Source organism: Brevibacillus brevis (genome assembly GCF_031583145.1).
GTDB lineage: Bacteria > Bacillota > Bacilli > Brevibacillales > Brevibacillaceae > Brevibacillus > Brevibacillus brevis_E.
On sequence record NZ_CP134052.1, the window covers coordinates 1 to 56,772 of the forward strand.

Here is a 56,772-nt window from a genome sequence, read left to right on the forward strand (position 1 = left end):
CAAACCAAGTCGCGAAGCGACTTATAAGATTGCGGTAGCAATCTTTATATCCTGCACTTACGCACGAAAAACCCCCCAAGCAGCCTTCGGGCTGCAAGGGGGGCTTTTTCGAAGTCCTTGCTTCGAAGCTATACTCTTAGCTCGACATCTCAGATGAGCCTCGATCCAATCCAAAACCGCACGGCAATACACCATCAGAAACGAATTGTTCGCAATCGCAACAGTTTCAATCAGTCACTAAAGATCACGAAAAAACAGTAGCAGACAGCAAGTGAACCGCTTTGACTGGAGCAGTCCAGTTCAGACATCCATCGATGGCTCTATCCGCCGTCAGAAGATCGTCACCGCTAGTGGCCAGGCAAGGGGCATATCGTTCTGATCGAATCTGCAGCCGGTTTCCAGGGCCTTCCTGTGGGCAAAATGCCTCCTGCAGATCATCCCTGCTGTAGACAACCTTGAGACTCCTGGATCTTTCCGGATCCGCATCCAGTGTGCCGTACTCAGTTGTGCGACCCTCAATCTACCAGCAGCGCCCTGATCTGCCACCTGCGATGTCACTTGTCTCTTACTATCCGTGAATGAAGTGCAAACTGCTATAAAGCTTTCTCTCAAGTCAAAAGCCAAAATAAGATCCTCATAAACTATGTATAAAATCCAATGAAATTCAAATCATACACCAAGGTTAGAATGATATTGCGGAAAGGAAAATCCTATAATATCAAGGCTAAAAAAAGTTGATATTATATAATGTTAAATTAAAAAATATCATATCATATGAAAAATATACAAAAGAGACTGCATAAACCGACCGAAAAACTTCACTGGATGACTATTAAACCGCCCCAAACAACTGGCTCGAAAATTTAAAAACTAATGTAATACTCAGTTAAACAAAGTAATACTTATTAATACCTTAGTATTACCTGATAACACTTATATCAGATGTAGATGACAGAAATAAGCTCGTCTTGTAACCGTTTCTCCCAACTACTACTACCCTATTATTCCTCTCTTATGAGACACTGCAATCTCTTTATGTAGTTGATAATCACTAGAAAAAGGCCCACCTTCCAGCCGTCTCCGACAGCTTCGACGTGCAGCCGGCAGCGTAGTCTCCTTGTTTACTCCAGATCTACACCGACAGGACGGGGCAACCGGTCGACACGGGCTTCTCCTGCAACTCATCACCGGCCTGGGTGTTACCCCCTACTTTCTTCGGCTTTGCAGCCGAACGGCCAGTGGCGATCGGCGGGCAAGACGTCCACTGCAGCTCATGGCCGTCCGAGTGTGACGTGGGTAGAAAAACAAACACCCGTTCTATCCAATTAATGGAATCGGTGCTACAATAAATGATAAGTACAATATCGAAAGAGTAGGAGGATTTTTATGGGTACTGTAACTGCAGTTGGTTGGAAAAATAAAAAAGGCACTGGAGGTCGGTCATGTAATTGCGGTTCATGGAAGGATCATTGGATTAATAATTCAGGTAAATCTTGGCCAAGTACCTGTTCGATTGCAAATTGCAATAATAGACCAACACTTGGCGCTCATGTTATTAATTCAAATGTATCAGGAGAAAAAATTATTCCAGCATGTGATTCATGCAACAAACTAAATGGTGAGTTTACATTGAAAGGTGGAATCACTCTAGTATCCGCGAACAAACAACAAACATGTCAATAATTGATCAAAAAGACGTTAGATTTGTACCAAAATATAGGAGATCTTGAAGATGAACAAAGTCATTCGATTCATGGAGAAGCATGAAAAACCTATTAATCTGGCAAGTAAACTGATAGCCACTGTTGGTATTGTCTGGATCTGCTTTACCCAGCAAGACAAAATCAATCCATTCTTCCTGTCAGCTCTGACACTGCCAGTTTACTTTGGAATCATATACATAACAGACAGGATGAGGGCGGCTAATTAGGCTGCTCTCTTTTTTTGTTCGGGTTTAACCTTCGATCTACAGCTCCCTAGTTAAAAAAGCATTCGCCTTTTCCACGAAATAATTGCCAGGCGCTGCGAAGCTGCTCCGGAGATTTTTGTTGAAAACACGAATATTACCACCACTTCACACCCTGTTTGAAATTCAAGTGCAAGTGATAGACCTTCTTGCGATCCAGAAGAGAAAGACCAGGCTGCTGCCGCTCAGGATCGCATTCACAACCCGCACGGCGGCGTCCAGGGCGCGGCCTCCTGGTTCTTCCGGATCTGCAGCCGGCGGTCGGGGCCGACCGGCGGGTAAGACGTCTCATGCTGCTCATCACCGACTGAGGCTGAAAGACGCTGCCCCCTACTTTCTTCTGGCACTGCAAGCGGCAAGCGGCGGTCAGGATGGTCCCCCCCTATCCCCCATCACCTGCCGGGCCAGGGCGCGGCCTCCCAGGTCCTTACCGATCCCCGGACAAACGCGCCGGAGTCACCGGCGGGCACGGCCTTCTCCTGCTGCTCACGGCCAGCGAGTGGTCTACGGGTTTCTCGAGATTCACACGCCGTTGTTGGGGAAGGACGACTCAGCAATTGACCGAGAAAGAATTAAACAAAAAGTAAAGAGACGCTTAGAAAGTGTTCTAACTTCCCAAACGTCTCTTATACATTTTCAAGCCCAAGCTTCAATATCACTATCTGAAATGTCTAGCTGCACTTCGTCTCTATCCTCATGATCAGGATCTTTTACGTGTTCTTCTTCTGATACTGAGCCTTTTACCTCAAAAGAGTTATTGGTTTCCTGTGGTACGAGCTTTTCTTCTGTCGCTACCACCTTTACACTTTCCGCCTTATCTTGGGTTACCAAAGGCTGTATAATCTCCGAACTAGGTAGGCTTGTATGGGCAGGAGGTACTACAGGCTGAGATATTCGCGTCTCTACAGGCACCTGGTTCATAAGCTCTCCTAGATTTCTTTCCGTAGGGATCAAAAGTTGTAGGTTCTGCACTCCCCCACGCCTTATGATATCCTGTTCAATTAAATATCGGATGGAATCCCCATGATTAGATTGACTGTTAATCCACTGCATAATCAGTGGGTGTTCATCTAAACGGGTTTTCATAGTGATCACGTCACCTGGAACTTTCGTTTTCTTTATTCCCCTAGACAATTGATCACCCCCCTAAGTTTTTTGAATCAGATTTACACTGTAGCTTGCTGCGACTTCGCTTTCAAAGCGGTGAAGATCTTACTCTTTGTAAAAATGTACAGCCCTTCCGCATTCATCGTAACGGCATATTCTTTTGGAATGTAAAACAATTGAATTTCCCGTTCTTCGCACAACGTTTTCAAATATGGTTCAAGCACCGATCTCATCAGGATACTACCGCCACCATAAACAATAAGTACATCGATCTCATTTCTTGTTTTAGTGAGCTGATTTCGAACGTTACGTATGATTTGTTTAGCCTGGTTGTCTAGCGGCAATCTTAACGTTTTTTGAGCACGATCATGGTATTTATGTGTCGGTTGCTTTATAACATCACTAAAGAATTGACGCGGAGAATCGGGCAAATGAATGAGACGGTTAAATTCATCTAATGCCTCTTCGATTGCATGTCCAGCACCATGATTGCTGCCATGAACGAACTGGCGCAAGAACTGATTTCCAACGGTAACTGGATATTCGGTCGTTCCATCACCAATATCAATATGTAGAATGCGTTTATCTGCGAAATACTGCCCCGTAACCTTATCCAGCTTATTGGTTTCAGCAAACTCTTTAAAGATGTCGTCTTTTCTCCATTCCCCATCTAATGATTTTTGAATAGAGAAAGTCACAGGTGTTGCTTCGGGAATTGCTTTCACATAGCTAAAGATCACTTCGACATTGACACGTTTTTTACCCAAGTGAACAGTAACTTTATGAGCCTGTCCATTAATCATAAATCGTTGTTCAAACTTAGCTGCTGACTCTTCGTTATGCTGCGTTACAGGCAAAGCAGTAGTCATATCCACTTTTACCTGAATCGATTCTGGCAATTCGTTTGTATCTTCATATACCTTTTGAACGGCGTAGCCACTGATATTCGCTAAAGTATTAATAATCGGTAAATCGACATCGCACTTCATATCGATTCCCACTTGCATATTATCAAGAATCTCGCCACTTTTAAGAGCGAATTGACCAACGTAATACATACCTGGTCTTGCACTTGGGGAATCCACCGTAACAATAAGCTGATCCAATAAGTTTGTCACAAGACTTTCTGGTACTATTTCTTCCGTCCAAGGCAAGCCATCAACTGGGCAATTTACGTTTGGCTGCCTGATCAATTTACCATCAATGATAATGTCTTGCTCACTGTTACCGTTATCATTACCAACACTAAACTTCAATTTCTTTGTCATACTTGTTACCTCCCTATTCATATGTTTGTCTATGTTTAATTTTCTTTAATTCCAAATTCTTTTCGGATTCGTTCTTCTTTATGTTTTCTTATGTAGTCTCTAACGAACTTGTCCCTGTTTTCAACGTCCTCAATCTTAACCAAACCAAAAAGGCCAGTCTTTTTAACCCTTTCTGTTTCAGGCTTTTGATACCACAAAGCAAGCGCTTCATCCTCAAGTTGGTCAAGGATCCGTGATTGTGTGATGAAATCATTGATCTTTTCTTGTCGTTCTTCTTCCCTACTTTTCGGTTCAGGCAATGCCCTAATTGCTTCACTTGCTTTTTGTTCCGCAATTCGATACGCCATCTGCTCAAACTCTCTGAGAAGCACTTTTCTTAGTTCAGCAGGATCGCTAACCTCTAATTGGTTATCGGATCCGGCTGGGAAAGGCCGAACCTCAAACTCTTGGGCAACACTGTCAAAGATCGGGTCTAAATTCCACCCTTCTTCCCTCTTCTTCTTGATGAATAGTCCAATCTCCAGATCCTTCGAGTCATAGACCTTTTCGCCAGAAGATTCAACACGGTTTATATAATGGATTCGTTTTCTCTCCATTTCTTTAAACCACGAATCAACTGTGTTGTAGTGCTTGCCGATTTGTTTCGAAAACTCATTGAGTTTCCAATGCTGTTTCTCCCCTTCTACCATCGATATCCCCTCCTCTCAATAATGATACACCACGCACACAAGGGATCTACACCCCACAAATGATTCACACGAACACTTTCACACATGACTCACAGTCAACAAATGACTCACAACCAGCATTTCACTTGTGATTCACTCCAAACAAGTGATTCACCACAACTATGTCACGTGTGATTCATGTTCAATAAGTGATTCACTCCCGGCACCTCACATATGATTAACATTCTACAAGTGATTCACTTTTCCTCCTGTTTGCGGTGTTACTTTAGAAGAAAAAAGAAATACTTTGATTATATTTAGTATTACTTTTTATTAATTAAGTAATACTTAGGTGATATAAAGTAATACTTTGTGATCTATTTTAAAGTCACCTTATGGTGACAGTAGGGAAGGGGGAGTGGAATTAGCTCCGATATGACATTATCGCCAAACCGTTCTCATTAATCGAGACAAATATACGCCGGTTATCCTTCGGGTCTTTTTGCTGTTCGATTAATGCAGCACCATCTAAACGTGCAAGCTCAGTTGAAAACTTGCTTTGTTTAAGCTGCGAAAGGGCCATAAGATCGAGAATAGCCAAAGACTCCTTTGATTTGAGAATCTGCAGGATTTCCCATGAAGAATCCGTCATCCTTTTTGAGATAGCCAGTAAAACATCGCTTGGAAAAGGCATCAAAACACCCCCTCTAATAAATATCTTATTATTTAATATAATATCATACTATTTTAATGGACGCAAGCTTTATACTCTGACCTCCGAATCTTGTGGAATGATAAAACGGACAAGCGCATATGTAAGAAATGTAAGTAAGGTAAGAAACCTCTTACCTCAAAAGGAGGGCATCTAATGATACAAAAGCCTTTGTATTCCCCTGTATCGTCAAAAGGCCAAACTGTAATACCCGCAGCACTCAGAAAAAAGCTCAATATTCAAAAGGGGAGTGTTCTCCATTTTGAATTGCTCTCAAATAATACTTTCGTCGTTCGGGTTATTAGAGAAGGGGAATCCTTATCCAATATATCCCCGGTCCATAAAACAAGCAAAATTCCAGCTATCGGGCTTAAAAAAACGTTTTAGTTTCCCTTGGGTTTTTTTGAATTGCTCTTGAGTTGCTCCATCCATTTTCTTTGTTCCTTCAATTTAGTCGCTAATAAGCGAAGTTGCTCATCGGAGAAGTCCTGTTCATTTTTAGGGAATGGAATCACTTTTCGCTGCATGGCCAAAATCCTTTCTTAGATTTATTAGTAGCAGTTTGGCCATTCTCTTCGGAACTTATACAAAATAGGAGGGAGTTGAACAATTATGAAACTAAATTGGTTTGAACGAGCAATGTACAACTTTAAACGAGTCTCATTTTTGATCGACACCAAAGAGCATAGCAACCTGGAGCGCTTAACCCATGCCATTAATTACACATTAAACTCGGATGATGAAGAAGATTATGACTTGGATGATCTGAGCCGGTTGTTAATCCGGAGAGGAATAGAACAGGCATTAGATCTCGGCTTTACACCTTTTTCAAAAGCATTTTATCACTTCATGGCAAACTCCGAAGATACTCGAAAGACAAAATTTAAGCAAATACATGCAACCTTACACTCAACAGAAATCAAAGCCATAAACGACCTGGTTGCAATGATCAATGAATATCTTGAAGATGAGCAAACAAATCATGGTCAGGCATATTACCAAATCGATCAAAATGATTTGCTCAGGTTTTTTATCCGTAAAGGGCATGAAAGCTTTCGCAACATGCCCATACCTAAAGTAGTTAAGCTGCTTCAAAAAGCCTCGTCTTAAACTATTGGACAATGGACATTGGACACTGTCCATGAGTTATTCAAGCAGAGGAGTGGTGTTTTTTATGAAAAGAAGAGAAGGGGAGAGGGAAAAGGAGCTGAGGAAGGTACGATCTGACAAGAAGAAGCAGTTGCGCCCCTGGCTGCCCGGGACTCTCCTTGCTGAAATGAAATCACTAAAGAAATTCTTGAATGAACCATCTTTGGCGGCTACTCTGGAGTCAGTCTTGAATAAGACACTCATCAATCGAACCTTTATCGATTATGTAAAACCTTCGATGTACCGGAGTATTTCTTTACCCATCAGTTCAGACGGTGCTTACCGTTTTACATTGATTGCAAACCAAAACATTGAGTGCATGGCTGATGAGCTTTACAAAAGGATCAAAGAGGGGATAACGAAAAGATCATCATTTTTCGTTACCAAAGATGTCGCTGAAAATTATATTCACCCTCTTACCTCGGGTCTGAATATCTCCGCTGATGGACTGGCAACCATCGCCCTCGATTATGCCGTTACGTGCCTTCTGCCCTCGATTGCTCCTGGATACAAAAACAAATATCACGGCCCATCCAGCAATGAACCAGACAGAAAAACCTCTGGGAGTGCTTAACACCACGATTTGGATTCATACGGAACAGGTATGCGTGCCTCCATAACAACATGACTACATATCCACCTACTGCAGAGCAACCGACTGGCGGCACGGGCTTCTGTTCGGTGAAAATATAGTTTTAGACTGGAAAATAAAGTTTTAGACTGATCAGGCACAATCGATGTTCTTGTTTAAATGGAACTATCTCTGGAAATAACTATCTGTGTCCAATCACGAAAAAATAAGACCAGGATCCTCCTGGTCTTTTCCGTTTAAGTAGGGGGTTTACTCTTTCGCACTCCATTTAGCAAACAAAACGCCAAGACGAACAACAAGCAAAACTCCCCAAACAGTCGACAAAACGATAAAACAGACTTTTGCTGTACTGCCCATACCTGCATAATCAAGACCAAACAAAATAAGGGACACGAAAGCAAGGACACCCAGGCCATGCTACAATGTGCTAATAGCCTTTACAAAACCACTCATATGAATGCCTCCCAAATGTATTTAGTTTTTGCTCATTTCGACAAGCTGCTTGATTGCATTCCAGTATGAATGAACGGCAATTTCAGCTTCCTCCTCTGATCCAAATGTAGCGATTACAGCCAGCCAAGATTTTCCCTCGTAATCAAAAAGCATATGGTTAGGAAGAGTCTGCTCCATTTCATTTTCTGATAATTCCCTATGAATGACAAAATGGCAATTATCGATATTCTGTATTATGTATTTATTTGGTTTGATATCATCGCTTACAAATATTTCACTTGGTGCTTCTAATATCCTCATTTCATTTTCTTTTAGCAAGTTGTTCACCTCTACATTTAATTACTGATCTTAGGATAAGTAACCCTCTTTTTCCAAGGAATCACGTTCTTTCCTCCCCTAACTATTGAGATAAATACCTAGTCCTCTTGCCAGTCGACAATTTGAACACCAACGATGTGATCACGCAGAACCCTTTCGTCATCTTCAAAATGAACCGTGTATGGCTTCCCAGATTTCTCGTGATAAAGAGTCAAGGAGATTGCTACACCCTCATCGTTATCTACAGCAGAACCGACCTTGACTTCTTTGGAGCAAAATTCCCAGTCAGCTACATGACTGATTGCACTGTTCAGGATTGACTCACCAGAGCAGTTTCCACCTATCTTGTGCTGGATTGTTGCTACATGCTTTCCGATTCGAACATAAACTTCTGTCGTGTGGACTGTTCGCTCAGGCATTTCAAAAGCATTGTAATATTTCATGGATTCCATCATCGTTTTTCCTCCTCATCACATTTTGAAAATGTTACTTACTTTTTGACCCTTTTAAATAGCTGTGGAACTAAAACATAACTGCCTCCTAAACCATAGATGGCCAAAGCAGTCCAATGAATCAATTCGTTTTCAATTCCAGTCAATACACGGAAGTTATTAATTTCGGAATAGTAAAATAAACTCCAAACAAATATTCCTACTAATGCAAGCCTAATTACCATCGAAATATACACTAAAGCAAACCTTAGATATTCATGTCTTTCTAAAAAAGAATTAATTTTCACTATCGTTTTTCTCCTCTCTTTTGCATTTTGAGCAGTTGGCAACCACACCAATCCACCCGGCTACTCTCGATAACTACAGTGTTAAGTAACCACTCACTTCAAAAACGCATATACCAAAATTCATCAATTTCTTCGGCACGATCGTCAAATTCCAGTTCCGATAAGGTATCGCTGAAATCCTCATCCGTTTCGCAGATAAGCTTACACTCCCACTTTAGCGGTGTATTTTGCAACTCAAAAATGCAGAGTTTGGCGGCCAATTTATGCAGAACACTGCCAACATCAATACAAAAGAATTTAGGAAGACTTCATGCTGGATAGAGCATGGCGCAGTCGGTAGCTTTCTCCGGTAAACGCCAGAATATGGGCGTGGTGGACGAGGCGATCCACAAGGGCTGCCGTCAATCGCGTATCTCCAAACACCGTATTCCACTGCCCAAACTCCAAATTCGACGTCACAATCACACTGTTTCTCTCATAGCAAGCCGAGATGACATGAAACAACAGCTCAGCCCCCGTTTGGTGAAAGGGAACAAACCCAACCTCGTCCAAAATCAACAACTCACAGTCTGCCAGTTCTTTTTGAAACCGCATCAGTGCCCCATTCGCGTGTTTTTCCTGCAAGAGCGCAACCAGATCGGGAACACGGAAGAATCGAACGGCATATCCTCTTCGGCACGCCTCTACGCCAAGCGCTGTTGCCAGATGGGTCTTCCCCGTGCCCACTTTTCCCAGCATCAGCACATTTTCCTTACGCTCCAAAAAACGCAGGTCGATCAATCCCTCCTTTGTACATGTTTCCGGAAAGGTGACTGCCTCAAAATCGTAATCCTCCAGTGTCTTCAGTTGGGGAAACGCGGCTTTCTTCAATAATCGCTTCAGTTTGGTTTCTTCTCGCCGCTGAATCTCCATCCGCAAGACACCCAGCAGGAAGCTCTCCCGATCTTCAAACAGCACCTGTTCATAGGTTTCCATCACATGCGCCAAATGCAAAGTTTTGCACACCTTTGCCAGCTCTTCTCTCATTCCACCCTCACCCCCAGGATCCGGTCGTACTCTTCCAGCATTGGTATCTGCCCGTGAAGGGCAGGGGGTGTATGCGACTCTGAAAACGGTTCCGGGCGGAAAACAGGGTGTTTTATCGCGTAAAGGGCATGCTCCAAGGCAACAGCCAGATGCTCTTGCTGATGCGACAATTCTCCCAGTACTTGCCCAATTTCCTCCAACGTATAGGTGTCGAGTAATCGATGGAGCAGGCGAATTCGTGCTTTTCGTGCATTCATGTCTTCCACCGTCAAAAACGTTTGGAGCGCCTGAGGCATCATGTTGGTAAAGGAAGAATACATCACCGCCCGCGGGCGTTTTTCATATCTCTTCAATACCGCCTTCCAATCTACTGGAATGACTTTCTCCGTATAGGGACGAGGCAATGTCACAATCGGGGTATATGTCCCGTCTGCCGTTAACACCTCCAGCACATCCCACTTGACTTTCACCAAAACCGGCTGCATGGCCCGACACTGCGGCAACGGGAAGAGAGCCGCGTCAAACGACAGCTCAGCGTATTTGTTCAGGTGGCACGTCTCCAGCCGGAAAATCTCCAGCGGTGTCGTCGGCAGCGTCAGCAGCTTGCATTTTTCTTGCTCCCACAACTCGGCAATGGTTTGCTTTTTCACATAGTGAGGGCGCTGCATATCCGCACGGGCAGCTTCCGCCAAATACGTCTCCAGTTGTTCCGGCGTATCGATAACCGGTGGCGGAACACACCAGTTCCGGCGTCCATACCCCACTTTGTTTTCCACATGGCCTTTCTCATGGCCGCTGTATGGATTGCAAAACAGGGGCTCAAAGCGGTAATGGGCGCAGAAACGCCGAAACGCTTCCGTACACTCTCGTTTTCCGCCTTGCTGGATGGACACAACAGCAGCGGACAAGTTGTCAAACCAAATCTTGCGAGGAACCCCTCCCATTTGCTGAAATAGCCGCCCTAAGGCCTCCAGAAAGCATTCCGTGTTTTCTTTCGGAACCGGGAACACAAAGGCGGCATTGCTGTACGGAAACGACAGGGTCAATACTTTCCGCTCCACCAGTTCTCCCGACTTGACCACGTACACCGTCCCAAAGTCAGCCTGGGCTTCCCCGCCTGGATGCTCCAAACGCTCAAAATGTTCGGCTCGTTCGGCTGCCATGGCTTTCTTTCGCTTCGAGACATATTCGGATACGGTTCGCTGCCCGCCAGGGAAGCCGTACTCATCCCGTAACCGCTGAAACATGCGGACGGCTGTATGGCGTTGCTTGCGTGGAAGACGCTCATCATCCTCCAGCCATGTGTCAATAATCTCTAAGTACGGTCCCAACACCGGATGGCGGCCTTTTCGCTTGCATACCGGTTCATTCCAGTCGTCGCGATCCGCATATTTCTTGGCGGTTCGCCAATTCACCTGGACACGTTCCGCAATTTCCTGAATCGAACACCCTTCGACTTCCCGCAAAAATCGGATATACTGTTGTTGTGGCACTTTCAACATTCCTCTCACTCCCTCAGATTTTCGCCAAATCCAAGGGTAGATTTTGTAGGGGGATGTTGGCAAGTGCCTTTTTCATGGCCTCAGAATTGCGGTGGAACTCTGCAGTTTTCCGCCGCAATTCTCTGCACTTTTATCCTGCCATAAACAAGCGGAACATCCTCTTGGCCCTCTTCATCTCTCTTGATCATCAATTTCAAAACATATTCAGTGTAGGCAACTGCCTCTAAAAGAGCTTCTGTCCGATCGCTAAAGCGAATTACTTTCCAATAACACCGTGAATACCCAGGAGACGAGATAACAACCAGCCACTTATGCTCTGGTAAGACTTTCTTGATCATACCGTTTTTCGGCTCATGGACAGCTTGCGATACATGGCGATCACCGGTTTGTTTTTCTCTTCCCACTCTTTATCTTGGAGCGCGGGAATCTGAAACTCCCTTTCCATCTGTGTCATCAACTCCGAGAGATGCCTGTCTTTCTGAAAATCACTTATATCTGATGCCATAATGTTTTCATATTCCTGTTGGATCTCAGCCAACTTTGACATGTGAACCGCATCCCCTTTTCTTAAACTTGAAACTCCGTGAAGCATTCAAAACATTTCCAGGTAGTTTCACTGATCCGTTCGACACTATTCGGAGATTCTTTCCCTTCACACTTCGGACAAATCGGTATTTTTCGTTTCGGTTTGTCTCTAAAATCTTTCAACTCTATTTTTTTCAACACTTCCAATTATTCAGAAGACAAAACTGTCCAATACACGTCTTCGTAGTCACCGTAGACCTGACTTTGAAAAACAGTTACATAGTCATCGCTTTTCATAACAACAGTTTTAAAGCTCCCAGACGGACTAACCCTCTCATGTACGATTTCGTAACCTTGAGTAAAAGTAAAATCAATTTTTTCCTGCAACTTAACAAACATCAAACCCCTCCTTGTCATAATGAGCATTTTGTAGCCAGGCGATCCGCGCAGCAACTCCTACCTGGTACTCCGCACTATTAAGTTAATAAAACTCTTACTCCAATTCTTAGTAAGCACTCAGCGATTGTCGCTGCAAGGGAACGACCCGTAATACAAAGATTTTCCCATGCAATCTGCCTAATGTCACTATCCGCAATTGCATCCATGACATGCGGTGGAACCGTTGCTCCATCAAAAAGTTTCATGTAGCAAAATCGTAAATCTTCGTCATCATCCTTCGACCATACCTTAAAATCTTGGTAAGAGATTTCCGAATTCTCGTCAGGTATAGCGATTAAGAGAAATACTGGTTCATAAATCAAAACAAACGTTGAAGTGAGATTCATGAATTAGCCCCCTTCTTAGACCATCTGACATTAACCCCGCGTAATTACGCTGTTCAAATATTCATGAATTAAATCGGTCGGTATTTTAGAAAGAGTATGAAAGGTATGATATTTTTCAAACGGCAAAGCTTTCTGAATCAAATTGCGGTAGGTATCAATTGATTGGTCACGTAGCAGCTTATTTACGTCCGTATCCTCTGGCATCTGAATGATTCTGGACGGTATGTCCGCATCCTGCAGCATCAAGCCTGCTTCAATTGCACCCTCTTGGCCTGATCCGTTCTTGTCGCCAGTGTCATAGCCGATGTATGCCATTGGCACACCTTTCTTTTTTAGCCGGTGAATGTGGAAGGAACTAAACTTACTGGCTCCACCCGTACAAATTGCGTTCATTACCTTGTGCTGCTTGAGCGATAGCCAATCAAAAGGACCCTCGACAATCAAAACCGGCTCTCCTGGTACGATGTCGTCATACCCCATAAGTATCTTTTGGCCATTGAGGTAAAAGTGCTTGGTCCCCTTGTCGTAAATGGAACGACCGTAAAGATCGACTATCCGAATATCCATGTAGATTGGCACGATTACCCTTTTGAAGAAGCTATCCATTAAGTTGTCACCCACGCGGCGAATCAATTTAACTTCCTCCAGAAAGATATCATCAAATCCCAAATGATTCAGATGGTCTTTCAATACCGTTCCACCTGGAGCGTAGCCAACCAAATGCTGTTCGGCAGTCTCTTTCGTGATACCGCGCTTTGCGATGTATTCATGGGAGAACTGACTGTAAAACCGGACGGTTTCCTGCAGGCATTTTTGGACGCGTTGCAAATGTTGCTTTTCCTCTTTCGTGGACTGTGGCAACTCGAAATTCCCCAAGGCAGCAACGTATTTTACCGCATCAAGAAATTGACACCCTCTAGTTTCCATGACCCAATGAAACGCATTCCCCGCCCATCCGCAACTCGGAGACATGCAACGAAAAAGATTCTTCCGCGAATTGATCTTGATATGGGTCCAATCCCGACCGCACTTCGGACAACGTTCAATTCCTTTTGATTTACCGGTCCCTCTCACTCCATAACCAGTGGAGAGTACAACGTCCTCCAATGACACAGCAGCCATCAGCTCATCCAGCGTTTCCCTTGATACAAACATCGAAAAATTCCTCCATCACATGCGTTCTTGCCTTCTTTCAAAGAAACGTCCACATACCAGGACAACAGCAGCGCCAATGATCGCTACCACAAGACAAATGCCAAGGTACATTTCAGCAACCGGCACTTTATGGATCTCATTTATTAAGTATTGTGCCGTACCATCCAAAATTTCCTTCTCCATTTTTTCGGTATGGAGGGCAATGCTACTTCCCGGATCCGCGAAACACTTTGCTGCAATATAAATGACAACGACGAAAATGGGAATCGTACCAAAATGACTCGCTACACCCGTCACAATCAAAAACAGCAGGTATTTATTACGCAACAGGAACAAGACACATCACCCCCAATCCTCTCAAGGCTTGTCCATCTTTACTTTTTAGTCATGCGATCCATCTTTTTCGAAAGTGACCGTTGATTGAGATAGACACCGCACAGAACGACACACGATATGACCAAGAGAATTACAGCAAGTCCATTCATTCCGGACAACCTCCTTTTCTTCTCGCATATTTTCGGATATAATGAGTAGTAATAAGGGAAGGGTAGGTAAGGCGGGCAAACCCACCTACCCATTCGATTAGCGGTTAGAAGGATCCGATTCGTGGTCGGGTCCTTCTTTTTTTTCGGCTTTTTCATCTTTACGATCCGCGGTCACTTTAAGCTCGATGGAAGTAAACTTAATGTGTAAGTCGATCTGCTTATAAGCAATCGCTAGTGTCAAGATGCAAACCACTACCGCCAGGAAGGTAATGTCATCCATGGTCATCACCCCCTCCCCTTATTTATATAATAGCATAGACATAGATGTATTACAATGATTTGTTGGTAAAAACCCCCTTTTTTATGCGGTTTTCTCTCCGAAATATGGCAGAATCATTTTCGCCAAAGCCTTTACCACAATGGGACTCACTGAATTTCCAATGTGCTTAAAGTTCGTCGTTGTTGCATTCGCAAACTGGAACGCATCCGGGATTCCCATTTGCCTTGCATACTCACGGTTTGTAAATGGACGAAGCCCCTTATAGTTGGGTTCTCCGGGACGTGCATAGATAAGGGTCGTTCCGCGATCCCGCGCATAGTGGGCAACACACGTATTTCCTATATCATGATCTGCTTTCACGCTGGGAAGATCCCGGTACCCGCCGTCAATTCGCTTTTTCACGTAATCAGGAATATCGATCACCGGATTTTCCTCGCGAATATCCCCAATCGTCAGTTGCCGGTTAAATTCTTGGAAGTACAAGGGGGAAACTGGTGTGAATCGGCGTTTAAATCCAATCACAAAAAGCCTCTTGCGCCGCTGTGGGAGCCGAAAGTCTTTTGTATCCAACTCCATTTCGTAGTAGTCATAAGGCGGCAGCTTGCGGAATGTTTCCATTACAATCGGGAATTTCCTCACTTCTGGACTGTTCTCCCATAGGTACACTTCCGGCTGAATGAGGGCAACATAGCGAAAAAAATGCAGGAACAAATCTTGAACCATTGCGTGATGGTAAGCCTGCTTCCAATTGCTTTCTCGCTTCTTCTTGTGGATGTTAGCAGCCAATGAATATTCAACACATGGAAATGTCCCTACCAAAACGCCCTCTCTTACATCCAGGTAGTTATCAACACTCACCTTTCGAATATCATCAGCAATGATCCGATGCGAGTAATTGAGTTGGTGGGTCTTGACTGCTGAGGGATCTATTTCGTTTGACAAAATCACGTTGTAACAATCAGACGCCATTTCAAACCCTTGCGCCATCCCATCTACAGCCCCGGAAAACAAGGAACCAACTGGAATCTGCAACATTATAAAGACTTCCTTTCAAGAAATGTTTTTTTGAGTCCATTCCGGAATCGTTTTATTCTTCAAATCCTGCAGCCACTAAGGCGAACAAATCATCATAGGTCATACCAAAGTAACCTATCAGCATATCCCGAAGGAAAAGCTTTTCTTCAACGGCCCGATTGTGGCGGCCACACATACGGTTCCAGAGAGAAGAATTATTGACCGTTAACCCATCGGAAGCCAATTCCTCCTCCAGACGAAACATGGCATCTTTCAGCTCAAAAATCTCATTTGACACCGTGACCAAACGTGCCAACAAGCTTGTTTTCAGTTGTTCCGTGCTCATCCGCCCTGCCTTCCCTCCGTTGTTAATTTTCAACGTGCATCATATGAAAACAGAGTGAGGAGAAGAGGAAACCCTTAACGGATCCCCTTCTTCCAATTCTCAAGAAAATTCTCCAGACGATCCAATGTTTGCTCGATGTTTTTTGCCATGTAACTCTCTCCTCTTTCTTGGGTTGGTTGGTTATCGCCGTAACTATATAATATCATAAACATAGATAATTTTCAAATGTAAAGTCGGATTTCTCCGGATTTCTTTCGATGTTAAACGTCCTATCCCGACCATTGCGTCCCTACGATTCGTTCCGCAAAAACAGCGATCCAGGCCGCCTAGTATCGAATTTCCCTGATGATCTTCGTGTCGTACACGCACAATTCAGTTTCACCCGATGGATACGTGACTGCGATAGCTTTCGTACCTTTCTGGCGTTTCCCACTGTAATCAATGTCCTTATCATCAATGATCGCCGCCAATATACAATCACCGAACACCCGCGCCCCTTCTTTGCTCGAACTGAAATAAACACCTTTACCATACGTTCCGATTTGCGGTTTGAAGAAGGAGGAAAGGATTTGCTCACAACGTTTTGGAGTAGTGCCGTGATACCATGTGTTGAAACATTTTTGCTGCAGAGCAGATAAATCGTCTTGAACCTCTTGAATTTTTGCTCCCTTGTAAGGTTCTTTCACTACCACGATCATGCAAATCTCTCCTTTTGTGATAGGTTATCGCTGGGCGGCCCCGGTGGGGCATCGCCGTGGCTCAGACGGACCACGGAGCGCGCGGCTCACTGTACCCGAAGGGCGACACGCGGCGGCTGCCGCGTAGGGAGTATGGCGTAGCCATATACAGTGAGAAGCCCGTGGTACGCTGACCAAACGGCGATGAGCCTCTTTAGGGGCCGCAGGCTCCTGGCGCAGCCGGGAGCCATCCTTGCCTTTAAAAATGAAAAGACACCGGCTTTGCTGGTGTCTTCCTTGCTTTTGAAAAACAGACGGGGCCTCCCCGTCTATTTTTTAGCTGTTTTTTCGTAATACCCGTCTTTTTTCATGTCGTCATAATACAAGGTTTCAATCTGCTTCGACGTGAGCATATTGGATAACCTGAAAATAATGTTTTGCAGCTCTTCCGGGCTTTTCGCTTTCGCTGTATCATTGAGCCACATATGTGGAGACAACCATTTGCGCATCGTAATCCCTCCTAAACAAGTTGTACTGCCATTCGGTTGAGGATCATGGTTGCCAACCTCACCTCAGAATCACTAAGCGAAACAAAATTCCCTGTATCATCAGCCTTTGTAATGAAAACTGTGCCAAAAAACAACTCCCCATTGACAACAATATTGGGTTCAAGATCCAAGAACAAAAATTCCTCATTGCACACAAGATCAAAACCGTTTATCAATTCCATCACTTCAATTCGTCCATCAACGATTTGCTGCAGGGCAGATAAGCCACCTTCAATCTCCCGAATCTCTGCGGCCTTGTTGGGTTCTTTTACTACTACGATCATGCGGATCTCTCCTTTGTAGTGGTTATCGCTGGGCGGCCCCGGTGGGCCATCGCCGTGGCTCAGACGGACCACGGAGCGCGCGGCTCACTGTACCCGGAGGGCGACACGGCGCAGCCGTAGGGAGTATGGCGCAGCCATATACAGTGAGAAGCCCGTGGTACGCTGACCAAACGGCGATGAGCCTCTTTAGGGGCCGCAGGCTCCTGGCGCAGCCAGGGAGCCATCCTTATCACTAAAGAACATCCCTGAAACACTCACAAAGGCTTTTCTGGCTTCCTTGTGTCTTATCCTCATTTGGGTTAGGGGTGGGAGGGATAAAGAAGCGCACAGGAACCTAGAGGGCTTTGGCGGGCGCTTGCATCCGCCTAGGCCCTCTGGTTATCGGGCGATTCCCCGACCCCCGGCGGCGGCCTCCGGCTGCCGCAACGCCCAAAAGGGCCACCCTAAATCGGGTAGTCCCATCACTCAAAAGCTATGGCATAGATTGCGATGACGAATGTTAAAGGACAAGATGGCATTTTTTATGACTTCCGCAATCGCAAAAGCCATTTCAACCGGGACCCCATTCGCGATTTGTTGTTGTTTCGATGCCTTTTTCCCCAGGAACACAAAGCTGTCATCCAATCCCATGAGCCGCGCCCCTTCTCGAACGGAAATAATTCGTTGCTCCTCCGGATGTAGGATCATGGATTTACGGGGATTGACCAAGGTAATCGATGGCTTGTCCCATTCCAATCTCTTATACATGTTGCTGTGCTGGCCCTTCGGCCGCAGGCCCACGGGGATGTCCTTGACGTTCCCTCCTGGTTTTACATGCTTCATCCGTTCCAGCGTAATGTCTTTGGCATCGCTCACATCTAACTGATTCGGGACTCGATCATTCAGGCCGGCAAACGCCTCCCGAACCGTTTTGTATTGGGATAGTTTGTAATACGGTTTTGGGATGTCAATTTTCCCGATTTTGCTCCCGATAAAGATTGCTCTTTCCCTTAACTGCGCCGATCCATAATCGGCCGCATTCATAACGTCATGTGTAATCTCAAAGTCAGATAATGCCTCCAGGATTTCTTCTTTGAATTGCCCGCCGCCTGCAGTAAGGATCTCCGGAACGTTTTCCAAGACGAAAACCTGGGCATTTTCATTGGTTTTGACTGCATCGATAAATTCTCTAACCAATTTGTTATTGGGATTATCCAGGTAATTCGTGTACCGGTTGGAATTGGAGAATCCTTGGCAGGGACTTCCCCCGATCATGACCGGCGCTTTGGTGATCCGGGACTTATCGAAGGTTTTTATATCAGCCTGGACAACATGTCCCCCTAAGTTGTAGCGATAAGTCTGAACCGCGTCCTCGTCGTGTTCAAGGGCAAAAACCAGGTCAAATCCTGCCTGTTGAAAGCCCACATCCATGATCCCAGCCCCACTAAAAAGGCTGGCCACTTGAAGAGGAATGGCAAGCTGATTGAGTTTCTTCTGGATGCTGTAAAGCCTACTTGGTCGGGAAACCGTCGCTTCCGGAAGAAAATCAAAGAGAGAAATTTGTTCGTAACTGACGTGATCGCCAACGGCCTCTTTTAACTGGTCCCGCGACAGGACAATGCTGGCTGTCTTCTTAATTCGGAGAAAATCCGTGATATGGGAAACGGTGGCTTTCCCACGGAACGCTTTCTTAATTCCGCTGGCCACGGAAGAAAAGAACGATTGCTTTTCCTCCACGTACCCCTCCACCACAATTCGATCCTCGAAGATCTCCACCTGCAGGTAATCGACGCCTTTGAAAACCGACAATGCTTTTTTGTGACGAATGTCGATGACCGGCTTTAGGTCCTCTTTTGTTCTCCGCTTGGATACAACGTTATCGTTTTGATCGTCAGACGACAGAATGATGATTTTTCGGTTTTTTGCATCGATGACGTATTTGTAATGCCGGCCTGGTTGAAAGACTGTTTCTTTCAGCTCTTTATCCTGGAGGTAAATCCCCCTGGAGGAATTTTTTCCGACTCTTTTCTTTAGTAACATCTCTCGTCACCTTCTCATGGTTATTGGTTATCGCTGGGCGGCCCCGGTGGGCCATCGCCGTGGCTCAGACGGACCACGGAGCGCGCGGCTCACTGTACCCGGAGGGCGACACGGCGTAGCCGTAGGGAGTATGGCGCAGCCATATACAGTGAGAAGCCCGTGGTACGCTGACCAAACGGCGATGAGCCTCTTTAGGGGCCGCAGGCTCCCGGCGCAGACGGGAGGCATCCTTGCCTTTGATTGGCGTGGCCAAAATCAAACTCGCCGCGCGGAAGTGGATGGCTGCGGAGCAGGGCAGCCATCCGGCGGAAGTGCGGCGCGCCCGACAAAAAAAGCTAGGGAATAACCCTAGCTGCTTCTGCGTTTTCGCTGTTCAAGGCCATCTACAAAGTCTAAGCAATCCTCCAGGATCGCCCACCCTTCCTCGATCGATAGGTCTACCAGAGTTCGGCCCGCCCGTGAATTCAGTACCCTTTTCACATTCGATTTGTTGGCCAAATACCCCCGGTTTGCCAATGCCTGTTTAATGTCGTCTTCATGCCAACGAATAACTGCAAAAAATCCATCTTCGAGTTGGGGTACTGTACCGGCGGTTTGCAACAAACTTTTGATTTCCTCCAGTCGATTCAAAAACTCCACCGCCTGGCTCAATCGCTCCCCCGTTCCTTCTGCGTACCCTCCTTCGCCTTCGTATGGCTGCGCCCACTGAACATAATCCTCCAGCCGATCCTCGACCACGTAGGCCAGCGAGGCGATATCCGTTTTCTTTAGTAATTGGATCAGTAAAGTCATTGGATTTTTTGGGCTTTTTGTCTTTTTCATCGTGGATCATCCTCCTGGGTTTTCATTGTGCTTGCGGTGCGGACGAACCACGAAACGACTCCCTTTCAAGATTGGGCCTTTGAATCCAGGAGCAGAAGGCAGGCGGTTAAGTCTGCCTTGGCTCCCCTTCTTCGAATCCTCATCGCCCACCGAAGGCTATCTTGAAAGAGAGCAGGAGTGAAGTGGTAGAGTCAAACCGCAAGCACCCCCCATGAGTTGATAGCGATACCGGTGGAACCGGTATCCTCCTTTTCCGTTCGATCAAAAGGCAGTAGCAGTCATGCTACTGCCTATCCTTTTCGACCGCGACCATCCGCGGTCGATCGCCTTGGAGAAAAAAATAAAAAGCTTCTGGCTTGTCCAGAAGCTATCCTTTCAGGGGCCGGCTTCCGGGGGAGACCCCCGGAATGCCGGCGATTTGCTTTATTCCTCGTGGCAGTCTTCATATTTGACACCCAAAATGTAATCCACTCCCTTTTGAGCCAAGCCGGCCGCCTGCACCACCAGTTTTTTATCGTTTTTCAACGCTCTGAGCCAACTGCCAATATACGATGCGCTGTTTTCGATAGTGGAGTTATCAATGCCGGCCTTCGCGCACAGCATGGCCGCGCCGATCTCTGCAACTAGCTCCTCTTTGGAGTAGACCTCATCTCCAAATGCGGCTACTGTCTCGATCCCCGGACGGTTCAGGCGGTTTTTATGTCCGGTAGAGTGTATCATTTCATGGAACAAGGTACTGTAATATTCCTCTTTCTTCGGGTAGTCATTGATCGGAGGAACACTGATATAGTCCTTAGCCGGCACGTAGTAAGCGCGTCCAGAACTAAAATAGATTTCCGGAGCATCCGCAAAGCCGTTTACAATGTTTTCGGCTTCTGCAATCGGGTCATGCTCGAATGAAATTTCCCCTCGCTTGCTTTCCAGCCCTTCACATTGGGTATTGATCTCAAAAACGGAGTAGTAGCGCAAGAACGGAACCTTTTCTTTGTCGCCGGTTTCCTCGTCCTCAACTTCAAGCCATCTCCAAAATACAACGATATGGGCTTTTTCTCCCTTCTTCACATGGCCGCCTGCCTCAGTAATTTGCTTCCATGTAGCGTACTCGCCCGCAGGCAGAAGCAGAGTATTGATTCCTCTATATGGCGTTTGTGTCTTCCAGCTTACAGCCGCATTGACAACCCACGGTCTGCGCCAAGGAATGACCCCTTGCTCCAGCATCTTCATAATTCTTTCCGTGACCATTTCATAGATTTTTTGAGACATTTTACATCGCTCCTCGTTGGATTCTGGTTGGTTATCGCTGGGCGGCCCCGGTGGGCCATCGCCGTGGCTCAGACGGACCACGAGGCGCGCGGCTCACTGTACCCGGAGGGCGACACGGCGCAGCCGTAGGGAGTATGGCGCAGCCATATACAGTGAGAAGCCCGTGGTACGCTGACCAAACGGCGATGAGCCTCTTTAGGGGCCGCAGGCTCCTGGCGCAGCCGGGAGCCTTCCTTGCCTTTCCCCAATAAAAAAAGCCACCAGAAAACGGCTGGTGGCCTCCTTCTTGATCTTTTCAGCTTCCTGGGGATGTCTTTCATGCGTTAGGGGTGGGAGGGATAAAGAAGCGCACAGGAACCTAGAGGGCCTTGGCGGGCGCTTGCGGACGCCTAGGTCCTCTGGTTATCGGGCGATTCCCCGACCCCCGGCGGCGGCCTCCGGCTGCCGTAACGTCCAGGATGAACATTTGGGGCATGGGGCACTTTCCGCAGATCATCACCGGCGGCAGCCAGGATGTAGCTCTCTAGTTTCTCCCGGATCTGCAAACCGGCCGGAGAAACGCTCCGATCCGGCCAAGCAAGGAGTACCAAGACCAAACGTAAGGCACTCCCTTCGGCGTAACCGGGAGCTTAATACCAAAAGTTCATGAAAAGAAAGACGACAGCCTCAAGGAAAGTGGTATGGCTCAAAAACAGATTGAGACGGAGGGTAAACAGATTGATGCGGAAGATAAACAGGCAAATGAAATGTAACATAGTATCAACCTTTCTTTAGTGATTTTTTAGTAAACGACCTTCTAGCCAGAAAACCAATAGTAATTTGGGGCTTCATTTGTTTTTCAGGAAAAAAGAAAAACCCTTCCCCAAGGCAAAAAAATAGAGAGAATTAAACTTGCTTCTTCTAAACGACTTGGGCCTGTTTTCTAGTCCCAGGCTCCTGGCGCCAGCCGGGAGCCATCCTTGCGTTTTTCTGCAAAATAAAAGCCACCAGCGAACGACTGGTGGCCTCCTTTCCGGTCAAATAAAAGAAACCAGGGAGCCTCCCTGGTTTCCTCCTTCTACATCCCCCGAATTAACGGGGGCTTTTCCTTTCGTCACGAATTTTCGACCACTCGGGAGTCAATTCTAAATCGGACCAGAAAATCTCCCGAAAATCAATGATATGACCCCAACTTTGACCACCCTCCACGATGATGAAAAAATCATCGTGGACTTCCCTCACTACTCCATTGAATGTCAACGTCTGGTCACGGGATACGCTACACATCATTTCGATACCAGGCTTCACGATTTGGCGCAACATGCCATCGTATTGAATCATCATGCTTCCCCCTTTGCTCGCAGCATTCTACCAATCAAAAACAGGCAAGGAATCATACATGTAACCGTCCCTATCCAACATTACCCATACACAATCATGTTCCTGGGCCAAATCAAAGATCGCCTTTAGGTCATCGGGGAGTGAACGGGTTTCCTCCTCATAGTCATCTTGGGGAACAAGCAGCAGCCAACCGTATTCCGCCTTTTCATAGGCGACAATGCCAAGTACATCTTGCTCGATGAGTCCATTTGTTTCTTCGGAAATGTGAGCCGTAGACAGCTCCAGTACCTTTGTGATATGAAGTTCTTTCATGATTTTCCCTCTCCCTTTGGTTGATTGGCCGGCTCCAGCTCAGGTATCCGGAGCCGGCGGAACCGGATTTATTCGCTCCCGATCTGATACGTCTGCAAAAACTCCCTGGCCGATTCCTGGTATTCGGAAATGAATTGTTCATACTGCTGTGCCGTCATATGAGACGGTTTCTGCTCCCCTGCCAGGAAACGCAGGTAGACATTTACGTGATCCGCGAGAGGTTGTCGATCAAAACAATGCTGCCGTTGCATGTCGAATCGTCCCTTGTAGGTATTCCCGTCTTCCCATTCAATCCAAAAATCACACTTATCATAACCGCCGGTATCCGGCGCAGTCCGTGCCGCGTTATTGATTGCTGTTTCAACGTCGTTCCAAGTAGAAAACGTTTTTTTGAAAAGGTCGATATGCCTGCCTTCTACCCGTGCAAAAGTGATCTGCTTTACCGATACTTTTTCCATATTTTTCAGCTCCTTGGAGTGGTTATCGCTTGGCAGCCCCGGTCGGAGCTGCCAACAGTCATTTTTCATTTTCTTACCTATCGCGTGTCTCGGGCCTACAAATCACTAGATAAACTCCCTTCGTAATACCAGTCTTCACTTCGCAGAGACTGGGAATAGACCCGCCCTTCCTCAATCATATCCCCGTCTCCTTTGGTGACTTTGTAGGTGTCAATGGTTGCTTGTCCGTCAAAGCTTACCATTTCGACCGTGAAATACTCGGCATGTGAATCCTCCTCGTTAAACTGGATCGATGTTATCTGGCAGCACCATCTCTCCTCGATATAGCATTTGAGTTCATTTTTGAATTTGCTCATTGTTCATTTCCCCTTTCAAATGTTGGCGGCCCCGGTGGGCCATCGCCGTGGCTCAGACGGACCACGAGGCGCGCGGCTCACTGTACCCGGAGGGCGACACGGCGCAGCCGTAGGGAGTATGGCGCAGCCATATACAGTGAGAAGCCCGTGGTACGCTGACCAAACGGCGATGAGCCTCTTTAGGGGCCGCAGGCTCCTGGCGCAGCCGGGAGCCTTCCTTTCCTTTCCCAATAAAAAAAGCCACCAGCAAACGGCTGGTGGCCTCCTTTTTGATCTTTTCAGCTTCCTGGAGATGTCTTTCATACGTTAGGGGTGGGAGGGATAAAAAAGCGCACAGGAACCTAGAGGGCTTTGGCGGGCGCTTGCGGCCGGCTAGGCCCTCTGGTTATCGGGCGATTTCCCGACCCCCGGCGGCAGCCCCCGGCTGCCGTAACGCCCTGGTATTACTTGTACTTCTCACTCCAGGCTTTTTTGGCATTTTGGTATTCTGGACTCAAGATGTATTGCTCTTGCAGTAAAACGCGGCGTTTCAGGTCTTTTTTTCGACGGTACGCCTTTATTCAACGAACGAATAGATACAAAAAACATAGGGCAATTGCAAATAAACAGTAAAATTTCAATAAAGTGAGTACCATTGATCTCCCCTAAATTACAACCTGTATGTAACCAGGCAGATAGTAATTCTCCTCATGTTAATCTGTCAAATAGCCGACTGAAACCCCATCCTAGCGACATTGTTAATGGCACAAAGGAAAGATACATCCAGACAGACGTTTGATATAAATGGGCCTTGTTGTTCTTATATAACTGCCAAGCTCGTTCATATTCGATAATCCAAACCAGTCCAAATAGGACGGCTGAGAGGATAAGAGAAAGAAACCATACGATATCCATGTCCATCAAATCACCCTATTTTTCTTGTTAAGAAGCACTTGCTGCTTTGAATTGTTTCTCCATGTTTGACAAGCATTTGCCTAATACTTCGGGCATCTTTCTAAAAAAATCAATGGCTTGCTTTTTGCTTTGAAAAGTAAATACTTCTTCATCGTTAAAAAGGCTAGGTAAAATCTTAAATTGTTTGGTGTCCTCATACCCTAACTGAGACGTCACAGCATTGAAATTTGGTTTTACGAATACATTGATTTTGCTACCGGTCATCAAGGAACCAATGAAGCCCTTAGCCCTGTACCCAACAAACAATTCCTTTTCCATCGATTGTTGAAGCATCCAACGATAAAAGTCCATGTCCATAAATGTAATCCGGATAGAGACAGTATAAGAAGCCTTTACATCGTCATTTTGAAAATCCCTGGTGAAATCCACCATATAAGACATCTACCAAATCCCATCCTTTCCCCAAAATGCTGATGTTAAATACTGAGCATTCTGGATAGATCGGCTCTATCCAGGCTAACTATTGTGGTAAGTCCCCTGTTTCTGCAAATACAGTTAATATTGGCAAGAGTGCTTTTACCTGGTCTTGTGTTAAATGCATCCTCGTAGTCAAAACAACATCTTTTGGAATCTCATACGGCAGCCATCCCGTACCGCCTTCGCGTACCTTCGAAGCCATGATTTGCGGGTTTGCATCGTTTACGCCAAGCCATATAGCATTTTCAAATGCCAATGAAGATTTTTGGATGCTACACTCGGTGCCATATCTATCTTGAAATTCGATGATGTTGAAACCTCTGTTTGTAATTCCCTTTTTAAATTCCATGTCGTACCTCCCTACTTGAGTTTAATGACTTGACGAGACTTTCGAATTTGCATGAGCTGTACGAACATCCGATAGATCGTATCATCACCGATACATACCAGGTCAGACAAATCAAAGTAATGCTTCCGGCTCGAAAACATTTCAACGGCTGCCCGGACCAGCGCTCTCCATCCGCTTGATAGGCCGTAGACAGCCTCCGACTCGGTAAAACGTCCTTCTTCTTCGATCCATTCTCCCCAATACCAGTCCAGAGGCGTATCCAAGCATTCTGAATGCCAATCAATCTTATTGTGTATCTCAGGATGAGCACATACATAACAAGCTGATGCATATTCAGCATTATTTTGGTAAGACTCCAGCAGAGCGATAAAGTTCTCTTTGTGTTCCTCTCCGTCGAACCAGATATTGTCCTCGTTTGGCTTGGGAACACCCATAACTTTTTTCAAATCTTCTATAGCCTTCTGAATTGCTTTTTCCTTGTCTGTCATCTTAATCGATCTCCTTTATTTATCAATTTGAGCAACGAGTAACCGTAGTTATATAATCTTCGATAACTGCCAGCCAAGTAAACCTAGAAAAATCAAAAGAGCACCTATTCCAAAACCAACGATTATCAATTCATCCGATACATCCTTTTGACCTGGAGCCAACAAAAATCCCCCCACCTTTTTTCTTAAATAACACGGTTGTTCACCCTTATTGTGAGCAGGATCAGACCGGCACAATGTCTGATTATCGAAAGGGCAGAGCCTTGTCAATCGCATACAGTAGAATCAAAATAACGATGACGATAATAAACGTAGTAAACGGATTCTCCCCCGCATAGGTGATAACATCTCTAAACCAATCATCTTGCAAAGCGAAAGCCCTCCATTCGCTAAAATTATCCATAGACAGCGAAAAGCTTTATGATATAATGGCAATAACTGCTCCTTTTGGGAGTTGGTTATCGCTGAGATCGGGGTGGTTCCCGGTCTTTTTACTTTTTACAGACTTTTTTCAGACTCCGCTACTTTTGCTTTCCCCTGCTTCCAGCCTCCCAACACATTCACAATGGTTGCGAAAGAAGGAAATGAGCTATTTTCTTTTCTCCACTCGATGTAAGCCGGTTGGGATAGCTTTTGGACCTGAACCCCTGTATCCCTTGCCGCCTGTAGTAAGGCTTGGACACAAATTTCTTCCTTCTCCTTCTGATCCATGTTTCGAGCCATCCCTCGTTGATAAACCGGCTGTAACTCGGCTGCCTTCATCGCTTCTGTAAAGCCTCCATTGAAGAAATGCCAAATGGTTGGTACACTCGGATGCTCGTCCGGCTGGTCCTTAACCCAGGAGGCGTATTGTTCATGGGTGAAGGATGGTCCCAAATTCCTGGCTGCCTCTTGTAGAGAGGCAATTATTATTTCTTTAGTAAATAACCCTGTGTGTTTGGAAAGCTTCTCTCGGTTCCTTCTCTCCACTTCATCTTTCAGGTAAAGTCCCCTTTTAACCGAATGGATCTTCCCTTTAGAAAGCAATTCATTTAAAGTGTTCGAAGTGATGGAGAGCGCCTTTACTACTTCTGCCCTTGTCATTGTCACTTTCTGAATGATTGCTTTCTGCTGTTCAACTGTTAGCTGTTGTATCTGCTTTAAAACCTTTTTCGGTTTTGATTTCATCTCCGGGGGAATCACCCTATTTTCCCCTTTTACCTTCTCGGCAACAGATGTAAGGAAAATGCCAAATTGGAGTGATTCCAGCTTGCCACTATATTTTGTATCAATGTGATGATTCTTAACACCGAGAAATTCCGTCAATTCTTGACGAGTCATGGTTAGAAAGTCGATGACTGCTGTTTTCTCTTCAATGGATAGTTTGTAAAATTGCTCCAATGCCAGTTCTACTTTTTCATCGGTCATAGTAGCAAAGAATCCTCCCTGTGAATAAAGGATGGGGCAGAAGCCCCATCCCACCTTATTGAACGCGCCAATGGAAGTTATTTTTCCATTGGTTCGCTAATTCCTTCTCTCTTTTCAAACGTTCCCTTTCTAAACGTTCCTCTCTACGACATACTATCATACCAATAATGACGCTGATCCATACTCCGTTAAGTGTAATCATCCATCCTAAAAGATCCATCTTGCCTCGCTCCTTTTTTAGTGGGTGTTTGGTTTATCGCTGTAACTATACAATAGCATAAATATAGTTATTTTTCAACGTTTTTCTCATTCTCTTACTCGGATTATACTGGCCAAGTTGTTGATAGTTAGACAAAAAAGGGAGGCGTATAGCCTTCCCTCCTTTATGCCGCATTTCCCGATCGTGCGACAAAAGCCCAGCAGCCACGGCTTACAGATTCAAAATCATTGTATATCTGCAGAGTTTGGCGAACCTTTTCTTTCCAGTGTTTGTTTTTTTGGGCTTTCTTTGTCACTTCGATGACTTCGTACAATTGTTGGAGGCTTGCCGTTCCCCCCACGCTTTCCAGGGCAGCTTGCACCAAATCCCTCCAGGTCACTTTCTCCGAAAATCGAATGTCACTGACAACCTTTTGTGTGATTGCAACCGGAAACACCCATATATCTTCTTTGCGAAACACCAGCAGATGTTCATGGACAATACGAACAATATTTTTCTGATATGACGTCTTGTCCGATACGCAATTATGCTGTTCTTTGATAAAGTGCATATCTGTTTCTCCGTACCAGTTCATGTCTTTCTGAATGGGGAAGTATCTCCCATTCTTCTTCACGTCACCGATCAGGATAGCCATTCGGCCACCGTTTCGCAGGCTTGCATATGCCTTTCCATGGACGAAATTCAATTTCCGGATAAATTCATCATACGAGCTGCATCGAGATAAATCGTCCGGATGGGGTTTGTCTCCCCACATAACACCTGAATACTGGATGATGTCATGATAAGGGGGATGTATGAAAATCATGTCGCTACCCTCCGGCATTTCGTCCGTTAATGCGTTCCACCCTCCCCATCTTTCGCTGAGGTCCAAGTGAACACTATCCGTATACCCTATTTCCCTGGCAACCTCGAAACCTGTACCGCCTCCAGCAAATAATTCCAGGAAGTGATTGGGCTTGTAATACTTGAGAAGGTCGAATATAACCCACCCACTACAATTTCCCCTGTAGGATGCATTCCCCCATTTGCCACGATTTTTGTAGGATAAGATGCTAGTTAACATATGGAAAACCCTCCCGATCGGGAATCGGTTCAAACCGGCAAACAAGCCTAATCCCAAACTGATCGTTCATGACATTGATGATTTTTTCAATTTCTTCTTTCTGGGGGGCCAGGATGATATACTTGATGTCATTCCCTTCCCGACTCCACTCTAAAGAAAAAACCTGCATAATCCGAAAAATGACCGTGGCTCGAATTTTCTTTTCCTGCTCTGTGGCAGCTTCGATCAAGAGCATTTGCATTTGACTCGCTCCTCTTCGGTTTTTGTGGTTGGTTATCGCTTATAAAAGAATGGGCGGTTGATTATCGCGTTATTTGGAACGGGCGGCTAAGCCCGTTCCACTCTTTTTTCTTACAGAACGTCCAACCCATCTCAGGCAGAAAACAATGGCGACATAACGCTGATTTGGTCATAGCCCCGTCAAGTAGACAGTAAGAAAAGAAGGTTTTCCTATGCGGCGATCGCTGCTCGGTATTCCACCGGGGAGAGATCGCCCAGTTTTTTCTGGAAACGTTCGTTGTTGTAGTAATCGATATAATCTGTAATCAATTTGCGCGCAGTAGCCTCACATCCTGGCTTTTCAAGGTAAAGCTTTTCGGTTTTCAGGTGGGAAAAGAACGACTCGATACATGCGTTATCAAAGCAATTTCCACGTCTGGAATGGCTTCCAATCAGTTCTTTTTCCTCCAAAAGATTGCTGTATGATTTCGTTGTGTATTGAAATCCTTGGTCTGAATGGAGAATGGCGCCTTTTGCCTTCAATTGTTTTACCGTATCCAATACCAACTGCAAATCGTTGCGCGCAGATAGCTCCCAGGCTACGACTTCGTTATTGTACAGGTCTAACACAACCGATAAATAAACAAAATCGTGTCCGACCCGAACATAGGTAATGTCCGTTACAAATTTGTGCAAGACCACTTCTGCGGTAAATTCGCGGTTAAGAACATTAGGAAAGACTACGGATGGTTTACGACCCGCAAACGGTCGTTTCTTGCGGATCACGGAGCGAATTCCCAGCTCTCGCATGAGTCGTCGCACTTTCTTGTGATTCACATGAAACCCTTCTTTGTACAGAGCGGTACGCATACGTTTGTAGCCGAAATATGGTCTGATACGATGAATCGCTAAAAGATGTTCTTTGAGATCGCTGTCTTTTTCGATGCGAGCTTCGCGGCATCCCATAGTGGCCTTCCACTTATAGAAACCAGCCCGGGATACTTCAGCGATCTTGCACAACATGACGATTGGATGGTTCTTGCTCATTTTTTCGATGGTTCGATACCGGGCTTGCTGATCCAACTTCCCTCCCCGTGCAGATTCGGATTGAGCTTTTTTAGGTATTCTACCTGCGCTTTCAAGTAAGCATTTTCCTCTTCCACGCTGCTAAAATGTTTCTTATTCCAACGCCCACGGTAATCCTCAAATGATTCACCATTCTGGTGCTTCCGTACCCAACTGATAATTTGTGCATCACTTTTAATCCCGAGTTTTCCCCGTATCATCGGATAGCTCCACTGTTCTTCCAAACGCAGGCGAACGGCTTCTTTCTTGGTCACCTCGTCATAACGATTAAATGTTTGCCCTTTCTTTGGTGGCATGAAAAATCCCCTCCGGTCAACAGTGATGAATTCATGATAGCATGAACTCTTTTTTCACTGTCTACCTTAAGGGGATAATACCAATTTTTGAGTTAATCGTACTTCTTTTTACTGAAATGATTAGCCATAAAACATAGCTCCTTTGCTTTGAATTGGTTATCGCTGTAAATATATAATAACATAAACGAAGATTATTTGCAATGGTTACGCCACGAATTGCGTTCAGCTTACGACTCTAAAAAGTTTTGTGCCATCCAATGGTGTGGGGTAAAGAGGGTGGTGGCCACCTTTTGGTGTGCAGAGATAATAAAGTATTAGATTGAAAAATAGTTTTAGACTGCAACACCGTATAACATAAGGCTTCCAGAACATTTAGGTCCTGTTGTTGCTGCTGAGTACGATGTTCAGTCTACAACTAACATCGCTCCTTTAGTTTGGTTGGTTATCACTGGGCGGCCCCGGTGGGCCATTGCCGTGGCTCAGACGGACCACGGAGCGCGCGGCTCACTGTACCCGGAGGGCGACACGGAGCAGCCATAGGGAGTATGGCGCAGCCATATACAGTGAGAAGCCCGTGGTACGCTGACCAAACGACGATGAGCCTGTTTAGGGGCCGCAGGCTCCCGGCGCAGACGGGAGGCTTCCTTTCTATTTTTTCAGCTTCCTGGTATAACTAGAGAAATTCTTGGGTATCCTGGGAATACTAGGAGGTTTTTTGTGTTTTCAAAGGCGAACGTCACGCCATGACAAATAGCCCGACAGGTTTCCCTTGTCAGGCTATGTATAGTTAATATTAGCTTGTATTCATTTCAAATTTCACTTCCTCGGTAAGCCGATCTTTGTAGTTCGACTTCCGGACCCGTTTCATCGATCACAACCATTCCCCACCATTCCCGATCTCCACGGGCTGGGATAAAAAGCGCGGTGTGTACGATATAGGATCAGCTATGTAGTTATATGGTGGCCACCACTAACAGTATGACCATCTCAAAAGTGTTTCATACATTTCATCTTAGAGTAGCCCACAAATGCCTTTCCTGGGTTTTTACAATGGTTTTCTATCATTTGCGTTAGGGGTGGGAGGGATAAAGGGGCGCACAGGAACCTAGAGGGCTTTGGCGGGCGCTTGCGGACGCCTAGGCCCTCTGGTTATCGGGTGATTCCCCGACCCCCGGCGACGGCCTCCGGCTGCCGCCGTAACGTCCGCAAAACAAAAATAGAGCGTCACACTTACTCGACAACAAAGCAAAAACCAGGAGAGGATACCCCCTGGTTTTAATCAAAACTTTTCGCAATCATACACGTAGGTGGAACTATCACCTGGATTATAATTTTTTCGCGCTCGCGTTACATGTACAATTAAATCTTTGGCCGAAGAATGCACCGATCCGCAGGACTCCAAATTCTGACATCTCATAATGGGGAAATTCACAATATCAATCTGAATTCCTTGGTGCGTATCGGTAAAGTTTGTCTTCGATGGCAACATTACCCCTTCACACTCGGGGCAAATACGCACCTTGCCATATTGAGCAGCCAGATGTTTCATCTCATTTTCGTTAATAGAAAGAATGTTCATTTTACACCCCCGATAGGGTTCTATAGCGATGGCTTCTATAGAGAAAAGCATTCTAAAGCGTTGCCTTACCGTAATTGTACCGGATAATCCCACGAAATCAAGAAGAAATCCAGTAACAGTATGTACATTCTATGATGCCTTCAACCTGGATCCCTATACTTTTTTTGTGCGTCTGAGAATCGTCACTACAAGAATCGTTTCTTTTTTACCATTTGGCAACTCATCTTCACCAAAAGTAAAAGACAACTCCCCTTCGTATCCGTCATGCTCACCAATCACCGTGTAAGAAAGTTTCTCCTTACTCCACCCATCCGGATGGAAGGTGATTTTGGCCTTCTTGACCTCAATAACATTACAAAGGGTTTGTATGATTTGATATGGCAGCTCCACGTTCGTATCCGACGACCATCCGCGTTTTGCAGCCGTATTATTAACACGATCTTTTGCGTGGTTATATACTTCGATTTGAACCACGTCGTTCTCCATGCAGTATTCGAAGCTTTTCTGAGTAATGTCATCGATCAGGCTTTTGATTAAGTCCTTTTGTTCTTGAGACAAGGAGTGCATGATGTCGACTCCACCGTCTTCAATCACATACTCATTTTTGCCTCGCTTTTTGCCTCTCTCTTCTGCTTCTTTGATATTGTCGGCAGTTAGTTCCAGTTTGCAGTTAACCCGAATTTTAAAAAGCAATCCGCCTTCTGGCGTGGAAAAGGATCCTTGATACAAGCTTGTTTCTGCCATCCGCGTTCCCTACCTTTTTTCGATATAAATTAACGTTAGCACAAGTCCGAAAATTGTCAAACAGTGGAATAAAAATTCGAAAAACACCTTCCTAGTTGGTTTCTGAATTGCCTAGGCGGCCGACAGTCGGCCCCTGGTTCTTCCGGATCTGCAGCCGGCGCGCAGACATCGATCGACGGGCACGGGCGTCTCCTGCAGTTCATGGCTGGCGTGTGAAAAAACTTAAATAGAAAAACCAGGGAATACTCCACTGGTTAAGAATCGGTTCTCGTTATTTTTCTAGTAATTCATCAGGCGTAGTAATAATAAATGTTTCTCGTTCCAATCGCTCCTCTGTGACACGTTCTTCAAGGGTTATCTCTTTTTTTACAGTAGATCCGTCATTGTACCGGATCTCCACTTTCACAAGATACTGGCTCAAGTCAATTTTCTCCAAGGATGTTATCCGCGCATCTTCCAGCGTCCCATTCCTGGACAACGCATCACCAAATAGCTTTACTTTCTTGTCGTAACCAGCTTTGTTCTTTTCTTCGTAAAAATAAGACACCATGACGTCCGGATCGAAGAAACTGGCCACATTGGCATACTCACCGGCTTTTAGATACCCGAAAAAGTTGATTATCACGTCTTTGGGCGCCAGATAATGTTCAGGGTGATACTCATGATCAGGTCGTTCACAGTTGCAATTTTGAAGATCAACCTGAAACATATCCTGTTTTTCCTCAAGCTCCATCCAGTTGCTTTTTCCTTTGACCATTAACATTACTACAATCACCAGGAGAGGGACCAATAGCAACCACAGCAGCTTCTTTTTATCCATAACCCTTCACCCTCCCCTTATGGCCTCGTGGAAATAATATATGGCAATGGATCAACCAAAACACCCTTATATTTCATCTCGAAATGCAAGTGTGCGCCGGTCACACGTCCTGTCTTTCCTGCACTTCCAATTACATCCCCTTGTTCTACTTCTTGTCCTGGCTTAACAAAGATCGCGGATAGATGGCAATAGCGTGTTTGGACATCGCCACCATGTTTTATGCGGATATTGTAGCCGCAGGCTCCGCTGGCATCCTTCACCACTTGATAAACTACGCCATCTGCTGATGCAATAACATCTTTTCCAATGTCAGCATCGCCAGGTAGATTCAAGTCCACCCCTGTATGGAAATCCTTTTTGCCGTTAATAGGGTCTACACGTTCCCCGAAGTTTGAACTGATTCCGGTTAAATCGGGGGCAGGCCAAGCAAAATCCACATCGATGTCGGGTGGCCGGCTTCCAGGTGGTTGCCCTGGTATTGTACTTCCTCCATCCCCATCCATCGGCACAAGGCCAAACTGATATGGCAAAGCTTGTGATAGTGCTTCATAGAGCTGCACTTGATCCGAAGTGAGGTTGTGCCAAATTTCCGGATCGGTAATGGAGTAGTATAAGATATTCAGCTCGAATTTATATTTTGGACGTGTAATTTGGTGGCCATATTCTGCTAATTCTTTAATGGTCAATTTCTCTTTCTTTTCGTCAATCGGGACTCCCCAATGGTTAATTAGGTCGTCATAAAATTGGTCGAACTTGTACGTGTAAATTTGAGTGAAGTCCGTTTCTAGGTTTGTTACAACCAGCTCATACTTCACAATTTCCTTTGCCGCTTTCCTGACATCCTCGATTGTCACATTCGTGAAGTCGTTGTAAAGCATGACGGCATGATATAGCAGAAGATCCGGCCAATAGAGTCCGGATTCCTCTGCGACTTCCTTATACAGCTCAACTACTTCATCATCTGCACCTACTGATGAAGTAATGTTTACAACAGACGAGAAAAGCCCAATGAATAGGAACATAATCCCGCATATTACGACGATTATCTTTCTCCAGTGATTCTTAACAAATAGGGCAGCCTGAATTCCTAGCTTCGTTGCGGTAACAGGATCCATAAGCTCTCCCCTATGCGCTCACTTTATCTTTTTCTTCTACTTTGGTCGGCTTTTTACCGAAACGAGACTTTTTCCCGTACATTTTTTCGTACAGATCAGGAGCAATGATCTCAAGCTCGTATTCGCTACCCCTGGTTTGAATCTCAATGCGCTGGCTTCCAACAATTTGGATACCGCGGCCGGAACCTTTTTGCTTGGCCAAAACTTTCATTTCCTTATCGCTTAAACGGAACAATGGTTTAACCACTTGCAAGTCGGTCGGCCCCAAAGTAAAGAACGTCTTGATAAACGAGTTGTTAAGGATTGCGGTTCCCCATTTTCCTACAGACATGAAGTCATCCAGGTTTTGCGTGGCCACAACCAGATAACCGCCGTATTTCCGGATTCGTTTATTAATTCGCTGCAGCGACTTGAGAGCCAACGGATTCTCTTCGTCTGCTAGTAAGTGAGCCTCGTCAACGTAGAAGCCCTTTTTCTCCTTACGATTCTTTTTAATCAGTTCCCACACGTCTTTCAAGAGCAGATAATACATCGGCTTTTGAACCGTTTCGGAAAGTTCATGAATATCCAATACCGTTACAAAGTCAAAATCCCAGTTCGTTGGTCCGTTAAACATCTTGCTATAGGCACCATCGATATATGGCCGCATGATCGACAGGTAACGCCGACGGCTCGCTGCCTCCATTTCCAGTTCAGGATCCTTAATTTTTTTCTGAACAACTTCTTTCCATGTCGAAAGGGTAGGGAACGACTCCGGATCCGTAGGTAACTCTTTCGTTTCAAAAGTCATTTCTTTCATTGCGTAGGCATCACGAATATCTTCTTCAAGAAGGCCCTCTTCTTCCGGTTTCAAATCCGTAATGATCCACTTAAACCATACCATCAAGTCAAGGATCTTCATTGGGAGATATTCACCCAAGGTTACTTCTGCATCCTCTTCGGTTTCGTTCTCACTATCGATGACGGTTGATTTAATGTGAAATGGGTTCGTTACGTGTTTGGAACGGGCAGAAAAGACGATACGTTTCCCGAAAGGAAAATGGTATTCTCGTTCCGGGTCAATGGCGATGGTGTAGTCATTAAACGGAGCCATCCGGATCATATCGCAACCCAGGTAAAACGATTTACCGGAGCCAGATTCCCCTACCGCGAATTGATTCGGGTTTTTCAGCTTTGTCTTATCGAACCGATCATAGATAATTAAGCCCCTTGAAGTCGCATTTTCAGCGATAAAGACGCCCCGATCTTGCTGCAGCTCACTGGAGTCAAAGGGGACGATCGTAGCGATCAGACTGCTCGGCATCGGCCATTTGTAATGTTCAAGCATCTCGGCCTTATGCAGAATGGGAAGAATGCACCAAAGAGGATCTAAGTTGTAATATTTCAACTCCCAGGACACACAACGGCTACCAGCAATTGCATTTTGAATTCGCTGGACTTGAGATTTTAGGTCCTCCAGGTCAGCAGAATTCACCCCAATGACAGTTGTTACATCCCACAATGTTTGGTTCTCCCCACCGATTTGCTCCAGAAGGTAGTCACCGTCTTCAATTTCGGAAAGGATATTCTTTTTTACGTACTCGGGTAAGGATTCCGTATTATATTTCCTTCTCAACTCAGATACAGAATTGGACAGATTTTTTTGCATATCCAATTTGTTTCGAGGGTTAAGAATAAACGCGATGTCCATATTACAACGAACTTGCAACAGACGACTCAACCAGCGTGGTCCCTTTACTGTTTTCGGATAATCGACCAAGGTGAAAAACTTGTAGTAATGACCGTCATTCTCCAGATAAGTACCCCTGTCAATGATTTGTTTTGGCGCAATATTGGCTTCCCTTATATCATCGCTCCAAGGATGGACCGCACTTGTTTCCGGATTCAGCTTTTCGTAAAGCAGCTTTCGCATGTCATCTTGTTCCAACCTGTAGCACATCATATCCTTTGACTCCAGGTTGTCCATCACAGCCTTTAGAGAATCCGACAATTCGTCGGAGGCTTGTTGATATTTGTTTGAGCTACTTTCCAGGGTCAAGTAAAAGTTGAGAACGGTACGAGACTTATTTGCTACACTCTGCAGATGATCTTTCTGCTGTTGCAGAAGATCAATGTAGATTTCTTTTGTTTGCTTTTGGATATGTTGATCGAAATATTCAATGTTTCGATCGATATTTATTCGTTCAGTACCGATGTTAATTTGAATTCGTCCTTGGAAACTGTTTAAGGCCGCCTGGATCGCCTCGATTACTTCATCCAAATCATCTTGGGCAAGCAGCTCCCCGTTTATTGGGGACACCCTCGTAATGATTTTCCATTTACCATCCCTGGTCTGCAGCAAATCACTAATCGGCAAAAGAAACGGTAACGCTTGCCGAGTAGTTTCCTTCTTACTTTGCTTCGCATTTTTCGATCCGAATAGCTTGGGTAATGCTATCTTCATCAGACCAACTCCAGTCATACCGTTTTTGAACCTTGGTATAGTATTTGATCATATCTGCAACGTATTGGACACCGGATCTCCCGTACTTTGATTGTGAAAGCAAAGCATAAGGGATTCCGACGATAAAAATACTTGAGAAGACCGCCCATGTGAACGAGAAGAATTGGAAAGTGCCAATTGCAATCCCCAAAAGCGGCAACATGCAGAACATTTCCTTTAGCCCCAACCCGAATATCTGAAACTTCGCTTCAACCTTCCTGGGAATCCGAATTTTCTCATGTTGTGGTGTCACGTTATCATCCTCACCCCTATGATACCTTTACCTTTGTCATCATTTTCATGGCGACCAGGCGACCACCGGATCCGGCTGCATTCACCAGCGCGTTACCCGTTCCGGAAGAGTATAAAAATTGCCGCAACACTTGAGGACCCCGGAGCATCACGAAGATGACACCTGTTGCTTTCAGAAAACCCCAAAAGTCAGCAGCGCCAACAAAGTTGAAAAGTAGATTAATCATCAACAGATGGACGCATTGGGTAAAAACAATGGCCGTTGTTTCTCGTACCCATACCCCAATGGCTTCTCCACCACGAACTGCCGAAACAGCAACAATTGGGGAAAGGACTATACAAACAACCAGCTCCACATACCGGATACCAGACACGACCGCTAGAATCAGACAGAAAATCGCATACACCAGGAACATTAGTATCGTTCCCTCTGGAATTGCTGCAACCGTAAAAAGCAACAATCCTTGGAAGGCAGATATTCCTACGCCAAGATTCGAAATTGCTTCAAGGAGGTAGTTGTTCAAAGGAAGGAACAAATGTTCAACCGACCACGGAAGGAAAAAAATCAGCACAGCACCCAAAAATGTCCCTTTGGCCAGTTCAGACAAAGAACGTCCCTCTCCTGCAGCCCGTAGTCCAACTGATTGCAACGCCTCAAATGCAACCGCCACCGCTAAAAGCCCTCCTGCCACAGCACGAGACATGTTGATGGCATCTTGAATATTTGGGTAGTTCGACAAATCAGTAGGACTAAACATTGCTGCAGTCAAACCTTTATATGCCTCCTGGGCAAGATCGGAAGCAAGATCACTAATCCAGCCCCATATCGAAAAACTCGTAATTTTTTTCCAAAAGTCAAATTCCGCAAAAGCTACAGCAGGAAAAATTAGGATCATCCCAAGAGTTACAATGAAAAAATGCTTTTTATGACGATGGATCGGTAAAACTGTGACCAATTTCCAGAAAAGATACGATAGCGATTGAGGCATACGGGGAAGGGTTAAAAAAGAAACCCATCCCCAAAATGTCGTCGGATAATTCATAGCCTATCCCACCCTTATTGCATCTTTGTGTAGATGTAAGATACCAACCAAATAAGTGCGTTAACTCCACCTGTCATGTAAACAACGCCCTTAATACCTTTGGTTGCTGATACTTTTTCATCATCGCTGCCCTGCTTGTATTTCAAGCCATAGATGATGATAGCTACAATGGCCGCAGCTACAGTCAATGCCAAAAGATTGACTTTTGCTTCATTGAGAATGCTTAATACCTTGGTTATTGGTGCCCACATAAATTTTCCCTCCAACTACTTTCTTGAATGTTTTTTCTGCAGATAAAACAAGATTGTGCGTAAAACGGCTGCTTCGGAGCACCCCCAAGATGCTGCCTGAATCCCAATAGCCGTTTTTTGCTTTCTTGTAATGCTAAAATCCGCTTTTACAAGAGGTTCTTCTAAATCTAGCACCCCCTCACAATCCAAATAAGCGTCGATGGCGTTCCGTAAATGTTCACTCCTAGAACGTCCATCAAGGCTCAATTTGTCTAGTAATTCATGCTGAGACTTCGTGATGAACCAATTGATAATCACAAGATTGTCTCGGTTGGCTGCTCCCGACACAAAACACCCCCTCCTAGTCCAAGTGTAATATCTGGAAGATTTACAGACAAGACAATTCTCCCAGAAATAGCGAATTACGGAAAGGAGAACTAGGTGCGTACAGCCTACCTGCCACGAAAGAAAACAGAAGCAAAGCAGGATGGTCCAATAGAACCAAAGACCTGTCCTCCCTAGAAAGACAGAAAAGAACGAAGCAAGGTCCACAGGGATGTGGATATGTGGATAAGTGCGGGATGGGAAAAAGGACGGTTTGCTACCGCAAACCACCACCCCCAATTTCAAGAAGGGGGAAATAAGGTAAATCCCACCCACCAAACCCACCAAAGATATAAATGTATGTAATTTACGTCATTTACCCGCTGGTGGCCCCAGGGTAAACCTTGCGGTTCCATCCCTTGCCGGTTCTAACATTCTCACGGTCCCTCGATTCAACAAGGACATTAGTGTATGGAGGAACACATTTGGCTCAAGAGAGGATTTTTGTTGTAGATCTCCTATGCTCACTCGTTCCGGTGTAGCCGCGATTATGTGCTTGACTTCTGTTTCTGGATCATTGGATGGCATTGGAATGACTTCCGCTGCAGCCGCCGCCTCTTGGAGATAATCCACTTCCTGGACATCAGCTCGAAGACGGATCTCTGTTCCTCCATTCCGCCCCTTTACAGTCGTAATATCGGCAATACCTTCCTCTGACATTTGCTGTAGCGTCATTTGAACGCTTTTAAAACATGCCCCAAGTTCTTGCGCCAGTCGTCTTTGAGAAGTGAAAATAGAGCCTCCCTGGGCCTCGATATGACGGATAATTTGTTGCATCAATTCCGAACGTTTGGTATAGCTTGTCTCGCCGGTATATTTGGAACGCTTCACATAGCGAAAGCGTTTGTTCGATCCCATCACCTTCAAAATGTGATTGATCCACTTTTCTTTCGCACCCTTAATTCGACCGGAACGCACCCCTCTGATGGCCGACCGAACCGTTCTTTTCAACTCTGGAAAAGCGATAGGCCGCTCATTCTTCGGATTCCAGGTTTCTTTGAGATAGGAAAGAATCTCTTCATCGCTCATACCGGTGGAAGAAGCCATGATAAGCGCCAGGGTATAACAAGCGTAATTCCGAATATCGTGGTCATATGGAACACCGTTTAGCAGCTCTTTAATCGCGGGATCCTCCAGGATCCCTTTTACAACCGGTTTCCCTTTCACTTTAGGAGAAGCTGTGTAGCTAGCCATCTCGCTTTGATCCAGGCAATTCATTGCCCATTCTTTCAGCTCATCCAACGTGTATTTCTCATCGATGAAGCGAATCGTATTTTCATCGGTCGGCATTCTCCAGTAACGCTCCGGACCTGCCGCATCTGCCATTATCCAAGCAAAGGTCTTTTTAAGCGCCTCGCTGATTAACTTGTAGGAATCTATAGCTGGTCGGAAAGCCCGGACACGCTCAATGAGCCAATGCAAATGAAACCCGTTTGGTGACTTGATAACCAAATTGGGAAGAGGCAAGTCGTACATCTCGCAAAGGTGGGCAATGTCAGCCAGGGTTGCATCCGGATTATCAATCTCAATACTTACCGCATTCAAAAATCGAAGGGTATCTACTGTACGCTTTCCAAAGAAAGCAAAGCTATTGAAGGTAATGAATGGTGCATCGAAAGGGTCCCGGTGTACAAACCTCACCTTATTGAAATAATAATCAAGTGTTGCATATGAACGCAGGCAAACGCCACGCTGGAAAGATTCCTTGTCCGGCGCAAAGAAGATGTACCCAAAGTCTCTCTTCTCCTCTTTAGAAAGAGATTTTGTGCGATCCCAGGAGGCTTTTGCTCGAATCTGCATGGTATTTTCATAGATGGTATGAATTGGGTCGGCTAACATACTTTTTTCCTCCCACTCTTATTGAGAAATCTCATTTTTCCGTTGCGTGAAGAGAGAAAACCTCGTAAACTAGGAATTAAGAATCACGACAACCGAAAAAAGACAATATGAAAGCTGGCCTCCAAGAGCCTCTTTTTAAAAAAGGTCCGGAAGCTTGTTATTGAATATTTAGTTGTTAGAATTACAACAAACAAAGCTCGGTTGGCTTACATCGGTGTTGGCGCACCCGTAAGCAAAAGTGATTCATTGGCTCTTAAAACGAACTGCTGTTGGCGCAGCAGTTTTTTGTTTTCCCTAATAACTTTCCAGACATTAAAAATCCCCTGTAGCCGATCCTACGACGGCCACAGGGGAACAAACGCGTATACGAATTTTGACATGGAATATGTCAAAAAATGACTAAACTCATTGTAGAGTTATCCTTGATACTTTACCCCATTTTAGAGTAAAATAAGAAGTAATAACGCAACTGAGCGTAGTTTACGCTTGTTCACCGGGTGTCGTCGAAAGGGTCGGTGGATAGGATCGGATAAGAGTTGGTCGCTCGAATCGATCCCGTTGCGATATTTTATTATCTGAAAGCCGCCAGATTTGGTGGCTTTTTTGTTTATAGGGAAAATCTACTAATAGAATATCATAGAGTTGAAACTAATCAAACATAAATTTTACTTTGCGCTCCTCTTTACTGTAGAAAAGTTTGGCTTCAAATGTCCCTTTCTGTCCCGAAAAACCCTTGATTTTCTCCGTTGGACGGAGGGATAACAGCGTTTGCACTTGTTTGTTAGTTAGTGTTTTTCCAGCTAATGTTTTAAAGATTCTAAACCCACAGTCCTGCTTTGAGCAAACGACGAATGACTTCTTATCTATCACTAAAGAATCACAATGCGGGCATTTTCCGATCGACAGGTCCTGGTCAACAGGGAATCGGAACTGCAATCTTCCATCCTGGAGAGTTAAAAAGGCCCGGAAGGGACCACTTTTCCCAATGAAACCATCCAGTAAATTACTCTCTCCTTTTTCAAGGATCCGCTCAATTTCCTTGATCGGGATTTTCTTTTCTTTCACAACCATGGGCAATGTAAAGTTGCAATCTGGATGGTTGCTGCAACCGTAGAATGTCTTTAGCGGGATGACATGGCCGGAACACTTTGGACATTGCCCTACAGTTACATCTTCGGCCGTAGGGAATCGGAATTTGACTTTCCCGTCTGTTGGATCATAGATCACAAAGGCTTTAAAGGTGCCCTTTTCTCCTTTAAACTCCAATAGGCCCGTTGTACCCTCGTTCAATAGCTTTTGCACGTCATTAGGCGATAAAACCTTCTCTTTAATGGCCAATGGCACACTGAAATTGCAGTCAGGATAACCGCTGCAGCCATAGAAGCGCATCCGGTGTATAACCGGCTTTTGACATTTTGGACATTTTCCCAGGCTTAATTCCTCCTGTGTAGGGGTCCGAAACTTTACCTTGTTGTCTTCAACATAAAGAAGTCCGAAAAATTCTTTGCCATCTTTACTGAATCCAGCGAGAATGTCCGTGCTATTACGTTCAAGCAGCTTTTGAATCTGCTTGACAGGTATTTTGTTATTCAGAACAACACTTGGAACCGTGAAGGTGCAATCCGGATAAGCGGAACATCCATAGAATGTTTGCTTGTCCCCAGTTTCTTTTTTTATGACCGGCTTCCGGCAGCAGGGACAGGTACCGATTTTATTTTCATCGATCTGTGTGGTTTGCAGGACATTCTTTTGTGCATCGCTAATCTTCCGGATCTCATCGGCCAAGTAGTGACAAAATCGGAATATGCTCGAAAGATAGTCTGCTTTGGACAGTTCACCACTCCGGATCTGTTCTAGTTGGTACTCCATCGTGGCCGTAAACTCTGGTGAACGCAGTTCTGGAATTTGTACATTCTCAACCAGGAATCGCCCTGTAGCAGTTAAACGAATCTGCTTTCCCTTTGCCTCGATATATTTGTAGTCATATAATTTTTGAATCGCGGCCCCCTCTGTGGCCGATGTCGCAATTCGCTTCCCGCGCATGACTTCCTTTAGTGATTCATCATCCAATTTCCGCCCTGCATTTTCCATAAACTCAAGCAACAAGTCTTCCCGATAAACTGCGGGCGGTGTTGTTTTTCCCGTGTGAAGTGTCGTATTGTCACACTTGACGGAAACCCCTTCTTCTAAAAACGGAATGTCTATAACGGGCGTTTCATCTTCTTCATCGTTATTGGCAATAACGGACAAATACCCTGGGGAAAGCAACTTTTTTCCTTTTGTTTGGAAAGTTTCACCCTCACAGGTGATAGTAATTTCCGTCACTTCGTAAATAGCCGGTGGATAAAAATTGGCCAAAAACCGTTTCACAATCCGTTCGTATAGTATCCTTTGATCGGCAGAAAGATTGTCTACATTGGGTTTGATCTTGGGGTTAGGAATAATCGCGTAGTGATCGCTGACCAGCTCATCGTTAAATACCTTATGCTTGCTGCTGATTTCGCCTGTAATACCTGCAGCAATGTCAGAAAAAGGCGTATCACTAAATGCCTTTACAGCTTTTTGTACATCCTCCACCATCGATGCAGGCAAGTATCGGGAGTCTGTTCGCGGATACGTCACTAAAGATAATGGTGGTGAGTAAAGGGATTGTAGGACATCCAGCGTTTTAACAGCAGACCAGCCTAGTTCTTTTACGCATTCTTTCGATAAGTCAGTCAGGTTGTATAACAATGGCGGACTGGATTTCTTCTCTCTCTTTGTGCAAGCAGTTATGACACCATCCTTGTCTTTTACTTTCTCCTGGATCGCTTTTACCGGGTCTGGATCCATAATATATTCCTTTGTTCCAGAGTCCCATTTGGCTTTAATTGGACCAAATTGACCAAATAGCTCATAAAAATTTTGCGATTTGAAATTGGCTATGGCTTGCTCCCGATTGTAAATTTCAGCAAGCAGGCAAATCATTACTCGGCCCAAGGGCAAAAGTTGTCCTAGCTTTACGCGGTATCCCCTCGTCAGGGTATCCCCCACAAGCAAGTCTGTAATTGCCCGCGCATCAGCAGAGTCACCCAACGTATCAAAATCCGTTCCAGGCTGCAGGTTGTTAAATCCAATAGTAAGTGCCTCGTCATCCGTAGCGCTGACAAAAAGACGCTTAATCGGCTTCGTTGAACCGTTCATCCAGTACAGTTCTCTAAAGATAAGTTCCCCCTCACGGCCGGCATCTGTGCAGCAGCAAATGGTACTGACATCCGAACGTTCCATTAGCTCCTGAATGAACTGAAACTGTTCTAAATGCTCCGGATTTGGCTTGCGTTTAAATTCTTCCGGAATAATGGGCAAATGTTCTAATTTCCATTCTTTATATTTTTCATCATAGTCTGCAGGCATAAACAATTCGGCCAAGTGTCCAATGCACCATACATGAATCCAACTCGATCCCTCGACATAACCGTAATAACCCTTGGATCCTTTTACAAACTTTCCCCCTCGAAACATAGGGAGACTAACAAATTTCCTCGTCATGTCAGGTTTTTCGGATATATAAAGTGTTTTCATTCGGTCCCCTCCTTTGAATTACACCATGCTAATCAAAAAATCCCAAAAAATCTTGTGCCAATCGAAAGCAAATGTCACAAAGGCAATGGGAGCAAGCACAGAACCAAAAGGTATCGTGTCTTTAATTGTCATCCTGCGGGTAAGTATAAGAGTGATTGCAACAAAAGTTCCTACTATACAAGACAGAAATAACGTCAAGGCCACGCCAGTCCATCCGACAAGTAAACCGATTACAGCCATCAGCTTTACATCTCCCATACCCATTCCCTTCGGATTGAAAGCATGAGCAAGAAGTAAAAAGACGCACCCTGCAACTGAACCGATAATATAATCCAGCATGTTCGCCCGATCCGTGATCACTTGAAAAGCCATGAACACTAGAAAAAAGGGAACAATGGCCTTGTTAGGAATTTTTCTCGTCCGGATATCCTCCCAGGCAACCCATGCGGTAAACACAAGAAACAGAAGCAAAAGCAGCACATGACTTATTGATTGCAAATACATTCACCCTCTCTTACGATTCTTCTTGGGCAACTTGCGCCTTCACACGCTGTATGCGCTCGGCAATTGCCTTTCGGATAAAATCCGATTTATCTTCATTGACAATGGTTAGGGCCTGTTTTAACTTTTCTTCTTCCGCTTCCGTTAGGTAGCAATAGGTTTTTTTATCACGCTTTTCTTTAGGATCTTTCAAGGGTCGAGCCACGTTATCTCCCCGATTCTGTTATACGTTTTTCATCAAAAAAAGAAATTGCATAGCTGCAATTCCTACTGGCCACAGTCGGAAATACTTCCGACGACACCTCATCTTTCCATCCCTCGTTCCTTCCCTTTCCCTGGACGTTCCAGTCCGCGAAGCAGCTCACGATTCGGTTCCTGGTTCACAATTGATTGGAGAATGACTGAGGCCAAATCCCTGGTATCTGTTACTGACTTAATCGAAGCCTCCAGGATGCGCGCCGGTTCGACTTTGGACCAATTTAGCTCATAACCCGCGTTATTGGCCAAACTGCGTATAAACTCCCTCTGCGCCCTTCCGTTCCCTTCACGAAATGGATGGAGAACGTTTATCTCGGCCATGTAGTGCGATAACCGGTCTGCCGTCTTTTCCACGTCCATTCCGATCAAGTGATTTTCTCGTTTCAACTGCTGAAAAAGATCACGACTCGCCAATGGGATAAAATGAGCATTGGCAAACCTGAATGAGTCCTTTGCGATCTCTTCACTCCGGATCTCTCCTGCGAACGGGTAGACATCTTGAAAAATGTACCGGTGAATCCGGGAAAGATGATTCATGTCAAATGCACCCTTTATAGGACGTTCAACCAATTCAGCGAGCCGCTTGGTGGTTACAAGCTTGTCAAACTCATCGAGTTTCCGCTGGTCCCTTAAATTTGCTTTATTGATGAGTATGTCTGTACCTGGATAGCAGTATTTGGATTGCTGGTCTTTATACATTTTCAGCCCTCTTTAACGCTTCCTTGACAAAATCATCATGGTTCAATTCCCCGGCCAAAGCTTTCATGATTAGTTCGTCGTCCTCTTTTGAAAAGGTGAAGCCTTCAACCCTCATTGATGCTTTAGCGTTGTTCAAAGCATCCTCCAGCCGTTTCATAACTTTTTTCATCTCTTCATCCCCACCTTATAGAAGTAACTACCTTACCTATATTTTACCATATTGTTTTTAGGTGGTAAATAACCTCTTTATAATTACAATTATTTTTTCGGCTCTTCCTATTGGACTTAAACAGGTGTGGCCAGGGCGCAGCCTCCTGGTACTTCCGGATCTGCAGCCGGCGCGCTGGCATCGATCGACGGGCACAGGCGTATCCTGCAGTTCATCTCCTGCCGGGGCCAGGGCACGGCCCCTGGTTCTTTCCGGATCCGTAGCCGGCGGGCAGACATCGATCGTCGGGCATGAGCGTCCCTTGCAGTTCATGGCCGGGGGGCGGCCAGGGCGCGGCCTCCTGGTTCTTCCGGATCCGCTGTCGGCGCGGGGAACCCCTGGCCTCTTTCGTCATCACTAAATAAAAAAGCAGCGCCTGCGCGCCACTTAATGTAAGAATATTAACTCGTCAGCGATTTTGTATTCCTGCACTCTGGATAACCTGTACAACCAAGAAATTCCCCCTTTGAGCTTCTTCGTACTACCATTTCCTTTCCACAAACCTTGCACTTTTCTTTCGCTCGTGGCACTTCTCTTCTAACTTGTTCTGCTGACGGTATTGCATCAGGATTCATCTGCAGTATCATCTCGATAAGTGCCACTCGGTCAACTAGACGAACACTGTTGGCTGCGGCAAGTTTAACGGCCGGTTCCGTATAGCCCCTATTTGACACAACCCACGCCTCATGCGCTTTATAGTGTGCGATTGCTGCTTGAGCCTCCTGGACTGCACTTATACCTACATTTTTACTGTGTCGTTTCGCTTGAACTACGATCCGTTTTCCTTCTTTTTGGATTACTAGATCGGCCCCGAAGTCTCCTGTGGATCTTGTAACGTCAACTTTGTACCCTTGAGATTTAAACAAGAGTCCTAGGTAGTGCTCGAATTGTCTTCCATCCATCTGGTCAATATCCGAGATACCGGACCTTTTCAGCTTTTCTACCCTTTTTCCTCTCCTATAGATTGAAAAACTGATAATGATACCGAGCACTATTCCTGCTGTAATTCCGGCCATTTTAAAAGACTGCGTGTACCAAAATACACCCCAAAAAACAAATAAGACAACCGCTCCTAACAATTCCGCAATTGGATCGCCATTTTTCCTTCGTCTTTTACCCATATTCTTTCAAGGCTCCTGTCGCTTTTTTGATAGTCCTTATCCTTTTAACCACTTCAATTTTTCCTTAATTTGTTCGCGGCTTGGCTGCGTATACCGAGCTGTTGTTGATATGGCAGGTGTTCCTTTTCTAGTGATATGACCCAAATAAAAAGCAATCTCCTCTAACGTCCACCCTACCTCTCGGCACCGGTGAGCAAAGTCATGTCGCAAGTCGTGGTAGGTTATGTCCTTAATCAGTTCCCATTCATCATTTCTTGCTTGTTTTTTTAGACTTCGGAACCAATGATGTATTCCGTTCTCCGTCAATCGGTCGGCGCGCTGGGACACAAAAACATAGGGGCTACTTTTTCGTGCCCGTTCTTCTGAACGGATCCATTCATACAGCGGTCGGCGGACTTCATTGATCAGGTCGATGACCCGGCGTTTCCCCCCCTTATATCCAACTTCTACCGAGCCGATTTTTGGTCCCAGGGAACAATCCTCCAGCTTCAACCAAGCTACATCACTCACACGACAGCCTGCCCAAAACCCCAAGGCAAAGATTGCCTCGTTACGCAGATCTCCTTCCCGCTCAACTAAATTTCGCAGTATGTATCGTTGATCCTCAGTAAGAACGCGTGGAGCCATTAAGGGCTGGGCGGGTACGTCGATACCATTAGCCGGATTCTTCGATAATTCCCCGCGCTCGATTAGCCAGTTTGAAAAGGAACTGATGGCATATTTGACCCTGTTTCTATGCGAAACGCTGTAATTATTACTGGCCAGCTCATCCAAATACACGGTCAGAGCCGTTTTGGTAAGACTTGAAGGCTGAAACCTACCTTCCGATCCTGGCTTTGTGGAAATCCACTCCATGAATTGCCGCAGCGCTCGACCGTAGGCATCGGCCGTTCCCTCAGAAAACCGAGGATTTGATGCTAAGAACCTTTCGACGTAATTCTCCTCCGGCCTTTGAAACGGTACAACCTTCACAATGATTCCCTCCTGGAGTGCTGCCGCCCAATTATCGCAAAGGGCGCACTTCCGATTTTTTGACTAGTTTTAATTGATTTAGACTTTTCCAGTTCACCAATAACATCAATGGTTGCACTTGGATTACAACGCCATCACCGTATTCGACGTGATAAACAGGATCACCAGGCGCTATAAAATTTCCTTTTTCGTGGTCCCGATCACCATTCATCAAGCAAAGCCCCCACTTTCGTTAATCATCAGAGCGAAATTCTCCTTTTTGTGCGAGATCACATATGCAAGACTTCTTCCGTTTAAAGCAAACTCTTTAATATGTCCCTGAGCGTCCACATAAACTCTTTCCCAGGTTACAATTACCGATTCAATAAGGTGATAGTGAGCGAAATCGTTAAACATCATTTTGGTAAAAGCATGCATCAGTTGCTTTACTCTCCGGTCCTCAATGCCCAAAGGGTAAGTAACTGTAAACGATCCATTCATACAACCCCCTCCTTTTCTCCATACACAATAAGTTAAAAATCACTCACCCAATGCTCGCAAAGGTAATCCACAAATCTGAATTGCTTTCTCAATTTCCTTTTGTAACGTAGGATTATTAAGACGCCTGGACAAGTCTCCTGCTTTAAGTAACGAGCGAATTGCTGCTCGAACATAAGAAGAAACATCATTAGCTAACTGTTCACGATAAAAGCAATCAGCACACAAAGAAGTTTCAGCATCTACTTCCATTACTCGACAATGATCACCACAAGCATTACACCTGCCAATAAACTGAGCTTCCCAACTCATAAACAACTACCTCCATTGAGCACTTTGTAAGGTCAATCTTCTTGTATATGTTCATCACAGCGCCGAGAACCTACAAGGTACTCAGGTTCCCCACAATATTCACACTCCGAACTTTTTTTGGCGTTATAACCCATCCCAAAGTTTTTTCACAATCAAGTTTTGCCTGCCAGAGCAAGTCGAATGAGGATTTTTCCTCTTCCTTCAAAACTGTATGATATGGCAAAATCTCAAGAAGCATATCAGTCGTCCAATTCTCCCTTTTGGAGTAGTCAATCATATGATCCTCCCCTTTCTTATCAAACTGAGCATTCTGGATAAATCGGCTCTATTCGTGTTAAATGATCGAACGGTATTCCCGTTTTATATCTCGTTGGCTCAACTGCAACAGCAGCAAGCCCTTTTTGCTTTTACCGATCAACTGGAATCCTGCTTTTTTAAAACAAAAACCTGGATTTCTGGATGCTACCTTCTCAGCATCTACATACGTGATAATCCCATCCTTTGGCGGCAGCCCCCATTGTTTCAGTGTTGCTCTTACTGCCCACCGGATCATATCGGAACTGAGATATCCTGACTCGTTGCGGAATATCGTGCATTCCCAGGCATCTAAGCCATCGTCACGTATTCCCGACCAAGTAACCCATAAAGCATCCGCCAGAGCTGTCCGCAATACCAAATTGTGTCCTGGACGACAAAACTGTTTGTTTCCGACTGATTGACGGGAATAATGCCGATCTGCCAATTCTCGGCAGTTTCGATCCCCCTTGTCGGTTACGAACCACATGCCATATCGCAGAAAAGTGACGTCACTATTCTGTTTTCTTCTGGCCTTCTCGACCATATTTACTATCCAAGTCGCCAAGGAAACATTTTGATTTTTCGCTTCCTTCATCCACGAATGTTTCAAATCTTCGGGAAGAGTCAACGGATACCGAGGATGTGTCGTCGCCATCGTATCCCCCCTTTTTACTATCTACACATTAAATTAAACTTGAAACTCCGTGAAGCATTCAAAACATTTCCAGGTAGTTTCACTGATCCATTCGACACTATTCGGAGATTCTTTCCCTTCACACTTCGGACAAATCGGTTTTTTTCGTTTCGGTTTGTCTCTAAAATCTTTCAACTCTATTTTTTTCAACACTTCCAATTCTTCAGAAGACAAAACTGTCCAATACACGTCTTCGTAGTCACCGTAGACATGACTTTGAAAAACAGTTACATAGTCATCGCTTTTCATAACAACAGTTTTAAAGCTCCCAGACGGACTAACCCTCTCATGTACGATTTCGTAACCTTGAGTAAAAGCAAAATCAATTTTTTCCTGCAACTTAACAAACATCAAACCCCTCCTTGTCATTTTTAGATTTTCAGCGACATATTGTTTCTTTTCATCTGTTCCACGCGTAGCCATTTGACTAGAAAAAACACGTTCAAATAACTGTTTTTTGTTGATCCGTGTGTGACAAATAACCTTTAACATTGCTCAATCCCATATATCCCCACTACCCTTCTTATCTGATTCAGTTTTAAGCATTTTCTTATCTTGAACCAATTTCTTCCTCCTTATTCATCACAAATATTCTGTTACGAGTTTTCGGCTCTCATTTTATCCTTTTCGATCTAAACTCTACCCAAATTATACCACAACTCGTAACAGAAGTAACATTCTGTTACGAGTTTTATCAAATCAAATTTGTTCCTTTTCTTTGATCTCACGAAGAACTTGCGGAATTTCAGATAATTTTTGCTTGATATCGTTTTTCTTGATTTCAAATCATTCCTGGTTGCGACGTACATCTTCGTCAAACATGTTTGGACAATACTCATACTTGCTTGCTCCCATCGCGGATATCCTTCTCCTCATGAATTTCTACCTCCCCTATCTACTCTACCAACAATACCCAATGAGGGGTCTCCTGGTTCCTTCCGGATCTGCAGCCGGCGCACCAGGGCGATCGGCAAGCACGGGTCATCTCCTGCAGCTCGTCGCCGGCCGGGGCCAGGACGCGGCCTCCTGATTCCTTCCGGATCTACAGCCGGCGCGCCGGGCGCATAACCGGCAGCAAGGGCGGCCCAGGTTCTTCCGGGTGAGGGGCGGCAACCTATGGCCAAGCACTTTTTTTGTCTCAACCTGTTAAAATAAGCTAATTGAAAAGGAGCGTGAAAGCATGAACAAATCGTTTTATTATGTGATCAACGTCAAAGAGGCTACGTTCTTCTCCAAGAAACTTACCCGTCATTCTATCCCGCATTCCTTTGAGACGGGTGAAGATTTTTTGGCTCTACCGGCACACGAAATCTCTGTTTTATTTCCTGACTTGCCTATCCGGCAATACGACATCGTTCATAAAATGTTTGGGGGCACCGGCAAGCCAGTACCCCAATGAGTTCTCATCCTTCCATTGAGGAAGAGGAATCCAATTAGACACCCAATTTCATCTCCCTTGAGATGATGAGTCGAATTTGTTTTGTTCATCGTTAAGCAGACTGAGTAGTTTCCATGCCCATACCTCACTGTTAATTAATCTCCGTAAGGAGCTTTATCATCCTGGTATACATTCAAAGCTGATTTTGTAGCCTTATAGATTTCAGAAAAAGCTGCTGCAGCTTCTTTACTTACCAACTCGGGATTTTTTAACCATGCTTTGTATTGCTCAACCACTTCTGAAAAATCCATTCCTATCATCCCTTCTAATATTAATAAAAGAGACATGTAGGGAAGCCCTACATGTCCCCCCTTTCTTTCAGCGAATAGTACGTGTTCTCACCTAAAATGATGTGGTCTAAAACACTTATTCCTAACAATTCCCCGGCTTGCTGTAAATTTCTCGTTACAGCAACATCTTCCCGGCTAGGCGAAACATCTCCGGATGGGTGATTGTGACAAACAATAATTGAGGCTGCCTTATGTAGCAGGGCTTCGGTGTATACTTCCCTGGGATGAACAATGGAGGAATCCAAAGAACCTACATGAACTGTTGAAACACCAACAATCCGATTCTTAGTATTAAGGAACATCACGATAAAGTTTTCTCTGTCTGTACTGCAGAAGGTTTCAAAATAGTGGCGAAATATATCAGCCACATCCCTTGGCATCTTTATTTGTTTCTCATCATAACCGTAATGAAATGATTTCACCTTTTCCAATTTCACTTGATAAATGGAAATTCTCTTTGCCATTCATTATCTCTCCCTTGGCTTAGTTGGTTATCGCTGGGCGGCCCCGGTGGGCCATCGCCGTGGCTCAGACGGACCACGGAGCGCGCGGCTCACTGTACCCGGAGGGCGACACGGCGCAGCCGTAGGGAGTATGGCGCAGCCATATACAGTGAGAAGCCCGTGGTACGCTGACCAAACGGCGATGAGCCTGTTTAGGGGCCGCTGGCTCCCGGCGCAGACGGGAGGCTTCCTTAATCACTAGACAAGATCCAGGAGAAGCCCACAAACGCTCTTCCTGACTTCATGGAGTCCTTCCCTCATTTGCGTTAGGGGTGGGAGGGATAAAGAAGCGCACAGGAACCTAGAGGGCTTTGTCGGGCGCTTGCGGCCGGCTAGGCCCTCTGGTTATCGGGCGATTCCCCGACCCCCGGCGGCGGCCTCCGGCTGCCGTAACGTCCGGATCACCAAGCGTTCCATACTTTCACCAAAGGAGGTATGCCTTTGCAATCATTTCAGTAAGTAGTATCCCTCTTCTTTTGTAATCTCTGGCGACAAAGCCATAACCCTGTTCATTGTAATGGTCCGATTAGAAAACTCCATATCATACTTGTCTTTGAGAATTGGAAATATATCTTTCGCTTTCAGCTTCGATCCATTTTCCCGGAGAATCTGAATTACTTTCGGGACAACATCCTGCTGATAATCATATCTGGACTTGCGGTTCCTTTGATCCTCTCTATCAACGCTGCTATTATGATCCATTGATACGATTTCAGAATCAATTGTTTCCTGGCCTTTTATATCAGTTAGCATAGATTCCTCAATTTCACGAATCCTCGAAAGATATCCTTTAATCTCTTGTCCAATCTGCTTGTCCATATCTACATAGTCCCGCCGCAAAACTACCCGCCGTTCAATAGCAGCTTTTAGACTTTCTTGAAGTGCTTCCAACTCTTTCAACATAACCTTCATCCTTTACCAATTGTATTTTGCAACTCAAAAATGCAGAGTTTGGCGGCCAATTTATGCAGAACACTGCCAACATCAATACAAAAGAATTTAGGAAGACTTCATGCTGGATAGAGCATGGCGCAGTCGGTAGCTTTCTCCGGTAAACGCCAGAATATGGGCGTGGTGGACGAGGCGATCCACAAGGGCTGCCGTCAATCGCGTATCTCCAAACACCGTATTCCACTGCCCAAACTCCAAATTCGACGTCACAATCACACTGTTTCTCTCATAGCAAGCCGAGATGACATGAAACAACAGCTCAGCCCCCGTTTGGTGAAAGGGAACAAACCCAACCTCGTCCAAAATCAACAACTCACAGTCTGCCAGTTCTTTTTGAAACCGCATCAGTGCCCCATTCGCGTGTTTTTCCTGCAAGAGCGCAACCAGATCGGGAACACGGAAGAATCGAACGGCATATCCTCTTCGGCACGCCTCTACGCCAAGCGCTGTTGCCAGATGGGTCTTCCCCGTGCCCACTTTTCCCAGCATCAGCACATTTTCCTTACGCTCCAAAAAACGCAGGTCGATCAATCCCTCCTTTGTACATGTTTCCGGAAAGGTGACTGCCTCAAAATCGTAATCCTCCAGTGTCTTCAGTTGGGGAAACGCGGCTTTCTTCAATAATCGCTTCAGTTTGGTTTCTTCTCGCCGCTGAATCTCCATCCGCAAGACACCCAGCAGGAAGCTCTCCCGATCTTCAAACAGCACCTGTTCATAGGTTTCCATCACATGCGCCAAATGCAAAGTTTTGCACACCTTTGCCAGCTCTTCTCTCATTCCACCCTCACCCCCAGGATCCGGTCGTACTCTTCCAGCATTGGTATCTGCCCGTGAAGGGCAGGGGGTGTATGCGACTCTGAAAACGGTTCCGGGCGGAAAACAGGGTGTTTTATCGCGTAAAGGGCATGCTCCAAGGCAACAGCCAGATGCTCTTGCTGATGCGACAATTCTCCCAGTACTTGCCCAATTTCCTCCAACGTATAGGTGTCGAGTAATCGATGGAGCAGGCGAATTCGTGCTTTTCGTGCATTCATGTCTTCCACCGTCAAAAACGTTTGGAGCGCCTGAGGCATCATGTTGGTAAAGGAAGAATACATCACCGCCCGCGGGCGTTTTTCATATCTCTTCAATACCGCCTTCCAATCTACTGGAATGACTTTCTCCGTATAGGGACGAGGCAATGTCACAATCGGGGTATATGTCCCGTCTGCCGTTAACACCTCCAGCACATCCCACTTGACTTTCACCAAAACCGGCTGCATGGCCCGACACTGCGGCAACGGGAAGAGAGCCGCGTCAAACGACAGCTCAGCGTATTTGTTCAGGTGGCACGTCTCCAGCCGGAAAATCTCCAGCGGTGTCGTCGGCAGCGTCAGCAGCTTGCATTTTTCTTGCTCCCACAACTCGGCAATGGTTTGCTTTTTCACATAGTGAGGGCGCTGCATATCCGCACGGGCAGCTTCCGCCAAATACGTCTCCAGTTGTTCCGGCGTATCGATAACCGGTGGCGGAACACACCAGTTCCGGCGTCCATACCCCACTTTGTTTTCCACATGGCCTTTCTCATGGCCGCTGTATGGATTGCAAAACAGGGGCTCAAAGCGGTAATGGGCGCAGAAACGCCGAAACGCTTCCGTACACTCTCGTTTTCCGCCTTGCTGGATGGACACAACAGCAGCGGACAAGTTGTCAAACCAAATCTTGCGAGGAACCCCTCCCATTTGCTGAAATAGCCGCCCTAAGGCCTCCAGAAAGCATTCCGTGTTTTCTTTCGGAACCGGGAACACAAAGGCGGCATTGCTGTACGGAAACGACAGGGTCAATACTTTCCGCTCCACCAGTTCTCCCGACTTGACCACGTACACCGTCCCAAAGTCAGCCTGGGCTTCCCCGCCTGGATGCTCCAAACGCTCAAAATGTTCGGCTCGTTCGGCTGCCATGGCTTTCTTTCGCTTCGAGACATATTCGGATACGGTTCGCTGCCCGCCAGGGAAGCCGTACTCATCCCGTAACCGCTGAAACATGCGGACGGCTGTATGGCGTTGCTTGCGTGGAAGACGCTCATCATCCTCCAGCCATGTGTCAATAATCTCTAAGTACGGTCCCAACACCGGATGGCGGCCTTTTCGCTTGCATACCGGTTCATTCCAGTCGTCGCGATCCGCATATTTCTTGGCGGTTCGCCAATTCACCTGGACACGTTCCGCAATTTCCTGAATCGAACACCCTTCGACTTCCCGCAAAAATCGGATATACTGTTGTTGTGGCACTTTCAACATTCCTCTCACTCCCTCAGATTTTCGCCAAATCCAAGGGTAGATTTTGTAGGGGGATGTTGGCAAGTGCCTTTTTCATGGCCTCAGAATTGCGGTGGAACTCTGCAGTTTTCCGCCGCAATTCTCTGCACTTTTATCCTGCCATAAACAACCAATAATCATGAGTACATTTTAGCAATGCCGATAAGTAAAGGACATCATGTTTTCTTTTTTTTAGTGAATTTTTTCCTGTGGAAGTCTTCGTTAAATAGCATGTCATCCATGACTAATGTTCTTATATGAGCAGCCATGTCCAAATCATTTCTTTGAAGATAATCGTCTAACGCATCCCAATTTTCTTCTGGAAGAGAAAGCGTAATCGAACGAGAAACCAATGGCTTGTCCCCCATCGGTTTCCTTCCTGCGCCTGGCCTCGCTCCCCCTCTTGGCATGACTCCTACCCTCCTTTGGATCATCTTGTTTTTCGAAGTGCTTTTAATGCTTCATCAATGGTACTTACGGGGATCACATTCATCGGACTCAAACTCGTAATAAATTCTTTAGATAAGCTGTCATAATTCTCCTTTGGGACAAAGCAAATCACGGCCCCAAGATCCTGAGCAGCCATCAGTTTTACTTTGACACCACCAATTCCCCCAATGGATCCATCCGACTCAATGCTGCCGGTTCCAGCAATTGTTCTACCTCGAACAAGATCCTCTTCCCCAAACTGATGTATTAGCTCTAACGTAGCCATTAAACCAGCAGACGGCCCTAAGTTATTAGCACTTGAAATAAACAAATCAGGAGTAGGGAGGGCCACGTACCTCGTAGCAACAGTAAGCGCATGTTCGTGACTTAACTTTTTCTCGCTGGCGGCTTCTTTTAACTCCTTCTCAAATTCAGAAGTAAGTCCAGGCATCGATGTTACATTTTCTGGTTTGCCTATTTTCTTCAAAGTTTCTTGTAAGACATCCCTTTTTTCTTTAAATTCCCACCTCGGTAAATATTTCGTCTTATGAACAGACAGTTTGTAGAAATGCTCGTCTTTGTGGTGATATTGACTTTTTAGTTCATCGCTTAATTTTGTTGGCTCAGC

67 protein-coding genes (1 of these 67 only partly in view) are annotated in these 56,772 nt (G+C 45.4%); 6 read left to right on the forward strand and 61 right to left on the reverse strand.

Translation table 11 applies throughout. The features are described 5' to 3' along the window. The first annotated feature begins 1,386 nt into the window (after positions 1-1,386). Together RGB73_RS30100 and RGB73_RS30105 are read left to right on the forward strand one after the other, a co-directional pair. Positions 1,387-1,683 carry a hypothetical protein gene (locus RGB73_RS30100; RefSeq protein ID WP_310774707.1) on the forward strand — a complete coding sequence of 99 codons (297 nt, stop codon included), beginning with the start codon at positions 1,387-1,389 and terminating at the stop codon, positions 1,681-1,683. A 49-nt stretch (positions 1,684-1,732) separates the two neighbouring features. Next, positions 1,733-1,930, forward strand: coding sequence for a hypothetical protein (locus RGB73_RS30105; protein ID WP_310774708.1), 198 nt, complete (start codon positions 1,733-1,735; stop codon positions 1,928-1,930). A gap of 672 nt (positions 1,931-2,602) precedes the next feature. On the opposite strand, the gene RGB73_RS30110 is transcribed toward RGB73_RS30105, so the two are convergent. From RGB73_RS30110 to RGB73_RS30125, 4 genes are all read right to left on the reverse strand, one after another. Then, on the reverse strand, positions 2,603-3,052 hold the full coding sequence (locus tag RGB73_RS30110) for a hypothetical protein (protein WP_310774709.1): 450 nt from the start codon (positions 3,050-3,052) through the stop codon (positions 2,603-2,605). 80 nt (positions 3,053-3,132) lie between these two features. Continuing rightward, complete coding sequence (locus tag RGB73_RS30115) at positions 3,133-4,341, reverse strand: ParM/StbA family protein (RefSeq protein ID WP_310774710.1); 1,209 nt, start codon at positions 4,339-4,341, stop codon at positions 3,133-3,135. 35 nt (positions 4,342-4,376) lie between these two features. Continuing rightward, positions 4,377-5,030 (reverse strand): MerR family transcriptional regulator, encoded by a 654-nt coding sequence (locus RGB73_RS30120; protein ID WP_310774711.1) that lies wholly within the window; start codon positions 5,028-5,030, stop codon positions 4,377-4,379. 403 nt (positions 5,031-5,433) lie between these two features. Beyond that, positions 5,434-5,703: a MarR family winged helix-turn-helix transcriptional regulator gene (locus RGB73_RS30125; protein WP_310774712.1), complete on the reverse strand. Its 270-nt coding sequence runs from the start codon at positions 5,701-5,703 to the stop codon at positions 5,434-5,436. Between the two features lie 174 nt (positions 5,704-5,877). Here RGB73_RS30125 and RGB73_RS30130 point away from each other — a divergent pair, with 174 nt between their 5' ends. The 3 genes from RGB73_RS30130 to RGB73_RS30140 all read left to right on the forward strand — a co-directional run bounded on the left by RGB73_RS30130 (position 5,878) and on the right by RGB73_RS30140 (position 7,444). Then, entirely contained in the window at positions 5,878-6,108 is a 231-nt protein-coding gene (locus RGB73_RS30130; RefSeq protein WP_197187599.1) for an AbrB/MazE/SpoVT family DNA-binding domain-containing protein, read from the forward strand. A 225-nt stretch (positions 6,109-6,333) separates the two neighbouring features. After that, complete coding sequence (locus RGB73_RS30135) at positions 6,334-6,831, forward strand: hypothetical protein (RefSeq protein WP_310774713.1); 498 nt, start codon at positions 6,334-6,336, stop codon at positions 6,829-6,831. A gap of 64 nt (positions 6,832-6,895) precedes the next feature. Further along, positions 6,896-7,444, forward strand: a complete 549-nt coding sequence (locus RGB73_RS30140; RefSeq protein WP_310774714.1) for a hypothetical protein — start codon at positions 6,896-6,898, stop codon at positions 7,442-7,444. Between the two features lie 492 nt (positions 7,445-7,936). On the opposite strand, the gene RGB73_RS30145 is transcribed toward RGB73_RS30140, so the two are convergent. From RGB73_RS30145 to RGB73_RS30390, 50 genes are all read right to left on the reverse strand, one after another. Further along, entirely contained in the window at positions 7,937-8,233 is a 297-nt protein-coding gene (locus RGB73_RS30145) for a hypothetical protein (protein ID WP_310774715.1), read from the reverse strand. Positions 8,234-8,331: 98 nt separating this feature from the next. Beyond that, positions 8,332-8,688 (reverse strand): DUF5406 family protein, encoded by a 357-nt coding sequence (locus tag RGB73_RS30150; RefSeq protein WP_310774716.1) that lies wholly within the window; start codon positions 8,686-8,688, stop codon positions 8,332-8,334. Between the two features lie 35 nt (positions 8,689-8,723). Then, positions 8,724-8,972 (reverse strand): hypothetical protein, encoded by a 249-nt coding sequence (locus RGB73_RS30155; RefSeq protein ID WP_310774717.1) that lies wholly within the window; start codon positions 8,970-8,972, stop codon positions 8,724-8,726. Positions 8,973-9,269: 297 nt separating this feature from the next. Then, positions 9,270-9,998, reverse strand: coding sequence for an IS21-like element helper ATPase IstB (gene istB / locus RGB73_RS30160; RefSeq protein WP_122958828.1), 729 nt, complete (start codon positions 9,996-9,998; stop codon positions 9,270-9,272). After that, complete coding sequence (gene istA, locus RGB73_RS30165; protein ID WP_310774689.1) at positions 9,995-11,500, reverse strand: IS21 family transposase; 1,506 nt, start codon at positions 11,498-11,500, stop codon at positions 9,995-9,997. The genes istB (RGB73_RS30160) and istA (RGB73_RS30165) overlap by 4 nt, the downstream gene beginning before the upstream one ends. Positions 11,501-11,834: 334 nt before the next feature. Then, positions 11,835-12,092: a hypothetical protein gene (locus RGB73_RS30170; RefSeq protein ID WP_310774718.1), complete on the reverse strand. Its 258-nt coding sequence runs from the start codon at positions 12,090-12,092 to the stop codon at positions 11,835-11,837. A 140-nt stretch (positions 12,093-12,232) separates the two neighbouring features. Then, positions 12,233-12,424: a hypothetical protein gene (locus RGB73_RS30175; RefSeq protein WP_310774719.1), complete on the reverse strand. Its 192-nt coding sequence runs from the start codon at positions 12,422-12,424 to the stop codon at positions 12,233-12,235. Positions 12,425-12,501: 77 nt separating this feature from the next. Next, positions 12,502-12,810, reverse strand: a complete 309-nt coding sequence (locus tag RGB73_RS30180) for a hypothetical protein (protein ID WP_310774720.1) — start codon at positions 12,808-12,810, stop codon at positions 12,502-12,504. A gap of 30 nt (positions 12,811-12,840) precedes the next feature. Continuing rightward, positions 12,841-13,965, reverse strand: a complete 1,125-nt coding sequence (locus tag RGB73_RS30185; RefSeq protein WP_310774721.1) for a toprim domain-containing protein — start codon at positions 13,963-13,965, stop codon at positions 12,841-12,843. A 15-nt stretch (positions 13,966-13,980) separates the two neighbouring features. Then, positions 13,981-14,301 (reverse strand): hypothetical protein, encoded by a 321-nt coding sequence (locus RGB73_RS30190; protein WP_310774722.1) that lies wholly within the window; start codon positions 14,299-14,301, stop codon positions 13,981-13,983. Positions 14,302-14,547: 246 nt separating this feature from the next. Next, complete coding sequence (locus RGB73_RS30195) at positions 14,548-14,730, reverse strand: hypothetical protein (RefSeq protein WP_310774723.1); 183 nt, start codon at positions 14,728-14,730, stop codon at positions 14,548-14,550. An 81-nt stretch (positions 14,731-14,811) separates the two neighbouring features. Then, the gene (locus RGB73_RS30200; RefSeq protein ID WP_310774724.1) at positions 14,812-15,765 is read right to left on the reverse strand and encodes a DNA cytosine methyltransferase; all 954 of its coding nucleotides are present in this window, start codon (positions 15,763-15,765) and stop codon (positions 14,812-14,814) included. A gap of 52 nt (positions 15,766-15,817) precedes the next feature. Next, on the reverse strand, positions 15,818-16,090 hold the full coding sequence (locus RGB73_RS30205) for a hypothetical protein (RefSeq protein ID WP_310774725.1): 273 nt from the start codon (positions 16,088-16,090) through the stop codon (positions 15,818-15,820). A gap of 326 nt (positions 16,091-16,416) precedes the next feature. Then, entirely contained in the window at positions 16,417-16,788 is a 372-nt protein-coding gene (locus RGB73_RS30210; protein WP_310774726.1) for a hypothetical protein, read from the reverse strand. Between the two features lie 308 nt (positions 16,789-17,096). After that, a complete protein-coding gene (locus RGB73_RS30215; RefSeq protein WP_197186620.1) occupies positions 17,097-17,276 on the reverse strand; it encodes a hypothetical protein in 180 nt (59 codons plus the stop codon). An 11-nt stretch (positions 17,277-17,287) separates the two neighbouring features. After that, a complete protein-coding gene (locus RGB73_RS30220; protein ID WP_310774727.1) occupies positions 17,288-17,599 on the reverse strand; it encodes a DUF3846 domain-containing protein in 312 nt (103 codons plus the stop codon). 465 nt (positions 17,600-18,064) lie between these two features. Further along, positions 18,065-19,618, reverse strand: a complete 1,554-nt coding sequence (locus tag RGB73_RS30225) for a DNA cytosine methyltransferase (protein ID WP_310774728.1) — start codon at positions 19,616-19,618, stop codon at positions 18,065-18,067. Positions 19,619-19,966: 348 nt separating this feature from the next. Then, positions 19,967-20,440 (reverse strand): hypothetical protein, encoded by a 474-nt coding sequence (locus RGB73_RS30230; protein WP_310774729.1) that lies wholly within the window; start codon positions 20,438-20,440, stop codon positions 19,967-19,969. A 423-nt stretch (positions 20,441-20,863) separates the two neighbouring features. Then, positions 20,864-21,703, reverse strand: coding sequence for an ArdC family protein (locus tag RGB73_RS30235; protein ID WP_310774730.1), 840 nt, complete (start codon positions 21,701-21,703; stop codon positions 20,864-20,866). Between the two features lie 1,071 nt (positions 21,704-22,774). Next, on the reverse strand, positions 22,775-23,026 hold the full coding sequence (locus RGB73_RS30240; protein WP_310774731.1) for a hypothetical protein: 252 nt from the start codon (positions 23,024-23,026) through the stop codon (positions 22,775-22,777). Positions 23,027-23,050: 24 nt separating this feature from the next. Further along, positions 23,051-23,335 (reverse strand): DUF5983 family protein, encoded by a 285-nt coding sequence (locus RGB73_RS30245; protein WP_310774732.1) that lies wholly within the window; start codon positions 23,333-23,335, stop codon positions 23,051-23,053. Positions 23,336-23,403: 68 nt separating this feature from the next. Continuing rightward, positions 23,404-23,793: a hypothetical protein gene (locus RGB73_RS30250; protein ID WP_310774733.1), complete on the reverse strand. Its 390-nt coding sequence runs from the start codon at positions 23,791-23,793 to the stop codon at positions 23,404-23,406. Between the two features lie 95 nt (positions 23,794-23,888). Further along, the gene (locus RGB73_RS30255) at positions 23,889-24,149 is read right to left on the reverse strand and encodes a hypothetical protein (protein ID WP_310774734.1); all 261 of its coding nucleotides are present in this window, start codon (positions 24,147-24,149) and stop codon (positions 23,889-23,891) included. Positions 24,150-25,070: 921 nt separating this feature from the next. Beyond that, positions 25,071-25,484 (reverse strand): hypothetical protein, encoded by a 414-nt coding sequence (locus RGB73_RS30260; RefSeq protein WP_310774735.1) that lies wholly within the window; start codon positions 25,482-25,484, stop codon positions 25,071-25,073. A gap of 79 nt (positions 25,485-25,563) precedes the next feature. Beyond that, a complete protein-coding gene (locus RGB73_RS30265; RefSeq protein WP_310774736.1) occupies positions 25,564-25,869 on the reverse strand; it encodes a hypothetical protein in 306 nt (101 codons plus the stop codon). An 11-nt stretch (positions 25,870-25,880) separates the two neighbouring features. Beyond that, positions 25,881-26,357 carry a DUF2538 family protein gene (locus tag RGB73_RS30270; RefSeq protein ID WP_310774737.1) on the reverse strand — a complete coding sequence of 159 codons (477 nt, stop codon included), beginning with the start codon at positions 26,355-26,357 and terminating at the stop codon, positions 25,881-25,883. A gap of 498 nt (positions 26,358-26,855) precedes the next feature. Further along, a complete protein-coding gene (locus RGB73_RS30275; RefSeq protein WP_310774738.1) occupies positions 26,856-27,764 on the reverse strand; it encodes a hypothetical protein in 909 nt (302 codons plus the stop codon). 383 nt (positions 27,765-28,147) lie between these two features. Further along, on the reverse strand, positions 28,148-29,047 hold the full coding sequence (locus RGB73_RS30280; RefSeq protein WP_310774739.1) for a DNA methyltransferase: 900 nt from the start codon (positions 29,045-29,047) through the stop codon (positions 28,148-28,150). Next, positions 29,037-29,288, reverse strand: coding sequence for a hypothetical protein (locus RGB73_RS30285; protein ID WP_310774740.1), 252 nt, complete (start codon positions 29,286-29,288; stop codon positions 29,037-29,039). The genes RGB73_RS30280 and RGB73_RS30285 overlap by 11 nt, the downstream gene beginning before the upstream one ends. 209 nt (positions 29,289-29,497) lie before the next feature. Beyond that, a protein-coding gene (locus tag RGB73_RS30290; RefSeq protein WP_396136244.1) for an IS3 family transposase occupies positions 29,498-30,648 on the reverse strand; the annotation gives its coding sequence in 2 pieces (ribosomal slippage) (positions 29,498-30,387 and positions 30,387-30,648; 1,152 coding nt in all). A 1,732-nt stretch (positions 30,649-32,380) separates the two neighbouring features. Next, a complete protein-coding gene (locus RGB73_RS30295) occupies positions 32,381-32,971 on the reverse strand; it encodes a hypothetical protein (protein ID WP_310774741.1) in 591 nt (196 codons plus the stop codon). A gap of 271 nt (positions 32,972-33,242) precedes the next feature. Beyond that, entirely contained in the window at positions 33,243-33,791 is a 549-nt protein-coding gene (locus RGB73_RS30300) for a hypothetical protein (protein ID WP_310774742.1), read from the reverse strand. 17 nt (positions 33,792-33,808) lie between these two features. Further along, positions 33,809-34,906: a M23 family metallopeptidase gene (locus tag RGB73_RS30305; protein WP_310774743.1), complete on the reverse strand. Its 1,098-nt coding sequence runs from the start codon at positions 34,904-34,906 to the stop codon at positions 33,809-33,811. A 10-nt stretch (positions 34,907-34,916) separates the two neighbouring features. Continuing rightward, positions 34,917-37,349 carry a VirB4 family type IV secretion system protein gene (locus RGB73_RS30310; protein ID WP_310774744.1) on the reverse strand — a complete coding sequence of 811 codons (2,433 nt, stop codon included), beginning with the start codon at positions 37,347-37,349 and terminating at the stop codon, positions 34,917-34,919. Further along, the gene (locus RGB73_RS30315; protein ID WP_310774745.1) at positions 37,297-37,641 is read right to left on the reverse strand and encodes a hypothetical protein; all 345 of its coding nucleotides are present in this window, start codon (positions 37,639-37,641) and stop codon (positions 37,297-37,299) included. The genes RGB73_RS30310 and RGB73_RS30315 overlap by 53 nt, the downstream gene beginning before the upstream one ends. A 16-nt stretch (positions 37,642-37,657) precedes the next feature. Continuing rightward, the gene (locus RGB73_RS30320) at positions 37,658-38,683 is read right to left on the reverse strand and encodes a conjugal transfer protein TrbL family protein (RefSeq protein ID WP_310774746.1); all 1,026 of its coding nucleotides are present in this window, start codon (positions 38,681-38,683) and stop codon (positions 37,658-37,660) included. Between the two features lie 14 nt (positions 38,684-38,697). Next, positions 38,698-38,934, reverse strand: a complete 237-nt coding sequence (locus RGB73_RS30325) for a hypothetical protein (RefSeq protein ID WP_310774747.1) — start codon at positions 38,932-38,934, stop codon at positions 38,698-38,700. Between the two features lie 15 nt (positions 38,935-38,949). Continuing rightward, complete coding sequence (locus RGB73_RS30330) at positions 38,950-39,261, reverse strand: hypothetical protein (protein ID WP_310774748.1); 312 nt, start codon at positions 39,259-39,261, stop codon at positions 38,950-38,952. A gap of 348 nt (positions 39,262-39,609) precedes the next feature. Then, entirely contained in the window at positions 39,610-41,136 is a 1,527-nt protein-coding gene (locus RGB73_RS30335) for a hypothetical protein (RefSeq protein WP_310774673.1), read from the reverse strand. Between the two features lie 648 nt (positions 41,137-41,784). Further along, positions 41,785-44,697 (reverse strand): DNA topoisomerase, encoded by a 2,913-nt coding sequence (locus RGB73_RS30340; RefSeq protein WP_310774674.1) that lies wholly within the window; start codon positions 44,695-44,697, stop codon positions 41,785-41,787. An 18-nt stretch (positions 44,698-44,715) separates the two neighbouring features. Next, complete coding sequence (locus tag RGB73_RS30345) at positions 44,716-45,201, reverse strand: prepilin peptidase (RefSeq protein ID WP_310774675.1); 486 nt, start codon at positions 45,199-45,201, stop codon at positions 44,716-44,718. A 10-nt stretch (positions 45,202-45,211) separates the two neighbouring features. Continuing rightward, positions 45,212-45,403, reverse strand: coding sequence for a hypothetical protein (locus RGB73_RS30350; RefSeq protein WP_310774676.1), 192 nt, complete (start codon positions 45,401-45,403; stop codon positions 45,212-45,214). Positions 45,404-45,501: 98 nt separating this feature from the next. Continuing rightward, positions 45,502-46,155: a Fic/DOC family protein gene (locus RGB73_RS30355; protein ID WP_310774677.1), complete on the reverse strand. Its 654-nt coding sequence runs from the start codon at positions 46,153-46,155 to the stop codon at positions 45,502-45,504. Then, entirely contained in the window at positions 46,148-46,324 is a 177-nt protein-coding gene (locus RGB73_RS30360; protein ID WP_310774678.1) for an antitoxin VbhA family protein, read from the reverse strand. Before RGB73_RS30360 ends, RGB73_RS30355 begins: the two co-directional genes overlap by 8 nt. A gap of 440 nt (positions 46,325-46,764) precedes the next feature. Further along, the gene (locus RGB73_RS30365; protein ID WP_310774679.1) at positions 46,765-47,484 is read right to left on the reverse strand and encodes a restriction endonuclease; all 720 of its coding nucleotides are present in this window, start codon (positions 47,482-47,484) and stop codon (positions 46,765-46,767) included. 36 nt (positions 47,485-47,520) lie between these two features. Then, positions 47,521-48,456 (reverse strand): tyrosine-type recombinase/integrase, encoded by a 936-nt coding sequence (locus tag RGB73_RS30370; protein ID WP_310774680.1) that lies wholly within the window; start codon positions 48,454-48,456, stop codon positions 47,521-47,523. A gap of 210 nt (positions 48,457-48,666) precedes the next feature. Beyond that, positions 48,667-48,936, reverse strand: a complete 270-nt coding sequence (locus RGB73_RS30375; RefSeq protein WP_310774681.1) for a hypothetical protein — start codon at positions 48,934-48,936, stop codon at positions 48,667-48,669. A gap of 39 nt (positions 48,937-48,975) precedes the next feature. Further along, positions 48,976-49,245: a hypothetical protein gene (locus RGB73_RS30380; protein ID WP_310774682.1), complete on the reverse strand. Its 270-nt coding sequence runs from the start codon at positions 49,243-49,245 to the stop codon at positions 48,976-48,978. A gap of 334 nt (positions 49,246-49,579) precedes the next feature. Next, entirely contained in the window at positions 49,580-50,197 is a 618-nt protein-coding gene (locus RGB73_RS30385; RefSeq protein ID WP_310774683.1) for a hypothetical protein, read from the reverse strand. 33 nt (positions 50,198-50,230) lie between these two features. Continuing rightward, positions 50,231-50,728: a hypothetical protein gene (locus RGB73_RS30390; RefSeq protein WP_310774684.1), complete on the reverse strand. Its 498-nt coding sequence runs from the start codon at positions 50,726-50,728 to the stop codon at positions 50,231-50,233. A 688-nt stretch (positions 50,729-51,416) separates the two neighbouring features. Between RGB73_RS30390 and RGB73_RS30395 the strand changes: the two genes are divergently transcribed. Beyond that, complete coding sequence (locus tag RGB73_RS30395) at positions 51,417-51,635, forward strand: hypothetical protein (RefSeq protein WP_310774685.1); 219 nt, start codon at positions 51,417-51,419, stop codon at positions 51,633-51,635. Positions 51,636-51,769: 134 nt separating this feature from the next. Here RGB73_RS30395 and RGB73_RS30400 read toward each other — a convergent pair whose 3' ends face one another. The 7 genes from RGB73_RS30400 to RGB73_RS30430 all read right to left on the reverse strand — a co-directional run. Next, entirely contained in the window at positions 51,770-51,925 is a 156-nt protein-coding gene (locus RGB73_RS30400) for a hypothetical protein (RefSeq protein WP_310774686.1), read from the reverse strand. A gap of 47 nt (positions 51,926-51,972) precedes the next feature. Continuing rightward, complete coding sequence (gene radC / locus RGB73_RS30405) at positions 51,973-52,428, reverse strand: RadC family protein (protein ID WP_310774687.1); 456 nt, start codon at positions 52,426-52,428, stop codon at positions 51,973-51,975. A gap of 486 nt (positions 52,429-52,914) precedes the next feature. Further along, positions 52,915-53,370, reverse strand: coding sequence for a Rok-like winged helix domain-containing protein (locus RGB73_RS30410; RefSeq protein WP_310774688.1), 456 nt, complete (start codon positions 53,368-53,370; stop codon positions 52,915-52,917). Positions 53,371-53,466: 96 nt separating this feature from the next. Further along, entirely contained in the window at positions 53,467-54,195 is a 729-nt protein-coding gene (gene istB, locus RGB73_RS30415; RefSeq protein WP_122958828.1) for an IS21-like element helper ATPase IstB, read from the reverse strand. Next, positions 54,192-55,697: an IS21 family transposase gene (gene istA, locus RGB73_RS30420; protein ID WP_310774689.1), complete on the reverse strand. Its 1,506-nt coding sequence runs from the start codon at positions 55,695-55,697 to the stop codon at positions 54,192-54,194. Before istA (RGB73_RS30420) ends, istB (RGB73_RS30415) begins: the two co-directional genes overlap by 4 nt. A 194-nt stretch (positions 55,698-55,891) precedes the next feature. Beyond that, on the reverse strand, positions 55,892-56,125 hold the full coding sequence (locus RGB73_RS30425; protein ID WP_310774690.1) for a hypothetical protein: 234 nt from the start codon (positions 56,123-56,125) through the stop codon (positions 55,892-55,894). 20 nt (positions 56,126-56,145) lie between these two features. Beyond that, positions 56,146-56,772, reverse strand: partial view of a S16 family serine protease gene (locus RGB73_RS30430; RefSeq protein WP_310774691.1) — the 3' portion only. It continues 234 nt past the right edge of the window; the window shows 627 of its 861 coding nt (coding positions 235-861); its start codon lies off the right edge, out of view; it ends in the stop codon at positions 56,146-56,148.

Coding starts and splice junctions, on each gene's coding strand:
- RGB73_RS30235 (WP_310774730.1), bottom strand. CDS start 21,703: ATGTCTCAAAAAATCTATGAAATGGTCACGGAAAGAATTATGAAGATG.
- RGB73_RS30215 (WP_197186620.1), bottom strand. CDS start 17,276: ATGCGCAAATGGTTGTCTCCACATATGTGGCTCAATGATACAGCGAAA.
- RGB73_RS30385 (WP_310774683.1), bottom strand. CDS start 50,197: ATGGCGACGACACATCCTCGGTATCCGTTGACTCTTCCCGAAGATTTG.
- RGB73_RS30230 (WP_310774729.1), bottom strand. CDS start 20,440: ATGAAAAAGACAAAAAGCCCAAAAAATCCAATGACTTTACTGATCCAA.
- RGB73_RS30110 (WP_310774709.1), bottom strand. CDS start 3,052: ATGAAAACCCGTTTAGATGAACACCCACTGATTATGCAGTGGATTAAC.
- RGB73_RS30255 (WP_310774734.1), bottom strand. CDS start 24,149: ATGAGCAAATTCAAAAATGAACTCAAATGCTATATCGAGGAGAGATGG.
- RGB73_RS30205 (WP_310774725.1), bottom strand. CDS start 16,090: ATGAGCACGGAACAACTGAAAACAAGCTTGTTGGCACGTTTGGTCACG.
- RGB73_RS30410 (WP_310774688.1), bottom strand. CDS start 53,370: ATGTTGAAAGAGTTGGAAGCACTTCAAGAAAGTCTAAAAGCTGCTATT.
- RGB73_RS30270 (WP_310774737.1), bottom strand. CDS start 26,357: ATGACAGACAAGGAAAAAGCAATTCAGAAGGCTATAGAAGATTTGAAA.
- RGB73_RS30345 (WP_310774675.1), bottom strand. CDS start 45,201: ATGTATTTGCAATCAATAAGTCATGTGCTGCTTTTGCTTCTGTTTCTT.
- RGB73_RS30195 (WP_310774723.1), bottom strand. CDS start 14,730: ATGGATGACATTACCTTCCTGGCGGTAGTGGTTTGCATCTTGACACTA.
- RGB73_RS30425 (WP_310774690.1), bottom strand. CDS start 56,125: ATGCCAAGAGGGGGAGCGAGGCCAGGCGCAGGAAGGAAACCGATGGGG.
- RGB73_RS30170 (WP_310774718.1), bottom strand. CDS start 12,092: ATGCTTCACGGAGTTTCAAGTTTAAGAAAAGGGGATGCGGTTCACATG.
- RGB73_RS30285 (WP_310774740.1), bottom strand. CDS start 29,288: ATGCAAATGCTCTTGATCGAAGCTGCCACAGAGCAGGAAAAGAAAATT.
- RGB73_RS30275 (WP_310774738.1), bottom strand. CDS start 27,764: ATGACCGATGAAAAAGTAGAACTGGCATTGGAGCAATTTTACAAACTA.
- RGB73_RS30320 (WP_310774746.1), bottom strand. CDS start 38,683: ATGAATTATCCGACGACATTTTGGGGATGGGTTTCTTTTTTAACCCTT.
- RGB73_RS30220 (WP_310774727.1), bottom strand. CDS start 17,599: ATGATCGTAGTAGTAAAAGAACCCAACAAGGCCGCAGAGATTCGGGAG.
- RGB73_RS30390 (WP_310774684.1), bottom strand. CDS start 50,728: ATGTTAAAGGTTATTTGTCACACACGGATCAACAAAAAACAGTTATTT.
- RGB73_RS30200 (WP_310774724.1), bottom strand. CDS start 15,765: ATGTTGCAGATTCCAGTTGGTTCCTTGTTTTCCGGGGCTGTAGATGGG.
- istB (WP_122958828.1), bottom strand. CDS start 9,998: ATGAGAGAAGAGCTGGCAAAGGTGTGCAAAACTTTGCATTTGGCGCAT.
- RGB73_RS30400 (WP_310774686.1), bottom strand. CDS start 51,925: ATGGATTTTTCAGAAGTGGTTGAGCAATACAAAGCATGGTTAAAAAAT.
- RGB73_RS30140 (WP_310774714.1), top strand. CDS start 6,896: ATGAAAAGAAGAGAAGGGGAGAGGGAAAAGGAGCTGAGGAAGGTACGA.
- RGB73_RS30125 (WP_310774712.1), bottom strand. CDS start 5,703: ATGCCTTTTCCAAGCGATGTTTTACTGGCTATCTCAAAAAGGATGACG.
- RGB73_RS30395 (WP_310774685.1), top strand. CDS start 51,417: ATGAACAAATCGTTTTATTATGTGATCAACGTCAAAGAGGCTACGTTC.
- RGB73_RS30115 (WP_310774710.1), bottom strand. CDS start 4,341: ATGACAAAGAAATTGAAGTTTAGTGTTGGTAATGATAACGGTAACAGT.
- RGB73_RS30175 (WP_310774719.1), bottom strand. CDS start 12,424: ATGTTTGTTAAGTTGCAGGAAAAAATTGATTTTACTTTTACTCAAGGT.
- RGB73_RS30240 (WP_310774731.1), bottom strand. CDS start 23,026: ATGATGATTCAATACGATGGCATGTTGCGCCAAATCGTGAAGCCTGGT.
- istA (WP_310774689.1), bottom strand. CDS start 55,697: ATGTTGAAAGTGCCACAACAACAGTATATCCGATTTTTGCGGGAAGTC.
- RGB73_RS30310 (WP_310774744.1), bottom strand. CDS start 37,349: ATGAAGATAGCATTACCCAAGCTATTCGGATCGAAAAATGCGAAGCAA.
- RGB73_RS30185 (WP_310774721.1), bottom strand. CDS start 13,965: ATGTTTGTATCAAGGGAAACGCTGGATGAGCTGATGGCTGCTGTGTCA.
- RGB73_RS30375 (WP_310774681.1), bottom strand. CDS start 48,936: ATGAATGGATCGTTTACAGTTACTTACCCTTTGGGCATTGAGGACCGG.
- RGB73_RS30245 (WP_310774732.1), bottom strand. CDS start 23,335: ATGAAAGAACTTCATATCACAAAGGTACTGGAGCTGTCTACGGCTCAC.
- RGB73_RS30210 (WP_310774726.1), bottom strand. CDS start 16,788: ATGATCGTGGTAGTGAAAGAACCTTACAAGGGAGCAAAAATTCAAGAG.
- istB (WP_122958828.1), bottom strand. CDS start 54,195: ATGAGAGAAGAGCTGGCAAAGGTGTGCAAAACTTTGCATTTGGCGCAT.
- RGB73_RS30295 (WP_310774741.1), bottom strand. CDS start 32,971: ATGGCAGAAACAAGCTTGTATCAAGGATCCTTTTCCACGCCAGAAGGC.
- RGB73_RS30265 (WP_310774736.1), bottom strand. CDS start 25,869: ATGGAATTTAAAAAGGGAATTACAAACAGAGGTTTCAACATCATCGAA.
- RGB73_RS30135 (WP_310774713.1), top strand. CDS start 6,334: ATGAAACTAAATTGGTTTGAACGAGCAATGTACAACTTTAAACGAGTC.
- RGB73_RS30340 (WP_310774674.1), bottom strand. CDS start 44,697: ATGAAAACACTTTATATATCCGAAAAACCTGACATGACGAGGAAATTT.
- RGB73_RS30355 (WP_310774677.1), bottom strand. CDS start 46,155: ATGTATAAAGACCAGCAATCCAAATACTGCTATCCAGGTACAGACATA.
- RGB73_RS30360 (WP_310774678.1), bottom strand. CDS start 46,324: ATGAAAAAAGTTATGAAACGGCTGGAGGATGCTTTGAACAACGCTAAA.
- radC (WP_310774687.1), bottom strand. CDS start 52,428: ATGGCAAAGAGAATTTCCATTTATCAAGTGAAATTGGAAAAGGTGAAA.
- istA (WP_310774689.1), bottom strand. CDS start 11,500: ATGTTGAAAGTGCCACAACAACAGTATATCCGATTTTTGCGGGAAGTC.
- RGB73_RS30120 (WP_310774711.1), bottom strand. CDS start 5,030: ATGGTAGAAGGGGAGAAACAGCATTGGAAACTCAATGAGTTTTCGAAA.
- RGB73_RS30305 (WP_310774743.1), bottom strand. CDS start 34,906: ATGGATCCTGTTACCGCAACGAAGCTAGGAATTCAGGCTGCCCTATTT.
- RGB73_RS30380 (WP_310774682.1), bottom strand. CDS start 49,245: ATGAGTTGGGAAGCTCAGTTTATTGGCAGGTGTAATGCTTGTGGTGAT.
- RGB73_RS30100 (WP_310774707.1), top strand. CDS start 1,387: ATGGGTACTGTAACTGCAGTTGGTTGGAAAAATAAAAAAGGCACTGGA.
- RGB73_RS30180 (WP_310774720.1), bottom strand. CDS start 12,810: ATGAATCTCACTTCAACGTTTGTTTTGATTTATGAACCAGTATTTCTC.
- RGB73_RS30250 (WP_310774733.1), bottom strand. CDS start 23,793: ATGGAAAAAGTATCGGTAAAGCAGATCACTTTTGCACGGGTAGAAGGC.
- RGB73_RS30280 (WP_310774739.1), bottom strand. CDS start 29,047: ATGTTAACTAGCATCTTATCCTACAAAAATCGTGGCAAATGGGGGAAT.
- RGB73_RS30150 (WP_310774716.1), bottom strand. CDS start 8,688: ATGATGGAATCCATGAAATATTACAATGCTTTTGAAATGCCTGAGCGA.
- RGB73_RS30260 (WP_310774735.1), bottom strand. CDS start 25,484: ATGTCTTATATGGTGGATTTCACCAGGGATTTTCAAAATGACGATGTA.
- RGB73_RS30335 (WP_310774673.1), bottom strand. CDS start 41,136: ATGTTAGCCGACCCAATTCATACCATCTATGAAAATACCATGCAGATT.
- RGB73_RS30325 (WP_310774747.1), bottom strand. CDS start 38,934: ATGTGGGCACCAATAACCAAGGTATTAAGCATTCTCAATGAAGCAAAA.
- RGB73_RS30105 (WP_310774708.1), top strand. CDS start 1,733: ATGAACAAAGTCATTCGATTCATGGAGAAGCATGAAAAACCTATTAAT.
- RGB73_RS30300 (WP_310774742.1), bottom strand. CDS start 33,791: ATGGATAAAAAGAAGCTGCTGTGGTTGCTATTGGTCCCTCTCCTGGTG.
- RGB73_RS30130 (WP_197187599.1), top strand. CDS start 5,878: ATGATACAAAAGCCTTTGTATTCCCCTGTATCGTCAAAAGGCCAAACT.
- RGB73_RS30365 (WP_310774679.1), bottom strand. CDS start 47,484: ATGGGTAAAAGACGAAGGAAAAATGGCGATCCAATTGCGGAATTGTTA.
- RGB73_RS30225 (WP_310774728.1), bottom strand. CDS start 19,618: ATGTTACTAAAGAAAAGAGTCGGAAAAAATTCCTCCAGGGGGATTTAC.